Raw genomic sequence first — 55,353 nt, forward strand, 5'->3', positions numbered from 1 at the left:
AAACTGGCGACTCATCGCGTGTCTCGACATGGGCTGGGAAGAGTACAGGGTGGCCGCAGAGTACGACGGCGATCACCATCGCACGAACCGCAAGCAGTACGCGCGTGACCAGAGCCGGCTACGCAAGCTCGATGACCTGGGGTGGATGGTCGTCCGGGTGATCGCCGACGACAAGCCGGACGACGTTGTGGGCCGCGTGCGCCGTGCGCTCATCCGTCGCGGATATCGCGACACTTAACCAGTTGCGACGACACGCCGAAAAGAATCGCAGCAGTTTAAGTTTCGCGGCATGGGAGGGCGCGGGGCGGCCTGGCATGGGAGGGGTGTCAGTCCACCCGGGTGGCGTGCACTTCCCAGAACGGGGCGTGCGCCCGTTGACCCTCGAGCCACGGCTCGATCACCCGGAACCGCTCCAGCAGCTTCTCGGCCTGATCGGCGATGTCGGGGTTGCGTTGGGCCATCGCCTCGATGGACTCGACGCTGATGTTGACCCGATACGTGGTGGTGCCCAGATAGGTGATCTCCCAGCCGCCGTCCGGAAGCACGTCACGAAAGTCGTTCTCGGACAACGACCGCAACATCTTGAAGCCATTGACGTTGTGTTCGCCGAACTCGTACATGTACAGCCGGGCACCGGGCTTGGTGGCGCGGTGCAGCGCCCGCACGTACGAACTGCGCAGCTCGGGCTCGGTGCTGAAGGTGTGGTAGAAGGCGCAGTCGACCACCGTGTCGAACCGGCCGTCGAACCCGTCCAGCTTGGTGGCGTCGGCCAGCTCGAAATTGACCGTCACACCGGCCTTTTGGGCGTTCTCGCGGGCGCGCTCGATGGCGGTCGCCGAGCCGTCGATGCCGGTCGCCGAAAACCCCTTGGACGCGTAGTAGATGGCGTGGTGGCCCGGTCCGGTCCCCGGGTCGAGCACCTCGCCCTTGACCGCCCCGAGCGCGACGAGCTGCTGGACCACCGGCTGCGGGCCGCCGATGTCCCACGGTGTGGCGGCCGGCAGGCCGTGCAACGTCCGCTGGTCGCGGTACATCTCCTCGAAACGGGTGGGGTCGGTGGGGTCGAACGTCGTCATGTGGCGCCACTCCTCATCGCTTCGCTCTGCATCGTCGCCGGCGCGGTTGTCATGGCAGCGCATTCACCAGCTGCTCGACGGGCACCCGGGGGCCGGTGAAAAACGGCGTCTCCTCGCGGGTGTGCCGGCGGGCGTCGGTGGCACGCAGCTCGCGCATCAGGTCGACGATGCGGTGCAGTTCGGGAGCCTCGAAGGCCAAAATCCACTCGTAGTCCCCGAGCGCGAAGGCCGGGACGGTGTTGGCGCGCACGTCCTTGTACTCGCGCGCGGCCATGCCGTGCTCGGCGAGCATGCGGCGGCGCTCGTCGTCGGGCAGCAGGTACCACTCATAGGACCGCACAAAGGGATACACGCAGATGTAGGCGCCGGGCTCCTCGCCGGCCAGAAACGCCGGGATGTGGCTCTTGTTGAATTCGGCCGGCCGATGCAGCGCCACGCTGCTCCACACCGGGGCGCTGACCCGCCCGAGCGCCGTCGTGCGCCGGAAGTCGGCGTAGGTGGCCTGCAGCGCCTCGACGCGCTCGGCGTGGGTCCAGATCATGAAGTCGGCGTCGGCCCGCAGACCCGCGACGTCGTAGAGGCCGCGCACCACGACGCCGCGCTCCTCCTGCTGCTTGAAGAACGTCGACGCCTCATCGATGACGTCGCCGCGCTGGTCGCCCAGCTCACCCGGCTCGACGGAGAACACCGAGAACATCAGGTAGCGGATCTGGGAATTGAGCGAGTCGTAGTCGAGCTTGGCCATGAAACCTATCGTGCCACTTGCGCGTCGAAGCCTCCGAATGCCCCGATCACCCGCTCCGCCGCGCGCCCGGCCGCGCCCACGCAGGCCGGCACGCCGATGCCGTCCAGGTAGCTGCCGGCCACCGCCAGCGTCGGGGGCAGCCCCGCGCGCACCTCGGCGACCAGCTCGGCGTGGCCGGGGCCGTACTGCGGCATCGCGTCGATCCAGCGCTGGATGCGGGCGTCGACGGGGTCGACGGTCAGCCCGAACACGGTGGCCAGGTCGCCCAGCGCCCAGCTCAGCAGCTCGTCGTCGGGGGTGTCCGCCGCGACGCGATCGCCGAACCGCCCGAACGACAGCCGCAACAGCTGCGCGTCGCCGCGGACCCCCCATTTGCGCGACGACAGCGTGATGGCCTTGGCCCGCAGCCGCTCACCGGTCGCCACCAGCACGCCCGAACACTGCGGGAACGCGGTGTCGCCGGGCACGGCCAGCGCCATCACCACCGACGAGGCGCTGGTGATGCGTCCGGCCGCGGCGGCGCTGCGGGGGGCGATCCCGGCCAGCAGGCGGGCACACTCCCCCGCCGGGACGGCCAGGATCACCGCGTCGGCGGGCCAGCGAGTGCCGGCGTCGTCGACCACCGCCCAGCCGGCGGCGGCGGGCTCCAGGCGCGAGACCGCGGCGCGCACCCGGCGCGGGCGACCGCGCGCCACGAGCTCGTCGATCAGCACCTGGTAGCCGCCCTCGAGCGCCCCGAACACCGGCGCGCCGGTGGCCGGCGGCAGCGCCTGCCGGACGGCGTCGGTCAGGCTGGTCGCGCCGCGGTCCAGGGCCGCCGCGACCGTCGGGGCCGCCGCGCGCAGCCCGATGGTGGCCGACGAGCCCGCATACACCCCGCTCAGCAGGGGATCCACCGACCGTGACACCACCTGGTCGCCGAACCGCTCGCCCACCAGGTCGGCCACCGCCGGGTCGCTGCCCGCCCGCCACGCCAGCGGGCGGCTGGGTTCGGCCTCGACGCGGGCCACCGTGGCCTCGTCGACCAGTCCCGCCACCGAGGCCGCCGACGACGGGATCCCGACGACGGTGCCCGCGGGCAGCGGCCGTAACTCCTGGCGGCTGTAGATCAGTGGGCGTGCGCCGGTCGAAACCCGCTGGCGCTCAGTCAGGTTCAGCTCCGCGAGCAGCGCCGGCATTTCGGGGCGGCGCAGCACGAATGCCTCGGCGCCCAGATCCATCGGCTGTCCGGCGACCGGCTCGGTGCGCAACACGCCGCCGAGCCGGTCACCCGGATCGAACAGCGTGATCGCCGCGCCGTCGCCGGCGGCCGCGCGCAGCCGATAGGCCGCCGTCAGGCCCGAAATACCGCCCCCCACAACGCAATACGAGGGGGCACTCATAGGGAGTGGACCAGCGACACCAGGTCGGTCAGCACACCGGGATCGGTTTCGGGCAACACACCGTGGCCCAGGTTGAAGACGTGGCCCGCGGCGCCGGCATCGATGGCGCGCCGGCCGTCGTCCACCACCGCGCGCGCCGCGCGTTCCACTACCGGCCAGCCCGCCAACACCACCACCGGATCGAGGTTGCCCTGCAACGCCGTGCCGGGTTGGACGCGGGCGGCCGCATCGGGCAGCGAGGTTCGCCAATCGACGCCCACCACGTTCGCGCCGACCGACGACATCGCGCCCAGCAGTTCGGCGGTGCCGACCCCGAAGTGGGTCATCGGGACGCCGTAGCCGGCCAGGGCGGCGAATACCCGGGCGCTGTGCGGCTGCACGTAGGTGCGGTAGTTCGCCAGGGAAAGCGCCCCGGCCCACGAGTCGAACACCTGAATGGCGTCCACCCCGGCCTCCAGCTGCACCCGCAAGAAACCCACCGTGATGTCGGTCAGCTTCTCCATCAGCGCATGCCAGGTCTCCGGCTCGGCCAGCATCATCGCCTTGGTGCGCGCATGGTTACGGCTCGGGCCGCCCTCGATCAGATAGGACGCCAGGGTGAACGGCGCGCCCGCGAAGCCGATCAGCGGGACGTTGCCCAGCGCGGACACCAGCAGCGACACCGCGTCGGAAACAGGCTGAACCCGTTGCCGCTCAAGCGGTTTGACGGCGGCAACGTCGGCAGCGGTGCGCACCGGTGACTCGATCACCGGCCCCACCCCGGCGACGATGTCCAGGTCGATGCCCGCCCCGAGCAATGGCACCACGATGTCGGAGAACAAGATCGCCGCGTCGACGTCGTGGCGGCGCACCGGCTGCAGGGTGATCTCGCAGACCAACTCGGCGTCGAAGCAAGCCGACAGCATGTCGGTCTGGGCCCGCAGCGCCCGGTATTCGGGCAGCGAGCGACCGGCCTGGCGCATGAACCACACCGGCACCCGGTTGGGTTTGCGCCCGCTCACGGCCGCCAGATACGGCGACTCGGGAAGGTCGCGGCGAGTACTCATCAGCCTCAATGCTGCCATGGGGGCCGATGGCCGGTTGCGTAACATCAACCCGATGCCAGTCAACTACGACGAGTTTCCAAGCCTGCGCCGCGAGCTCGGGGACAACGGGGTGCTGACCCTGGTGCTGGACTCCCCCGGCCTGAATTCGGTCGGCCCGCAGATGCACCGCGACCTCGCCGACATCTGGCCGGTGATCGACCGCGACCCGGCGGTGCGCGCCGTCCTGGTCCGCGGCGAGGGCAAGGCGTTCTCCTCCGGCGGCAGCTTCGACCTGATCGACGAGACCATCAACGACTACGAGGGCCGGCTCCGCATCATGCGCGAGGCCCGCGACCTGGTGCACAACATGATCAACTGCGACACCCCCGTCGTGTCGGCGATCCGCGGGCCGGCGGTGGGCGCGGGCCTGGTGGTGGCCCTGCTGGCCGACATCTCGGTGGCGGGTCGCACCGCGAAGCTGATCGACGGGCACACCAAGCTCGGCGTGGCGGCCGGCGACCACGCCGCGATCTGCTGGCCGCTGCTGGTCGGCATGGCCAAGGCCAAGTACTACCTGCTGACCTGCGAGACGCTGCTGGGCGAGGAGGCCGAGCGGATCGGGCTGGTGTCCACCTGCGTCGACGACGACGACGTGCTGTCCACCGCCAGCCGCATCGCCGAGAACCTGGCGCAGGGCGCACAGAACGCGATCCGGTGGACCAAGCGCAGCCTCAACCACTGGTATCGCATGATGGGCCCTACCTTCGAGACCTCGGTGGGCCTGGAATTCCTCAGTTTCAGCGGCCCCGACGTGCAGGAAGGCCTGGCGGCCCACCGCGAGAAACGTCCCGCGCGTTTTACCCGCTGAGCGCCGTCTGAGCTGCACATATAGCTTTGGTGGAGGTCCGGTAACGGCTTGGTCGCGGCGGGTTTGAAACGCGGCGCGCCTGTCGCGGCGTGTCGGGCTGTGGGTCTACCGTCGATCCCTGTGACCCGTGCCGTGACGACGCAGAACGGTCGGGATGGACAGGAGCGGCGCCAAGTGACCTCATCCGAACCGGCCCCCTTCCGCGAGGCGGTAGCGGCGATGAACGCCGTCGTCGTGCGGCCGGAGATCGAGTTGGGTCCCATCCGGCCGCCGCAACGCTTGGCTCCCCACAGCTACGCCCTGGGCGCCGAGGTCAAACATCCCGACCGCGACATCATTCCCGAACGCTCCGACGGCGACGCCTTCGGCCGGCTGATCCTGCTCTACGACCCCGAGGGGGCCGACGCGTGGGACGGCACCATCCGCATGGTCGCCTACATCCAGGCCGACCTCGACCCCAGTGAGGCGGTTGACCCGCTGCTGCCCGAAGTAGCGTGGAGTTGGCTAGTCGAGGCACTGGAGTCACGTATGGAACAAGTCGTCGCCCTGGGCGGCACCGTCACCGCCACCACATCGGTGCGCTATGGAGACATCTCCGGGCCGCCGCGCGCCCACCAGCTCGAGCTGCGCGCGTCGTGGACCGCGACCTCACCCGCGGTCGGCGGTCATGTCGAGGCGTTCTGCGAGGTGCTGGAGCACGCCGCGGGCCTACCACCCGCTGGAGTCACCGACCTGAGCTCACGGTCACGCGCCTAGCATGGGCGAACCGGCGGCCGACGGGCCGGGCAGCAGCGTGCCCGGCGACGCGGGCACCGACCCGGCGCCCACCCCGCTGCCGCGCCCTTCCGAAGGCGTGCCGCCGATCTCGGTGAGCGTCGGCGACATCGAGGCCGCCGCGCAGCGGCTGGACCGCGGGCACGGGCCGTTCGCGGTGGACGCCGAGCGGGCGTCGGGTTTCCGCTACTCCAACCGGGCCTACCTGATCCAGATCCGGCGGGCCGGCTCCGGCACGGTGCTCATCGATCCGGTGAGCCACGGCGCCGACCCGCGCCAGGCCCTGCGGCCGGTGGCCGAGGTGCTGGGCAGCGACGAATGGATCCTGCACTCCGCCGATCAGGACCTGCCGTGTCTGGCGGAGGTGGGCATGCGGCCGCCGGCGCTGTACGACACCGAACTCGCCGGACGGCTGGCCGGGTTCGACCGGGTAAACCTGGCCACCATGGTCGAGCGGCTGCTGGGCTTCGGGCTGGCCAAGGGCCACGGCGCGGCCGACTGGTCCAAACGGCCGCTGCCCGCCGAATGGCTCAACTACGCCGCGCTGGACGTCGAGCTGCTCATCGAGCTGCGCGCGGCGATCGCCGATGTGCTGGCCGAGCAGGGCAAAAGTGATTGGGCCGCACAGGAATTCGACTATCTGCGCGAGGTGGGTTCGAAAGATCCGAGCGCCGCCACGCGCCGGGACCGGTGGCGGCGGACGTCGGGCATCCATCGGGTGCGCGATCAGCGTGGCCTGGCCGCGGTGCGCGAACTGTGGTTGACCCGCGACCGGATCGCGCAGCGCCGCGACATCGCGCCGCGGCGCATCCTGCCCGACTCGGCCATCATCGACGCCGCCCTGGCCAACCCGACGACCGTCGAGGAACTGGTCGCGTTGCCCGTGTTCGGGGGGCGCAATCAGCGGCGCAGCGCCGCGACGTGGCTGGCGGCGCTGGATGAGGCCCGGCGCAACAAAAACCCGCCCACCGACAGCGAAGCGCCGAACGGCCCGCCGCCGCCGTCGCGGTGGAGCAGGCGCAAACCGGAGGCCGCCGCCCGGCTGGAGGCCGCGCGCTCGGCGCTGTCGGAGGTGTCCGGGCGGGTCCACGTCCCCACCGAGAACCTGGTGTCACCGGACCTGGTGCGACGGCTGTGCTGGGACTGGGCGCCCGCCCCCGATCCGCTCGACGCCGTCGAGAACTTTCTGCGCGCCGGCCAGGCCCGGCCGTGGCAGCGGGAATTGGTGGACCCGGTGCTGGCCAAGGCGCTGCAGGCGCCGGAAGGCACCGAGCCCGCTGAATAGTGGCGATCGCGAGCGCGCCGCAGCCGGGCGAAGCGGGTCGCCACCATCGGCACTAGTCGAGGTGCTCGCGGATCTCCGCTTCGGCGACGCCGCTGCCCAGCGCGGCGACCCAGCCGGTGATGCGGCGGGCCACGTCCTGGTCGGTCAGCGCCAGATCGGACAGCAGCTCACCGCGGGAGGCCTGCTCGTAGAACTGCTGCGGCAGTCCGACGTCGCGACACGGGACGTCGATCTCCGCGCGGCGCAGGGCGGCCGACACCGCCGAGCCGACGCCGCCGTTGACTCCGTTGTCCTCGCACGTGACGACCAGCTTGTGCTGCTCCGCGAGCTCGAGAATGCTCGGCGACACCGGCAGCACCCAGCGCGGGTCGATGACCGTGACGCCGATCCCCTGGTCCTGTAGCCGCCTGGCCACCGCCAGCGCCATCGGCGCGAACGCGCCGACGCCGATCAGCAGCACGTCGTGGTTGCAGCCGCCGGCCGGGACCGCGAGCACGTCAACGCCCGAGGTGCCGGCGCCGCGACGCTCGATCGCCGGGATGTCCTCGCCCACATCGCCTTTCGGGAAGCGCAGCGCCGTGGGGCCGTCGTCGACGTCGAGCGCCTCACCGAGTTCCTCGCGCAACCGGGTGGCGTCCCGGGGTGCGGCCACCCGCATGCCGGGCACGATGCCCAGCATCGACAGGTCCCACATGCCGTTGTGGCTGGCGCCGTCCGCACCGGTGATGCCGGCCCGGTCGAGCACCATGGTGACGGGCAGCTTGTGCAGCGCTACGTCCATCATGATCTGGTCGAAGGCCCGGTTGAGGAACGTCGAATAGATGGCCACCACCGGGTGCATGCCGCCCATCGCCAGCCCGGCCGCCGACGTCATCGCGTGCTGCTCGGCGATGCCGACGTCGAACAGGCGGTCCGGGAACTGCTGCCCGAACGGGGTCAGCCCGGTCGGGCCGGGCATGGCCGCGGTGATGGCCACGATGTCGCGGCGCTTGTGGGCGTAGCCGATGAGCGCGTCGGAGAACGTCGCCGTCCAGCCGGGCCCGGCGATCTTGGTCGCCTGGCCGGTGACCGGGTCGATGACGCCGCAGGAATGCATCTGCTCGGCCTCGTCGTCCTCGGCCGGGGCGAAGCCCATCCCCTTGCGGGTCACCACGTGCACGATCACCGGGCGGCCGAAACCGCGGGCGTGCCGCAGCGCGGCCTCCACCGCGCGCTCGTCGTGGCCGTCGACCGGACCCACGTACTTCAGTCCCAGGTCGGTGAACAGCAGCTGCGGCGACAGCGAGTCCTTGATGCCGGCCTTGACGCTGTGCATCACGCGGTAGGCGAGCCTGCCGACCAGCGGCAGCGCGCGCAGCGCGTCGCGGCCCTTCTCCAGGGCCTGCTCGTAGGCCGGCTGCAGCCGCAGCGAAGCCAGATGATCGGCGACACCGCCGATCGTCGGGGCGTAGCTGCGGCCATTGTCGTTGACGACGATGATGACGGGCCGGCCGGAGGCGGCGATGTTGTTCAGCGCCTCCCAGCACATGCCACCGGTGAGCGCGCCGTCGCCGATCACAGCGACCACGTGCCGGTTGCGGTGTCCGCTCAGCTCGAAGGCCTTGGCCAGGCCGTCGGCGTAGGACAACGACGCGCTGGCGTGGCTGGACTCCACCCAGTCGTGCTCGCTCTCGGCGCGCGACGGATACCCGGACAGGCCGCCCTTCTTGCGCAGGCTTTCGAAGTCGTGGGCGCGCCCGGTCAGCATCTTGTGCACGTAGGCCTGATGGCCGGTGTCGAAGATGATCGGATCGTGGGGTGAGTCGAACACCCGGTGCAGGGCGAGCGTCAGCTCGACCACGCCCAGATTGGGCCCCAGGTGTCCCCCGGTGGCAGCAACCTTGTGAATCAGGAACTCGCGAATCTCGGCGGCCAGATCGCGAAGCTGATGCGCAGAAAGGTGCTGCAGATCAGCGGGCCCGCGGATCTGTTCCAGCATCCAGTCAGTCTACGCAGCGCTGTGGAGAACACTACTGACGAACGTGGCGACGTTCATCGCTGCTGCGCGGGGCCGAACAGTCCGGCGAGCGTGTCATGAAGGTCGGGGTCGGCCAGGATGACGACCTCGTCCCCGGCCTCCAGTTCGGTGTCGCCCCGCACCGGCACCAGGCCGGTCGCGCGGACCACGATGCTCACCCAGATGTCACCGACGCGGTCGCCGAGACCTTCGACCGTGGAACGCTCGGCGACGGAACCGGTCGCGACGCTGAAGCGATGAACCCCCTGCGGCTCGTCGGCGAGTCGCACACCTATCTGCCATGGCCGGGTCTCCACCGTGCGCATGGGCAGGTGCAACAACCTGGCGACACCAGGCACCGAGCTGCCCTGCACCAGCACCGAGACAACGACGACGACGACCACGATGCCGTAGAGGCGTTCGGCGTCGGCGACGTGAGCAGCGCGCAAGAACTCGCCCAGCAGGATGGGCACTGCGCCCTTGAGCCCGGCGAAAAGAACGAAGGCCCGTTCGTTTCGCCGCAATCGCACGGGAACCAAGCAGGAGCCCACCGCCAACGGCCGAATCAGCACGGTTAGGGCCACGGCGAGGACGAGCCCGCAACCCCACACATCAGGATGGGCAAGGACATTGAGATCGACGGTCAAACCCAGAATGGCGAACGCGACGATTTCCGCAAGACCCGCCAGGGCGGCGTGGAATCGCTTGATCTCCGGCTTGTAGGGCGCGCGGGCGTCGCCGATCACAATGCCGGCGACGAACACGGCCAGAAATCCCGAGCCATGCGCGAGCGTGGCAATGCCGTACAACATCAGGCAGGATGCCAGCGTTCGTAGCGAATAGAGACCTTCGCTCGGCAAGGCGACGCGACGCATGAAGACGAGCAGGACGCGACCGCCGAGCACCCCGACGGCCAGGCCGACCGCCATCTGTAGAGCGAATTGTGTTCCCACGCTGGCGAATCCGGCTGCACTGAGGCCACCGGCGGCGATCAGGCTGGACATCAAGGAGATGCCGACCGGATCATTGGCACCCGACTCGCCCTCCAGGATGGTGCCACTGCGGCCGCTGATCTCGCGTTTGCCCAAAACGGAGAAAACCACGGCCGGATCGGTCGGCGCCACGGCCGTGGCCACGAGCACCGCGGGAAACCAGCTGATTCCGCATACGTAGTGCAGCACCAGTGTCGCCCCTGCTGCGGTGAGGGCGGTGCCCACGACGCCCACCGACAGGATCGGGGCCGCCGCCGCGCGGAAGCGCGCCGGCCCGATATGCATGCCGCCGTCGAACAGCACCAGCACGAGCGCGATGGTGATGACCCGTTCCACGACCCGCTCGGAGGGAGGCTGCACCGCGGGCACCGCGTGCACCGCGACGGCCGCTCCGACCAACACGAGTAATGGCACCGGGACCTTGACCCGCTCGGTTAGCCGATTCGCCAGCACCGCAACCAAACCGACCGCGCTGGAGAGCAACACCAACAGCGCGTAACGAACAGTCTCGTTCACGACGGCAGCAACCCGGTGAGCACGTCCCGCGCACACGTTCGACAAGACTCGACAGCCACGGCCCGTTCTTTGATGGTATGCACGCGGGCCTTTCGATCGATCGACAGTGTTCCTTCAAGACATCGCCGACCAGACTTCCCGGCACACCGCGACGCAGTCTAGCCGGTCGTGACACTCACCCGGGCGGCATTGCGGTGATGCGCCAGGAGGACCGTCGTCGCGACAGACTCCCTAGCGGGTCAGCAGCGCCACGCATTCGGTGTGATGGGTCAGCGGGAACGCGTCGAACACCCTGATCTTCTCCACGGTGTAACCGTGTTTGAGGTAGAGCCCGACGTCACGGGCGAACGATGCTGCCTCACAACCGATGTGCACAACGCGAGGGACGCCGGCGGCGGCCAGCAGGTCGATGACCTCGCGCCCGGCTCCCGCCCGCGGCGGATCCAGCACCGCCACATCGGCTTTCGCGGCGCGGTCTCGTTGCGCGGCCAGCGCGCGCCGCACCGAGTCGGTGACGATCTGCACCTGGGTCAGATCGGCCAGGGCGACCCGCGCGGCGCGGGTCGAGCCGCGCGAGGTGTCGACGCTGAGCACCCGCCCGGAGCGGCCCACGGCGTCGCCGAGCACGGCGGCGAAAACGCCTGCGCCGCCGTACAAATCCCACGCGCGCATCCCAGCGCCGAGCTGTGCCCAGTCGGCGATCAGGTCGCTGTAGACGCCCGCCGCGTCGCGGTGCGCCTGCCAGAAGGCGGTCACCGGCACCTGCCAGGTGCGCCCGGCCACCCGCTGCACCGCCTCGTAGCGCCCCTGGATCACCTTGGTCGCCGTGTGCCTGCCCTGCCGCAGCGTGCGCACGACGTGGCGGGTGCCGTCGTCGTCGACGGCCACGTGCAGCTGCGCCGCCGGCGGCCACTCGATGTCGTCGATCCCGTCGAGCATGCCGGGCGCCAGCTGCGCACAGCGCAGGTCGGTCACCAAGTCGTCGCTGTGATACCGGTGAAAGCCGGGTCGACGGTCGGGTCCGACGTCGAGCCGGACCCGGGTGCGCCACCCCCTCGGCGCCGAATCCGCCAAGGGCTCGGCCTCACCGCTCCAGCGATGCCCGCCCAGGCGCTCGAGCTGGTTGGCCACCACTTCGGCCTTGAGTGCGCGGGCGACCTCGGGCGCCGCGAACGCCAGGTCGCAACAGCCGGCACCGCCCACCCCGGCGATCGGGCACTGCGACGCGGTGCGCCCCGGCGCCGGCTCGAGGACCTCGAGAACCTCTGCGTGCCAATAGGATCCACGATCCGCGGTGACCCGGACCCGCACCCGCTCGCCGGGCAGCGCGTACCGGACGAACACCACGCGGCCTTCGTGGTGGGCGACGCAGCTGCCGCCGTTGGCGGGGGCATCGGTGGTCAACGTCAGCTCCCCCACCGGGGGCGCCGACGCGCGCGACGCGCGGGTCGATTCGCGGGTCAATCGAAGATTCCCCGGCGAGCGTCACCCGGCGCCACGTGCGGCTGCAAGGTCTTGCGTCGTTCCGACGAACTCAATTGCCACGGAACCGAAGTCACCATGACGCCCGGCATGAACAACAGCCGCCCCTTGAGCCGAAGGGCGCTCTGGTTGTGCAACACCTGCTCCCACCAGTGGCCCACCACGTACTCCGGAATGAACACCGTCACCACGGTGCGCGGGGACTCCTCCCTGGCCCGTTTGACGTATTCCAGGACGGGACGGGTGACTTCGCGATACGGCGAGGCGATGACCTTGAGCGGGACGCTGATATCGCTTTCTTCCCACTTGTGCACCAGGTCGCGGGTCTCGGCATCGTCGACGCTGACCGTCACCGCCTCGAGAACGTCGGGCCGGGTGGCCCTGGCGTAAGCCAGCGCACGCAGGGTCGGCAGGTGCAATTTCGACACCAGCACCACGGCGTGGTTGCGGCTGGGCAACACCACGTCGTCCTGCGCGGCGGCCTGCTCGGCCAATTCGCGGTTCACGGTGTTGTAGTGCCGGTGAATCATTTTCATCACGCCGAACAGCAGGCTCATCGCGAACAGGGCGATCCACGCGCCGGAGACGAACTTCGTCACCAACACCACCAACAGCACCGCGCCGGTGGACAGCAACCCGACCGTGTTGACCACCCGCGAGCGCATCATCTTGCGCCGCGCCCGCGGATCGGTCTCGGTGCGCAGCAACCGGCTCCAGTGCCGGACCATGCCGATCTGACTCAGCGTGAACGAAATGAACACCCCGACGATGTACAGCTGGATCAACGCGGTGACCTCACCGCGGAACGCGATGATCGCCAGCAGCGCCGCCCCGGACAAGAACAGGATGCCGTTGGAGAACGCCAATCGGTCTCCGCGGGTGTGCAATTGGCGCGGCAGGTAGCTGTGCTGCGCGAGGATCGAGCCGAGCACCGGGAACCCGTTGAACGCGGTGTTGGCCGCCAGCACCAGGATCAGCGCGGTCACCGTGGCGATCAGCAGAAACCCGATGTGAAAGCTCCCGAACACCGTCTGGGCGAGCTGGGTGACCAAGGTCTTCTGGTAGTAGCCCTTCGGCGCGCCGCCCAGCTGCGTCGCGGGGTCCTCGACCAGCTGAACCCCGATCTTCTGGGCCAGCACGATGATGCCCATCAAGAGCGTCACCGCGATGCCACCGAGCATCAGCAGGGTGGTCGCAGCGTTGCGCGACTTGGGTTTCTGGAACGCCGGCACCCCGTTGCTGATCGCCTCGACACCCGTCAGCGCCGCACACCCCGAGGAAAACGACCGCGCCACCAAGAACGCCAGGGCGAAACCGACGACCTGGCCGTGCTCGGCGTGCATCTGGAAACCGGCCGACTCGGCCCGCAGCGGATTACCCAACACGAAGATCCGGAACAGCCCCCAGCCGATCATCACCAGGACCCCGATGATGAACGCGTACGTCGGCACCGCGAACGCCACCCCCGACTCGCGCACCCCCCGCAGGTTCAGCGCCATCACCAGCAGGATGGAGGCCACACAGAAGAACACCTTGTGCTCGGCCACGATCGGGATCGCCGAACCGATGTTCGCCATCGCCGAGGCCGTCGAGACCGCAACGGTGAGAACGTAATCCACCATCAGCGCGCTGGCGACCACGAGGCCGGCGGTGTCGCCGAGGTTCGTGGTGACCACCTCGTAGTCGCCGCCACCGGACGGGTAGGCGTGCACGTTCTGGCGGTAGCTGGCCACCACCACCAGCATCACCGCGGCCACCGCAAGCCCGATCCAGGGTGTCAGCGCGTACGCCGTCACCCCGGCCACCGAGAGCATCAGGAAGACCTCCTCGGGCGCATACGCCACTGAGGACAGCGCGTCGGAGGCGAACACCGGCAAGGCGATCCGCTTGGGCAGCAGGGTGTGACTCAGCCGGTCGCTGCGAAACGGCCGGCCGATAAGCAACCGACGAGTGGCGGTTGAAAGTTTGGACACGAGAGCCAAGAGTAAGCCCAGACGGGTTTGGCGGTAGCGTTCGTAGGAGAATGTTCGCCGACCGAAACGGCTGGCCGACGTGGGTTGCCGGTTGACGCGGCCGAGAGGACCTCAAGTTGCGAGTAGTGGTGATGGGCTGCGGCCGGGTCGGTTCATCGGTCGCCGACGGGCTCTCCCGCATCGGTCACGACGTCGCGGTCATCGACCGGGACAGCACCGCCTTCAACCGGCTCAGCCCTGAATACGCCGGCGAGCGGGTGCTGGGGCAGGGATTCGACCGAGACGTGCTGCTGAGGGCCCGCATCGAGGAGGCCGACGCGTTCGCCGCGGTGTCGTCCGGCGACAACTCCAACATCATCTCGGCCCGACTGGCGCGCGAGACCTTCGGCGTGAAGCGGGTCGTGGCCCGCATCTACGACGCCAAGCGCGCCGAGGTCTACGAGCGGCTCGGCATTCCCACCATCGCCACTGTGCCCTGGACCACCGACCGCCTGCTCAACGCGTTGCTGCGCGAGTCGGAGACGGCCAAGTGGCGCGATCCGACCGGCACCGTCGCCGTGTCCGAGGTCGTGCTGCACGAGGACTGGATCGGGCATCGGGTCACCGACCTGGAGCAGGCCACCGGCGCCCGGGTCGCGTTTCTGATCCGGTTCGGCGCCGGCGTGCTGCCGGAGCCCAAATCGGTGATCCAGGCCGGCGACCAGGTTTATGTGGCCGCGATCTCCGGCCGCGCCGCCGAGGCGGTGGCCATCGCCGCGCTACCACCGAGCGAAGAGCTGTGATGAATTCGACCGAACACCTTGTTGAGGAGCTGCGCCGATGAAGGTAGCTGTCGCCGGCGCCGGCGCGGTCGGGCGCTCGGTCACCCGGGAACTCATCGGCAACGGCCACGACGTGACGCTGATCGAACGCAACCCCGATCACGTCGACGTCGACGCGATCCCGGCCGCGCACTGGCGGCTGGGCGACGCGTGCGAACTGAGCCTGCTGGAGTCGGTGCACCTGCAGGAGTTCGACGTGGTGGTGGCCGCGACCGGCGATGACAAGGCCAACGTCGTGCTGAGCCTGCTGGCCAAGACCGAGTTCGCGGTCCCGCGGGTGGTGGCCCGGGTCAACGACCCTCGCAACGAGTGGTTGTTCACCGACGCGTGGGGGGTCGACGTGGCGGTGTCGACGCCGCGCATGCTGGCCTCGCTCATCGAAGAGGCCGTCGCCGTCGGAGATCTGGTGCGGCTGATGGAATTCCGCAAGGGCCAGGCCAACCTCGTCGAGATCACCCTGCCCGACGACACGCCGTGGGGCGGCAAGCCGGTGCGCAAGTTGCAGCTGCCGCGCGACACCTCGCTGGTGACGATCCTGCGTGGCCCGCGCGTGATCGTGCCCGAGGAGGACGAGCCGCTGGAGGGCGGCGACGAGCTGCTGTTCGTCGCCGTCGCCGAGGCGGAAGAGGACCTGCAGAAGCTGCTGCTGGGCAGCCACAGCCCGGGCGGCTAGTGGCGATCGCCAGCGCGGCGGAGCCGGGCGTAGCGGGTCGCCACCATCAGGACTGATCAGTCGGTGACGGCGCCGGGCTCCATTTCGACCGCGGGGGCATCGGCTGCGGCGATGGCGCGCTGCGCCGACTTGATCGCCGCATAGGTGGCCAGCGCGGCCAGCGCGGTCAGCGGCCAGCCCATCCCGATCCGCGCCGCCGCCAGCCAACCAGTCCGGTCGGCGTCATACAGCAGTCCCTGCACTACGAACCGCGCGGCGAACACCAGCACCCAACCCACCGACGCCACGTCGAAGGCGTAGACCGCCCGCGGCACCTCGCGCCAGCGGTCGCCGCGCCCGGTGGCCCAGCTCCACGCGTAACCCACCAGGGGCCGGCGGATGAGCACCGACGCCGCGACGACGACCGCCCACACCAGCGACATCCAGATGCCCAGCAGGAAATAGCCCTTGGACTCGCCCAGCAGGTAGGCGATCAGCGCGCACAGCGCGACCCCGAAGAAACCCGAGAACGCCGGCTGCGGGGAGTCGCGGCGGATCAGCCGCCACACCAGGATCAGCGCGGCCACCGCCAGCGCGGCCACGATCGCGGGAACCAGCCCCGAGACGCTCGAGGCGATGACGAAGACCACCACCGGCAGCGAGGAATAGATGACACCACTGACCCCGCCCGCCTGTGCGAGCAGGCGTTCCGGGCTGATGCGGTTGGTACTCATGAGTTCGGACGTGCCCGACTCCGGCGGGATTGCCCCCGGATCTTCGGGGTCAGTCACCGCTGAATTTCGTAGTGCGGGTTGTAGATCGCCTTGTTACCGTTCTCCAGCTTGCCGAGGCGCCCACGCACCCGCAGCGTGCGGCCCGAGTCGATGCCCGGAATGCGACGCTGCCCCAGCCACACCAGCGTGACGGTGTCGCTACCGTCGAACAACTCGGCACGGACCCCGCCGGAACAGGCCCTGCCGTTGCACTCGACGCTTCGCAGCGTGCCCACCATCGTGACCTCCTGGCCCCGCTGGCAATCAATCGCGCGTTGCGCGCCGGTGCTTGCGACCTCGTCGGACAGTTCCTCCGAATCGAGTTGCTCCGGATCCTCCGTCAACCGACGGGTCAGCCGGCGCAGATACCCTTGGGCCCCCATGGCCACTCCTGACAATGCTGATAAGCCTCGACGCTTCCATTTATGCCAACGGACACCGTAGACCTCTTGGTTCCCCAGCGCCAACCGACTCAAACCTCGTGTTGGAGGGCGCATGAACGGCGGGGCACTATCTAGTGGTGGTGGTCGATCTGCGCGGTGTCACGACGGTGTTGTTGCCCGGAACCGGCTCCGACGACGACTACGTTCACCGGGCGTTTTCCCGTCCCCTATCCGAGGTTGGGGCGTTGCTGGTGACCCCGCCGCCGCGGCCCGACCGGTTGATCGAGGGCTATCTCGCGGCGTTGGACGGCGCGGCGCACGGGGGGCCGATCGCGGTGGGCGGGGTCTCGATCGGCGCGGCGGTGGCGGCCGCCTGGGCGCTGGCCCATCCGGACCGGACCATCGCGGTGCTGGCCGCGCTGCCGGCCTGGGCCGGCGCCCCCGGGGCGGCGCCCGCGGCGCTGGCGGCGCGGTATTCGGCGTCACAGTTGCGCGCCGACGGACTGGCGGCCACCACCACGCAGATGCGGGCGTCCAGCCCGCCGTGGCTGGCCGACGAGCTGACCCGGTCGTGGGGCGCCCAGTGGCCACACCTGCCCGACGCCATGGAAGAAGCGGCCGGCTACGTCGCGCCGAGCTGCGACGAGCTGGCCGGGCTGGCCGCGCCGCTGGGGGTGGCGTCTGCGGTCGACGACCCGATCCACCCGTTACAGGCCGGAATCGACTGGGTCGCGGCGGCGCCGCGCGCGGCGCTGCGCACGGTGACGCTCGATCAGATCGGGGCCGATCCCGCCGCCCTGGGTGCGGCCTGCCTGAGCGCGCTGGCCGAACTCTAGCCCGCTGGTGGCGACCCGCAGCGCCCGGCTGGGATGTTGCTGCCGCATCCGCGGCAGCGCCACGAAGCCGGGTCAGCCGCCGGTGGTGGTGCGCAGCTGCTGCATGGCCGACCCGTCGGCGCTGCGGCGCGCCGCCGGCTCGTTGGACGGCGCCTGCTGCCCCTCGGCCTGCTGCTGGGCGGCCTGCTGCTGCGCGGCGGCGGCTTCGCGCAGCTGCTGGGCCATGGGCTCGGGCAGCTGCACGGTCAGCGGCGTGCGCACCGGCAGCGGCGTGTCGCCACGCCGAACCACGGTGTCCGCCAAGGCCGCTCGCGCCTCCTGCTCCAGGGCTTCCATCGTCTCGTGGGGGCCGTTGATGACGCAGCGGATCATCCAGCGATAGCCGTCGACGCCGATGAAACGCACGACGCCGGTGGCGGTGCCCACCACCTCGCGACCCCACGGGCCGTCTTTGATGCTCACCTGGGCCGAGTCGTTGCGCAGCGATTCGGCGAGCTCGCTGGCCACTTCACGCCACAGGCCGCCCGTCTTCGGCGCGGCATAGGCGGCGATGGTGAACCGGCCGTTGGGCGTGACGACCCAGACCGCGCTCGGCACACCGGTTTCGGTCAGCTCGACCTGCAGCTGCCCGGCCTCCGGCATGGGAATCAGCACCGAGCCCAGGTCGAGGCGGGCCAGCTCCGCGACCGCCGGGTCGTCGAAGTCCTCGATGTCGAACGGTCCCTCGAGCTCCTCGGGGGCCGGCTCGTCGGCGTCGTTGGCCGCGACCTCGCCGGCCGCCGAGGTGTCGGCGCTGGTGCCGTCGTCGTCTTTGGGTGTGCGCTTACCGAATGCCATCACAAACTCGCATGTCCGCCGGAGGAACCGTGACCACCATCGCCACGGGATGTTTCGGCCAGCCCGGCCTCGTCGAACGACGACACCTCGACCAACTCCACTAATTCGACTCGCTGCACCAGCAACTGGGCGATGCGATCGCCGCGGTGCACCACGATCGGATCGGTCGGATCCAGGTTGATCAGCGCAACCTTGATCTCGCCGCGATAGCCCGCGTCGATGGTACCCGGGCTGTTGACGATCGAAAGTCCCACTCGCGCAGCCAAACCCGACCGCGGATGCACCAAGCCGACCATGCCGAACGGGATGGCGACTGCGACCCCCGTTCGCACCAGGGCGCGCCGCCCCGGCTCGAGTTTGACGTCTTCGGCGCTGTACAGATCGATCCCGGCGTCGCCCTCGTGGGCGCGGCTGGGCAGCGGAAGCTCGGGGTCAAGGCGCACGATGGCCAGACTGGTCGACACGGGGGCACAGACTACCCTTGACTGCGTGTCCGATACGCGCGTCGCGCCGCACAACGTGCGGTATCGCGAACGATTGTGGGTCCCGTGGTGGTGGTGGCCACCGGCCTTTGCGCTCGCGGGCATCATCGCTTTCGAATTCAACATGGGCGTCACCCGCCAATCGACCTGGTGGCCGTACGCAGCGCTGTTCGCGGTGGCGGCCGCGGCGCTGTTGTGGCTGGGCCGCATCGAGATCCGGGTGACCGGCGACCCGACCGTGCCCGGCGAAGTGCAGCTGTGGGCCGGCCCGGCGCACCTGCCGGTCACCGCGATCGCCCGGTCCGCGCAGATAGCCCCGTCGGCCAAGTCCGCGGCGCTGGGCCGCCAGCTCGACCCGGCCGCGTACGTCCTACACAGGGCATGGGTGGGGCCGATGATCCTGGTCGTGCTCGACGACCTGGACGATCCGACGCCGTACTGGCTGGTGAGCTGCCGTCACCCCGAGCGGGTGCTGTCGGCCCTGACACGGTAGGTGCAGCTATCAGGCCGCGCAGTCGGTACAGATCATCACGCCGTTCTTCTCGCTGGCCAGCCGACTGCGGTGTTGCACCAGAAAGCAGCTCGAGCAGGTGAACTCGTCGGCCTGCTTCGGAATCACGCGCACCGACAGTTCTTCCCCGGACAGGTCGGCACCCGGCAGTTCGAAGTTCTCAGCGGATTCAGATTCGTCGACGTCGACGACGGCCGAAGCCGCCTCGTTCCGTCGCGCTTTGAGCTCCTCCAGCGAGTCCTCCGAAACGTCGTCCGTCTCGGTGCGCCGTGGAGCGTCATAGTCGGTAGGCATATCTCTTCCCCTGCCCTATTGCCTCTGCATGCCCGCGATATCCAAGCATCGCTTTGTACCAGCGTCGAACGCATCCACCAAATGATTCGTGCCCGTATCGCGGCCCATTAAGGTGTGATTTACGTCACACCTCTATTTTCACCCTTGCGCTCGTCTCTGAACAGTGGGTTTAGCGTGCGGCTAGAGTGCACCTGTGGTCACGCAAATCACCGAGGGTACAGCGTTTGACAAGCACGGTCGGCCTTTTCGGCGCCGCAACCCCCGGCCCGCCATCATCGTGGTGGTTCTTCTCGCAGTGGCCACCGGCGTCGTCTGGACGATCGCGCTGACGCGCCCCGCCAAGGTGCACGAGGCCGCGGTGTGCAATCCCCCGCCGCAGTCGGCCGGTTCGGCGCCGGCCCAGCTCGGCGAGCAGGTGTCGCGCAGCGCCATGATGGACGTCACGCCCGCCAAGCTGGCCGACACCAAGGTTCGCGTCCTCAACGCCAGCGGCCGGGGCGGCCAGGCCGGCGACGTCGCCGGCGCCATGAAGGACCTCGGCTTCGCCCAGCCGACCGCCGCCAACGACCCGCTGTATGCGGGCACCAGGCTTACCTGTCAGGGCCAAATCCGTTTCGGCACCGCCGGACAGGCCACCGCGGCCGCCGTGTGGCTGGTCGCGCCGTGCACCGAACTGTTCAACGACAACCGCGCCGACGACTCCGTCGACCTGGCGCTGGGCACCGACTTCAGCGCGCTGGCGCACAACGACGACATCGACGCCGTGCTCGCCACCCTGCGTCCCGGCGCCACCGAACCCTCAGATCCCACGCTGCTGGCCAAGATTCACGCCAGCAGCTGCTGACGCGGGCGGTCAATCCAGGATCGGATCCAGGCCGTTGAAGCGCTCCAGCACGGCCAGCAGTTCGTCGGCGATTCCGGGCGCGGCGGCCAGCGCCAGGCCCGCCCCGGCCGCTCCGGGCGCGGGCAGGACCACCCGAGCTCCCGCCTCGGAGGCGATCAGCGCCCCCGCGGCGCGATCCCACACCTGCAGACCGTGCTCGTAGAAGGCGTCGAGCCGGCCCGAGGCGACCATGCAAAGATCCAGTGCCGCCGAACCGATCCGGCGGACATCGCGGACCACCGGCAGCATGCGCGCCAACAGCGCCGCCTGTGCCGCGCGGCGCTGGCGCGAATAGCCGAAACCGGTGCCCAGCAACGCCATCGACAGATCGTCGACGGCGGCGCTCTGCAGCGGCTGCGTCCCCTCGTCGTCGGCGACATGCGCGCCCAGGCCCAGCGCCGCCGAGTACACCCGGTTCCCGACGACGTCGGCGACCGCCCCCGCCATCGATTCGCCGTCGACCTGGGCGCCGATTGACACGGCGTAGGCGGGGATGCCGTAGACGAAATTCACTGTGCCGTCGATGGGATCGAGCACCCAGGTGACCGTCCCGGCCGGCGTGCCCGCCGGATCGTCGGGACCGCCGCCTTCCTCGCCGAGAATCGGGTCCCCAGGCCGCAATTCGGCCAGCCGGTCGCGCAGCAGCCGTTCCGTTTCGGTGTCGACCACGGTCACCGGGTCGGTCGGGGTGCTCTTCGATCGCACCGCGCCACTGTCTGAGGTCTGCAAGCCCGCGTCGGCGCCGAAAACCTCTGCCCGCCGACGCCTCACGAACGCGGCGGCCTCCGCGGCCAAGGTTTCGGCGACCGATCGCAGCCCCACAAGCTCGTCATCGGAAGGGGTCACCGGTCTATCCGATCACAGTCGCCGGGGTCGCGCAGACGCCGCGGGCCGCACCGCCGCGGCGCTAAGGTGAGCGGACAGCCCAGTCACGCCGAGGAGATTCGATGACCAGCACCGACTCGACTACGGAGACGCCCGGCATCGCCGCCGGCGACGGCAGGCCACAGCGCCGCGGATTCGGCATCGACGTCGGCGGCAGTGGCATCAAGGGCGGCATCGTCGACATGGACACCGGGCAGCTGATCGGCGAGCGGGTGAAGCTGCTGACCCCGCAGCCCGCGACGCCCGCGGCGGTCGCCAAGACCATCGCCGAGGTGGTCGACGCCTTCGGCTGGACCGGCCCGCTGGGAGTGACCTATCCCGGGGTCGTCACGCACGGCGTCGTGCAGACGGCGGCCAACGTGGACAAGGCGTGGATCGGCACCAACGCGCGCGACATCATCAGGGCCGAACTGGACGGTCAGGACGTCGTCGTCCTCAACGACGCCGACGCGGCCGGGCTGGCCGAGGAGCACTACGGGGCGGGCAAAGGCCAGTCGGGACTGGTGGTGTTGCTGACCTTCGGCACCGGGATCGGTTCGGCGGTGATTCACAACGGGACGCTGATTCCCAACACCGAGTTCGGCCATCTCGAGGTCGGCGGCAAGGAGGCCGAGCAGCGGGCCGCGTCCTCGGTGAAGGAGCGCAACGGCTGGTCCTACGAAAAGTGGGCCAAGCAGGTGACCAAGGTTCTGGTGAGCATCGAGAACGCGGTATGGCCTGACCTGTTCATCGCGGGCGGCGGCATCAGCCGCAAGGCCGACAAATGGGTACCGCTGCTGACCAACCGCACCCCGGTGGTGGCCGCGGCCCTGCTCAACACGGCCGGGATCGTCGGCGCGGCGATGGCCGCCACCTCGGACGTGACGCACTGATTTCGCCCGGCAGAGCCGTAGGACCCCGCACTGTCGTTACAATGGTGCTCGGCGAATGCCCAACCGACAGCGTGCGACTACTCACGCTGATACCAACGCCGACATCGACATAGCAGACACTTTCGGTTAACCATGCCCACTACCCACCGAGAGTGAGCCCAAACGAAGGGGTGTAAGTGGCAGCGACGAAAGCAAGCCCGGCAACGGATGGGCCGGTGAAACGCACCGCCACGAAGTCTCCGTCGTCCCCCGCCAAGCGACCGGCGGCCAAGTCTGCCAACGGCTCGGCGCCCGCGAAGCGGGCCGCCAAGGCGGCATCGCCGTCCACCGAGGCCGACGATCCCAAGAAGACGCGCGCTGCGGCCAAGGGCGCCGGCGCCAAGACGCCGACCGCACGCGGAACCAAGGCGGCCAAGGGCGGCCCGGCGGATCCCGACGCCCTCGATTCCGACGGTGCCGTCGAGGATCTGGACAACGAGCCCGACCTCGAGGGTGAGCCCGGCGAGGACCTCGACATCGACACCGACCTCTCCCTCGACGACCTCGAGGAGGACGTAGCGTCCGACGGCGAGGACGCCGAGGAGGTCGAGGCCGACGAGGCCGAAGGCGAGGACGAGCCCGAGGAAGAGGCCGCAGCCAAGCCCGCCAAGGCCGCCGACGCCGCGGCCGAGGAGGACGAGGAGATCGCCGAGCCGTCCGAAAAGGACAAGGCCTCCGGCGATTTCGTGTGGGACGAAGACGAGTCCGAGGCGCTGCGGCAGGCCCGCAAGGACGCCGAGCTGACGGCCTCGGCCGACTCGGTTCGCGCCTACCTCAAGCAGATCGGCAAGGTCGCGCTGCTCAACGCCGAGGAAGAGGTTGAGCTGGCCAAGCGGATCGAGGCCGGGCTGTACGCCACCCAGCTGATGACCGAACTTGCCGAGCGCGGCGACAAACTGCCCGCCGCCCAGCGTCGCGACATGATGTGGATCTGCCGCGACGGTGATCGCGCGAAGAACCATCTGCTGGAAGCCAACCTGCGACTGGTCGTCTCGCTGGCCAAGCGCTACACGGGTCGCGGCATGGCGTTCCTGGATCTGATCCAGGAGGGCAACCTGGGTCTGATCCGCGCGGTCGAGAAGTTCGACTACACCAAGGGTTACAAGTTCTCCACGTACGCGACGTGGTGGATCCGGCAGGCCATCACCCGCGCCATGGCCGACCAGGCCCGCACCATCCGTATCCCGGTGCACATGGTCGAGGTCATCAACAAGCTGGGCCGTATCCAGCGCGAGCTGCTGCAGGACCTGGGCCGCGAGCCCACGCCCGAGGAGCTGGCCAAGGAAATGGACATCACGCCCGAAAAGGTGCTGGAAATCCAGCAATACGCCCGCGAGCCGATCTCGCTGGACCAGACCATCGGCGACGAGGGCGACAGCCAGCTGGGTGATTTCATCGAGGACAGCGAGGCCGTGGTGGCCGTGGACGCGGTGTCGTTCACGCTGCTGCAGGACCAGCTGCAGTCGGTGCTGGAGACGCTCTCGGAGCGCGAAGCGGGCGTAGTACGCCTGCGGTTCGGCCTCACCGACGGCCAGCCGCGCACGCTGGACGAGATCGGGCAGGTTTACGGCGTGACCCGTGAGCGCATCCGCCAGATCGAGTCCAAGACGATGTCGAAGCTGCGCCACCCCAGCCGCTCCCAGGTGCTGCGCGACTACCTCGACTAGCCGTTCGCACCGAAACGATTGGCGCGCAAGCCATCTCGACGTCGGTGTGACCCGGTAAGTCAAACGCGCGCCGCCGCCGAGAAATCCGGCTGCGGTGGCGGCTCTGCCGTCGTACCGTGAGGCGCATGCCTACCAACCGCACAATGGTCTCGTCCGGCGCCGACTTCGAGTCGGCGGTCGGCTACTCGCGCGCGGTGCGCGTCGGGCCGCACGTGGCGGTGGCCGGAACGACCGGCGCCGGGCCCGCCGGCGACATCGCCGCCCAGACTCGAGATGCGTTGCGCCGCATCGAGATTGCGCTGGGTCAAGCGGGGGCGGCGCTCACCGACGTGGTGCGTACCCGCATCTACGTCACCGACATCTCGCGCTGGCGCGAGGTGGCAGCGGTGCACGAGCAGGTCTTCGGCGCGATCCGGCCCGCGGCCACCATGGTCGAGGTCGCGGCGCTCATCGCCCCCGAGTTACTGGTGGAGATCGAAGCCGACGCCTACGTCGACACCGGCGCGAAGGTGCCGTCGTCGGCCGGCGGGTAGGCGGTGACGCGGACCACGGCGGCCACCGGCAGCGGGCCGTACAGATGCGGGAACAACATCGACTCGGGATCGGTTGGAACGCCCGGCTCCCACCGCACCGGCGCGGCGAGCAGCGCCGGGTCGATGTGCAACAGGACGAGATCCTCGCGGCCGCGGTAGAGCCGGTTGGCCGGCAGGTGCACCTGCTCGGGCGTCGACAGATGGATGAACGCACCACCGCCGGCGTCCTCCGGCCGGATGCCGCCCAGCCGGCGGGCCCGCGCCCACTGCTCGGTTCCGCACAGATGCACCAGGACGTCCGAGGCGAAGGTCACACTTCGAACCCTAGAGATCGCCCAAACCAAACCTGACCAGGCCGTGAGAAACGACACACCCGATAACGATCGGGGAACAAGGCGAAAACGCCATACGTCTGAGAAAGTGAATGTACGAGAACGGAGAAGCCATGAATGCAACTCTGACGAGTCCAGAACTGACCCGGGCCGACCGCTGCGACCGCTGCGGTGCTGCGGCCCGAGTGCGCGCCAAGCTGCCTTCCGGACTGGAGCTTCTCTTCTGCCAGCACCACGCCAACGAGCACGAGGCGAAGCTGACCGAGCTGGACGCCGTGCTGGAGTTCAGCGAAAGCTAAGCCGCGGCGAACTCGCCCATCGCCAATGTGGGCGGTGCGAGCGATCTTCGGTAATGCTGGACGGGTATGAGCGAGCAGGTCGCAAAACCGTCGCGCCACCACATTTGGCGAATCACCCTGAGGACTCTTTCCAAGAGTTGGGACGACTCGATTTTCTCGGAGTCGGCTCAGGCTGGTTTCTGGTCGGCGCTGTCACTTCCGCCGCTGCTGCTCGGGCTGCTGGGCACGCTGGCGTATGTGGCTCCGCTGTTCGGCCCCGACATGCTGCCCAGCATCCTGCGTCAGCTGATCTCGACGGCGCACAGCGTGTTCTCCCGCAGCGTGGTCAACGAGATCATCGAGCCGACCGTGCGCGACATCGCCAACAACGCCCGGGGCGAAGTGGTGTCGCTGGGTTTCATCATCTCGCTGTGGGCGGGGTCGTCGGCAATCTCGTCGTTCGTTGACTCCGTGGTCGAGGCGCACGACCAGACGCCGTTGCGCCATCCGGTGCGCCAACGCCTGTTCGCGTTGTTCCTGTACGTGGTGGGGTTGGTGTTCGTGGTGGCGACGGCGCCGTTGGTGGTCCAAGGGCCACGCAAGGTGGGTGAGCACATTCCGGTCAGCCTGGCCAACGCGCTGCGCTACGGCTACTACCCGGCCTTGATCCTCGTCTTGATGATCGGGGTCGTGATCTTGTACCGCGTGTCGTTGCCGGAGCCGCTGCCGACGCATCGGCTGATCTTCGGCGCGGCGCTGGCCACCGCGGTGTTTGTGATCGCCACTCTGGGCCTGCGGATCTACCTGCAGTGGATCACCAGTACGGGCTACACCTACGGCGCGCTCTCGACGCCGATCGCATTCCTGCTGTTCTCGTTCTTCGGGGGCTTCGCGATCATGATCGGCGCCGAACTCAATGCCGCCATCCAGGAGGAATTCCCCGCGCCCAGGACGCATGCGCACCGGCTGCGCAGATGGCTGCTGTCGCGCTCGCCCGCGCTGGCGAAGGCGGCGGACACGCTGTCCAATCCGGTGACCAAGAATCCCATCACCGCGCAACGCGAGGTCGCGCCGGCGGAGCCGCCCGGCTAGGTCAGTCCTTCTTCATCCGGTCGTAGATCTGCTTGCAGTCCGGGCAGACCGGTGAGCCCGGCTTGGCCGCCTTGGTGACGGGAAATACCTCGCCGCACAACGCCACGACGTGATTGCCCATGACCGCGCTCTCCGCGATCTTGTCCTTCTTGACGTAATGGAAGTACTTCGGGGTGTCGCTGCCGGTCCCGTCGTCGACGCGTTCGTCGGTCTCGGTGCGTTCGATCGTTTGGGTCTGCATATCTGACATTGTGCACTGCTCGCCGGGCGCTGCGCGCGGCCCAGAAACCGTCCGAGCCGGAATCGGCGAGTTGTGGGACAGTGGAGAAATGAAGCACGGCTCCGATCCGGGGTTCGACGACCGGTTCGATGACTTCGACGGCCACAAGAGCCGCCCGGTGCTCATCACCGCCGCCGCGACCTCGTACGAGGAGCAGCATCGCGCGCGGGTCCGTAAGTACTTGACCTTGATGGCATTCCGCATCCCGGCGCTCATCCTGGCTGCGGTCGCCTACGGCGCGTGGCACAACGGGCTGATCTCCCTGGCGATCGTGGCGGCCTCCATCCCGTTGCCCTGGATGGCCGTGTTGATCGCGAACGATCGGCCGCCGCGCAGCGCCGAGGAGCCGCGCCGGTTCGACGACGCCCGCCAGCACATTCCCCTGTTCCCGCGGGCCGAACGTCGCGCGCTCGAGGCGCCGCGACCGCCGCAACCGGACTGGCCTCCCGGCGCCCGCGGCGGAATTGATCCCGACTAGCCGTCGTTTCGCCGAAGGTGCCGCCGTCGCGGACTTCTCAGGACTTTCTCAGGTCGACGGCACATTTCTGCACGTCAAGACGTGTGAGATAGGGAATCGCTGGGAACTCTCAGAGCTGATCTGTCGTTGAACTCGATGACAGAACAAAGCCGAACGGGAGGTCGCTATGGCGAACGCCAGCACGAGCAGATTTGACGGCGATCTGGATGCTCAAAGCCCCGCAGCGGATCTAGTGCGCGTATATCTGAACGGAATCGGTAAGACGGCACTGCTCAATGCGGCGGGTGAGGTCGAACTCGCGAAGCGCATCGAGGCCGGGCTCTACGCCGAACACCTGCTCGCAACGCGTAAGCGCCTCGGGGAGAACCGTAAACGCGATCTAGAGGCCGTGGTGCGGGATGGTCAGGCGGCGCGTCGTCACCTGCTGGAAGCCAACCTGCGTCTGGTGGTGTCGCTGGCCAAGCGGTACACCGGTCGCGGCATGCCATTGCTGGACCTGATTCAAGAGGGCAACCTCGGGCTGATCCGCGCGATGGAAAAGTTCGATTACACAAAGGGATTCAAGTTCTCGACCTACGCGACGTGGTGGATCCGTCAGGCGATCACCCGCGGCATGGCCGACCAGAGCCGCACCATCCGGCTGCCGGTCCATCTGGTGGAGCAGGTCAACAAGCTGGCGCGGATCAAGCGCGAGATGCACCAGAACCTGGGACGCGAGGCCACCGACGAGGAACTGGCCGCCGAGTCCGGCATCCCGGTGGAAAAGATCAACGACCTGCTCGAGCACAGCCGCGACCCGGTGAGCCTCGACATGCCGGTCGGTTCCGAGGAGGAAGCACCGCTGGGCGACTTCATCGAGGACGCCGAGGCGATGTCGGCCGAGAACGCGGTGATCGCCGAGCTGCTGCACACCGACATCCGCAGCGTGCTGGCCACCCTGGACGAGCGTGAGCACCAGGTCATCCGGCTGCGCTTCGGCCTGGACGACGGTCAGCCGCGCACCCTGGACCAGATCGGCAAGCTGTTCGGCCTGTCCCGCGAGCGGGTCCGCCAGATCGAGCGGGACGTAATGTCCAAACTCCGCAACGGGGAGCGCGCCGACAGGCTACGGTCGTACGCGAGCTAACACCTCACTCGAGCTAGGTAGCAGACGGTATGCCCGCCGCGTCCGCGGCGGGCATACTGCTTGCCTGGGAGGCGTTACAACCATTCGCGCAGCTGGCCAAGTAGACTCAGCGTCGACGGAGGGTGCTGAATGAACGACCTGGTTGACACCACCGAGATGTACCTGCGGACCATCTACGACCTCGAAGAAGAGGGCGTAACGCCGCTGCGTGCCCGAATCGCCGAACGCCTGGATCAAAGCGGGCCGACTGTCAGCCAAACCGTGTCGCGCATGGAGCGGGACGGTTTACTTCACGTGGCCGGCGACCGCCACCTCGAGCTCACCGACAAGGGCCGGGCGCTGGCCATTGCCGTGATGCGCAAGCACCGCCTCGCCGAGCGATTGCTGGTCGACGTCATCGGGCTGCCCTGGGAAGAGGTGCACGCCGAGGCGTGCCGCTGGGAGCACGTGATGAGCGAGGACGTCGAGCGGCGGCTGGTGAAGGTGCTCAACAACCCGACCACCTCGCCCTTCGGCAACCCGATCCCCGGGCTCCTGGACCTGGGCGTGGGCCCGGAGTCCTGGTCCGAGGACGGCCCCCTGGTCCGGCTGACCGAGCTGCCCGCCGGCGCGCCGGTGGCGGTCGTGGTGCGGCAGTTGACCGAGCACGTCCAGGGCGACATCGACCTGATCTCCCGCCTGAAGGACGCCGGTGTGGTCCCGAACGCGCGCGTCACCGTCGAGACCAGTGCCGCCGGGGTCACCATCGTCATCCCGGGCCACGAGAACGTCACCCTGCCGCACGAGATGGCGCACGCGGTCAAGGTCGAGAAGGTCTGACCCGGGCGCTTGGCGCCCGTCGCCGCGCTTGCCACTACCCCACCCTGCGGCCAAACGGCCGGCGCGGTGGCAGCCGCACGCCGAACTGCTTGGCCAGCCGGTAACCGGTCAGCGCCAGTTCCCTGATGTCGTCGGGCCGCAGACCGGATTGCAACGCGGTGTCCAGCATGCCCGCCATCCGATGGTCGGGGTCACAGCGCAACGCCTCCGCCAGCGACACCCCGGCGAGCGGGCCGTCGCCGCGGGCATAGGCGCTGAACGCGATCAGGACCAGTGCCTCGACCCGCCAGGGCGAGGGCAACGTGCGCGCCAGCAGCGCCCACAGCGACTCGGCCTCGCCGGCGCTCTCCCCCACCGCCAGGGCATACAGGATGTCGCGCACCTGTGCGTCGCACAGGGCACAGCCCAGCGTCGCCACCTCCGCGTCCGATAGCGATTCCCCGCCCGCGACCCGGGAGGCGGCGGCCATCGCCGCCTCCACGTCGCGGCGGGTGCAGCGCACCGGATGCGCACGATGCGCCGCCCGGCGCCGGGCGGCCTGTTTGCCGACCACGGCGGCCAGCGCCGCGCTGCGCGCCGGGTCGTCGGGCGCGATGACCGCCTGCAGGTCGGCACGACGCGCATAGAGCCGCCTGCCCTCCAGCACCGCCGCGGCCGCCAGCGGCGAGGCCGCGGGATCTTCGACCACGCCGCTCGACCCGCAGCCCTCGGCGCAATGCCACCGCCCGCCGAGCGCCACCTGGTCCACCACGTGGGTGGCGTAGAGCTCAATGTCGTGCTCCGACAAGGCTTCTGCCAGCGCCACCGAGAGCTGACGGTATTCCTCGTTGCAGCTTGGGCAGTAGGCACCGTCCGCGTCGACGATCACCGCGATCACGGCCTCGGGGGCCGCCGCCGCGGCGACCTCCGCCAGGTGTCCCACCCGGTCGATGACCTCCTCGGAGAGGTCGACGCGCATCACCGACCCGAGTTCACCGTCGCCCAAAGACACTAATATCAATGAATTTTCGGGAACGAAGCCGAGAACGGCCGGCAGCGCCGCGATGAGTGCGCCGGGGCGGGACAGTTCGAAGTCTGCTCGATGCGTCGTCATGGGCACCACGCTGACGGCGGCCACCGTCAGGCGGTGCTCAGGTGCGCGGGTGCGGCGGCGGACCTGTGGATGAACCCAGCACTGTGCGTTGTGCTGCCTTACTGTTTAAGCCATGAGTTCGGCGCAAGAGTACGACATGGTGGTCATCGGGTCCGGGCCCGGCGGCCAGAAGGCCGCCATCGCCTCGGCCAAGCTCGGAAAGTCGGTCGCCGTCGTCGAACGCGGCCAGATGCTCGGCGGCGTGTGTGTGCAGACCGGCACCATCCCGTCAAAGACGTTGCGCGAGGCGGTCCTCTACCTCACCGGGATGAGCCAGCGCGAACTCTACGGCGCCAGCTACCGCGTGAAGGAGAAGATCACCCCGGCCGATCTGCTGGCCCGCACCCAGCACGTGATCGGCAAGGAAGTCGACGTGGTGCGCAACCAGCTGATGCGCAACCGGATCGACCTGCTGATCGGTCACGGGCGTTTCATCGACCCGCACACCATCGAGGTCGAGGACCCGTCGCGGCGCGAAAAGATAACCATCACTGGTAAATACGTCGTCATCGCCACCGGCACCCGGCCGGCGCGGCCCTCCGGCGTCGAGTTCGACGAACACCGGGTGCTCGACTCCGACGGGATCCTCGATCTCAAGTCGCTGCCCACCTCGATGGTGGTGGTCGGCGCCGGCGTCATCGGCATCGAGTACGCCTCGATGTTCGCCGCGCTGGGCACCAAGGTCACCGTCGTGGAGAAGCGCGAGGACATGCTCGACTTCTGCGACCCCGAAGTCGTCGAGGCGCTGAAGTTCCACCTGCGCGACCTGGCGGTGACGTTCCGGTTCGGCGAGGAGGTGACCGCGGTCGACGTCGGGTCGGCGGGTACCGTCACCACCCTGGCCAGCGGCAAGCAGATTCCCGCCGAGACGGTGATGTATTCCGCCGGGCGGCAGGGCCAGACGGATCATCTCGATCTGCACAACGCCGAACTGGAGGCCGACAACCGCGGACGCATCTTCGTCGACGACAACTTCCAGACCAAGGTGCCCCACATCTATGCCGTCGGCGACGTGATCGGCTTCCCCGCCCTGGCCGCCACGTCGATGGAGCAGGGCCGCCTGGCCGCCTACCACGCGTTCGGGGAGGCGAGTGACGGCATCACCGAGCTGCAACCGATCGGCATCTACTCCATCCCCGAGGTCTCCTACGTCGGCGCCACCGAGGTGGAGCTGACGAAGAACGCAGTCCCCTACGAGGTCGGCGTGGCCAGGTACCGCGAGCTGGCCCGCGGCCAGATCGCCGGCGACTCCTACGGGATGCTCAAGCTGCTGGTGTCCACCCAGGACCTCAAGGTGCTCGGGGTGCACATCTTCGGCACCAGCGCCACCGAGATGGTGCACATCGGGCAGGCGGTGATGGGCTGCGGCGGCACGGTGGAGTATCTGGTGGACGCGGTGTTCAACTACCCCACGTTCTCCGAGGCGTACAAGGTGGCGGCGCTCGACGTGATGAATAAGGTCCGGGCGCTCAACCAGTTCCGCCACTAGCCCGATCGTGGCGACCCGCAACGCCCGGCTGCGAACTGGAGTGGCGACCCGCAACGCCCGGCTGCGAACTGGAGTGGCGACCCGCTGCGCCCGGCTGCGCCGCGCTGGCGATCGCCACGGCCGCGCTGGCGATCGCCGCTAACAGGCGTCTTGCAGGTCGCCCGCGACCGGATCGCCGGGGCCGCCGGCCTCGGCGCGGGCCAGCAGCTCCGCGGTGTGCGCATCGAACGGCGCCGAATACGACATGTTCGCCGCGCAGCCACCCCGCTCCAGACCGCCGATCACCCCGATCAGCGTCGTCCCGCTGACCCAGGGCGCGCCGCTGGTGCCGTCCACCAGCCCCTCGCACGCCAGCGCGGGAAACCCGGTGTCGGTGACCGACGTGCTGGCCTGACACCCGATGGGCGAGCCCCCCACGCCGGCCGGATACCCCAGCACGGTGACGCGGCTGCCCGGCGGAGGCGTCACACCCAGCGTCAGCGCCAGGCCGACCCGCGACTCGACCGGGGCACCTGCGTCGTTGCTGACCCGCGCGATCGCATAATCGGCGTGCGGGTCTTTGCTGGCCGTCCAGCGCGGGTCCAGGTAGACCGCGTCGGCCTTCCACACATCGGCGGGACCGGGCGGGGCATCGCCGGCGAAACCGGGAACGAACGTGATCAGCGACGCTCCGGCCAGGCAGTGCGCGGCGGTCATGATCAGGTTGCCACCCGTCGAATGCACCACGGAACCGGTGCACACGTGCAGCGGGCCGCCATCGATGAAGATCGCCCCGATGCGCCGATCCGGCTCGACCGGACCGGCGACGGCCTTCTGTTCGGGCTGGCTGAGCCGCTGCACAGGACCGCCGACGCGCGGGGCGGATACCGGCGCACCCGAAACATGCTCGACGGGCCGGTGACACGACGTCAGCGACGTCGCCACCCCCAGCACCGAGCAGAGCATCAGGATCCGAATGCGCATCGCCTTCATCATGCCTGACCGGGGGGCGGCAAGCCGACTCACACATGTCGCGGTGCGCCGCGCGGTTTGCTGGCGCGCCCCTGGGTGAGCCTTCGCGCGTTGCTTTCGGATTACGCCTGAGACTTATCACGTTTCAGCTATAAGCGTGACGCAAAGTTCGCTGAGCGATGTGGGTGCCGCCTGATTCGGGGGACACTTGGTAGGGCACCCTGGAAGGACCCCGAGAGGAGGCGATCGCAGATGGCTCACCACCAAGACCCAGCTGACCGGTACCAGCCGGGGCAGGCCGGGATGTACGAGCTCGAGCTGCCGGCGCCGCAGCTGTCGACGTCCGACGGCCGCGGTCCGGTGCTGGTGCACGCCCTGGAGGGCTTTTCCGACGCCGGTCATGCCATCAAGCTGGCGTCCGCGCATCTGAAGGCGGTGCTGGACACCGAGTTGGTCGCGTCCTTCGCGATCGACGAATTGCTGGACTACCGGTCCCGGCGGCCGCTGATGACATTCAAGACCGATCACTTCACCCACTACGAGGAGCCCGAGCTGAACCTCTACGCGCTGCGCGACACGGTCGGCACCCCGTTCCTGTTGCTCGCCGGCATGGAGCCGGATCTGAAGTGGGAGCGCTTCATCACCGCGGTGCGGCTGCTGGCCGAGCGCCTCGGCGTGCGCCAGACCATCGGCCTGGGCACCGTCCCGATGGCGGTTCCGCACACCCGGCCGACCACCATGACGGCTCACTCGAACAATCCGGAGCTGATCGCCAACTTCCAGCCGTGGATCTCGGAGATCCAGGTTCCCGGCAGCGCGTCCAACCTGCTCGAATACCGGATGGGCCAGCACGGTCATGAGGTAGTCGGCTATACCGTGCACGTCCCGCACTACCTCACCCAGACCGACTATCCGGCCGCCGCGCAGGCGCTGCTCGAGCAGGTCGCCAAGACCGCGTCGCTGGAGCTGCCGCTGACCGCGTTGACCGAGGCAGCCGAGGTGATCCGGGCCAAGATCGACGAGCAGGTCGAGGCGAGCGCGGAGGTCGCTCAAGTGGTGACCGCGCTGGAGCGCCAGTACGATGCCTTCATCGACGCTCAGGAGAACAGATCGTTACTGGCTCGCGACGAGGATCTGCCTAGCGGCGATGAGCTAGGCGCAGAATTCGAGCGATTTCTGGCCCAGCAAGCGGAGAAGAAGTTCGACGACGACGACCATGCCTGACCCCCGCAGCACCAGCCCCTAGCCAGACCGCCTTAGCCCGGCCCGACACCAAGGTTGGCGATATGACCGAGCGGAAGCGCAATCCCACGCTCCGCCCGGTGCGTGAAGTGACCGCACCCAAACTCGAGTTCCGCACCATCCACGGTTACAAGCGGGCCTACCGCATCGCCGGTTCCGGGCCGGCTATCCTGCTGATCCACGGCATCGGCGACAACTCGACCACGTGGAATACCGTGCAGGCCAAGCTCGCCCAGCGATTCACGGTGATCGCCCCGGACCTGCTGGGGCACGGGCGATCGGACAAGCCGCGCGCCGACTACTCGATCGCGGCCTACGCGAACGGGATGCGTGACCTGCTCAGCGTGCTCGACATCGAGCGGGTGACGATCATCGGGCACTCGCTGGGCGGCGGCGTGGCCATGCAATTCGCCTATCAATTCCCGCATTTGGTGGAGCGGCTGATCCTGGTGGGTGCCGGTGGCGTGACCAAGGACGTCAACTTCGTCTTGCGGTGGGCGTCGCTGCCGATGGGCAGCGAGGCGATCGCCCTGTTGCGGCTACCGCTGGTGCTGCCGGCGGTTCAGCTGATGGGACGCGTTTTGGGCGTGGCGCTGGGCAGCAGCGGCCTGGCCCGCGATCTGCCCAACGTGCTGCGCATCCTCGACGACCTGCCCGAACCGACGGCGTCCGCGGCGTTCAGCCGGACGCTGCGGGCGGTCGTGGACTGGCGCGGGCAGATCGTCACCATGCTCGATCGATGTTATTTGACCGAGGCCATCCCGGTGCAAATCGTTTGGGGCACAAAGGATGTGGTGGTCCCGGTCCGGCACGCGTGGATGGCGCACGCCGCGATGCCCGGCTCGCGGCTGGAGATCTTCGAAGGCTCCGGCCACTTCCCCTTCCACGATGACCCGGCCCGTTTCATCGACGTCGTCGAGCGCTTCATCGATTCCACCGACCCCGCCGAATATGATCAGGCCAATCTGCGCAGCTTGCTGCGCACCGGCGGCGGCGAGCGGGCCGTCTCGGGCCCCGCGCCCACTCGCGTCGCCGTACTGAACGCCATGGGGTCCGACGAACGCAGCGCCACCTAATCCCATGATCGATGGGGACGCCTTCGGCGCCGTACAGTCGGGCCATGGGGATCGACGTGACGGTGTTGCGGGTGTTCACCGATTCGGACGGCAACTTCGGTAATCCGCTGGGCGTGGTGGATGCGCGCCGGGTCGACCCCGCCCACCGGCAGCGGCTGGCAACCCAATTGGGCTACAGCGAGACGGTTTTCGTGGACCTCCCGGCCACCGGTTCCTCAACCGCACACGCCGCCATCTACACGCCGCGCACCGAACTGCCGTTCGCCGGCCACCCGACCGTCGGCGCGACGTGGTGGCTGCGCGAGAACGGTTCGCCGATCAACACCCTGCGGGTACCCGCGGGCCTCGTGCAGGTGGGCTACGACGAAGACCGCGCCCGCATCAGCGCCCGCGCGGATTGGGCGCCCGACTTCGCCCTGCACGAGTTCGCCTCGGCCGACGAGGTTCTCGCCGCCGACCCGGCGGAGTTCCCCGACGACACCGCGCACTACCTGTGGGCCTGGACCGACCGGGCGACCGGATCGCTGCGGGTGCGGATGTTCGCCGCCAACCTCGGCGTGGTCGAGGACGAGGCCACCGGTTCGGCGGCGATGCGCATCACCGACTACCTGAGCCAGAGCCTGCGGATCACCCAGGGCAGGGGCTCCGTCATCGAAACGACGTGGAGCGCCGAAGGCTGGGTCGGGGTGGCCGGGCGGGTCGTCAACGACGGTGTGCGACACCTGGATTGACGGCTCGGGCCACGCGGGCGGTCTAGCCTTGCCGGTGCAGCACCGCGGCGAGGTGGTCCTGCAGTGGTTGCCCGACCGCGCCCATCCGCACGGTGTAGGACAGTTCGTCGCCGTCGATGCGGAACGAACGGCCAAGCGCCGTCACCTCTTTGGCGCTGGGGGTCAGCCCGACGGCCGTGGTGGCCATCTGCATTTCGATGACGTCACCGCTGACCGAGTAGGTGCCCACCTCGATTTCGGTGATGCCGCTGGGATGCGCCAGGACCAGCTCGACGTGGCCCGGTTGGGGCACCCGGAGATATCCGGTTTCGGCGTGCAGCGGCTTGCCGTCGGCCACCGCCTTGGTTTTCTGCCCGTAGGCCAAAAACGGTTTACCGACGTGGGCGAACACGACTTCCTCGAGGTAGTCGAACGGCGGGATCGTCGGGTACTTTCCCGCGCCCTGGCCGGACCAGGTCCCAAGGAGCGGGGCCAGCGCCGCGAGGTCGGGATGCAAGTCAGGGGGCATGAATTTGAGCCTAGCCGGGCGACGATGCGGGCCGGGACGGCCCGGGGAGGAGCCGGGCGATTCAGACCTAGCCGGGCGACGATGCGGGCCGGGACGGCCCGGGGAGGAGCCGGGCGATTCAGACCCAGCCGGGCGACGATGCGGGCCAGGACGGCCCGGGGAGCGCTGTCAGCCCGGGGTGGCCACTCCGCGGTGATCCCGGAGCGCCTGGATCTCGCGTTCGAAATCGTCTGCGGACTCGAATGAGCGATATACCGAGGCGAACCGCAGGTAGGCCACCTCGTCGAGGTCGCGCAGCGGCCCGAGGATGGCCAAACCCACTTCGTGACTGGGGATCTCCGGGGAACCCGCGGCGCGCACGGTGTCTTCCACCTGCTGGGCCAGCAGGTTCAGCGCGTCGTCGTCGACCTGGCGGCCCTGGCAGGCGCGGCGGACGCCGCTGATCACCTTTTCCCTGCTGAACGGCTCGGTGACGCCACTGCGCTTGACCACCGCCAGGACCGCGGTCTCCACCGTGGTGAAACGTCGTCCGCACTCGGGACAGGAGCGGCGCCGGCGGATGGCCTGGCCTTCGTCGGTTTCGCGCGAGTCGATCACCCGGGAGTCGGGATGACGGCAGAACGGACAGTGCATGACCGCTCCTTCACCGTGCCGACAAACAACCGCAGGACTTCGAGCGTACCCGCGCGCCGATCTGCACGGCTACGAAGCCGTTTTCGCACAACGGTTGTCAGCCGACCGGAGCGATCAGGGTCTGGCCGGCCATCAGGTTGGGCGAGTGCAGGTCGTTGAGTTCGCGGATACGGTCGGCGACCTGGGTGGTCGGCGCGTCGGGAGCGACCCGGTGCGCGAAGTCCTGCAGCGACTCCCCCGCGTCGACGCGGACGACCGCGAGCCGGTCGGGAACGTGGGCCGCGGAGTTGGCGGAGTCGCCATTGAGCACCTGGCCGACGTTCGCGACGAGACCCAGCCACAGCGTGATCGCTCCGGCGGCCACTGCCAGCCCGATCGTCGACGCCCAGGTGGTGGCGCGCCTGCGGTGCGGAGCGACCGACATCGCCACCCCGGTGCCGTAGTAGCGCGTCGCCGCACCCGCCGGGCGGGCCGGCGCGGGCCTGCGAGACCGGGCCAGTCCGTCACGTCCGTACCGAACGCCTTGGACGGGTCCGTTGATCGGGCGCCGAAGACTGCTGATACGCGGCGCAGGCGTGTGGATGACTGTCATCTTCGTTCCTCCGGTCAACTAGCTCTCGCTCGTGTGTTCGACACTAATCGCTTGTGTGTTCGAAACCCGAACATTTGAGCGAAGCGTGTCGCACGAGCAAACGCTAGATCACACCACCGACAAGTTCGTCGGCCTCTACCACTGTCACGAGGCCCAGATACCCGATATCCCGAAGAGTTACACATTTGTGATTCACCCGACTTTGGGCCTTCTCCGCCGGCGTTCCATCCGGGGCGACACGCCACTCGAACACATGTTTGATTCTTGTTCGTCGGGCGGCTACATTCAGTGCCATGGGCGACAGCAACGACATTTCTCCGCCCGGCCCCGAAGGCCGGTTGCACTCCGTGGATCCTTCGCTGACCGAGCGGCAGCGCACCATTCTGAATGTCATCCGCGCGTCGGTCACCAGCCGCGGCTACCCGCCGAGCATCCGCGAGATCGGCGACGCCGTCGGCCTGACGTCGACCTCATCAGTGGCACACCAGCTGCGCACCCTGGAGCGCAAGGGATACTTGCGGCGCGATCCCAATCGTCCGCGAGCGGTCGATGTCCGCGGGGCCGACGACGAGGTGGCGGCGCCCGCCACCGAGGTGGCCGGCTCGGATGCCCTGCCCGAACCCACGTTCGTCCCGGTGCTCGGGCGTATCGCGGCGGGCGGACCGATCCTGGCCGAGGAGGCCGTCGAGGACGTCTTTCCCCTGCCGCGCGAATTGGTCGGCGAGGGAACGCTTTTCCTGCTCAAGGTGGTCGGCGATTCGATGGTCGACGCCGCGATCTGTGACGGCGACTGGGTGGTGGTGCGTCAGCAGAACGTCGCCGACAACGGCGACATCGTCGCGGCGATGCTCGATGGCGAAGCAACCGTCAAGACGTTCAAACGCGCCGGCGGTCAGGTCTGGCTGATGCCGCACAACCCGGCGTTCGACCCCATCCCCGGCAACGACGCGAGCGTGCTCGGCAAGGTCGTCACGGTCATCCGCAAGGTCTGACGCGCGAGGAGTCAGTCGGCCCGGGTGAAGCCGTTGGCCAGCGCGACTTCCTCGCTCGACAACCAGATTTCGGCGAGCGTGTCCTGATACAGGTCGCTGCCCGGCGTGTAGTACAGCCCGTAACGCGCACTGGCCTTGATCGGGTATCCGTCGGGCGCCTGGTACGGGTCGTCGAGCGGCAGATGGATCGTCGGCCGGCCGTCCGGGCCCGCCAGACCGTTTTCCGAGCCGTCCTCGGCGTCGTCGGCGGCGGCGTGCCGACCGCTACGCGCCGGCGTCCCCGCGGCGACCGCACCGGCGCCCACGGCGTCCGCCGCGTCGGCTCCCGTGGCGCTGGCGGCCCCCGACTCGACGTCGGGCTCGGGCGTGGCGACGTCGAGGTAGTCGTCCTCGGGCTCGGCGGTCTCCAGGGCGCCGGTCACGGCGTCGGTGTCCGGTGGGGTGCGGGGAACGACGACGTCGGGATACTCGTCGTCCGGGTAGGCCTGGCGCGCATAGTCGGCGTCGGGGTCCTCGGCGTCGACGTAGGCCGCGTCGTCCGCGGTCTCGGGCTCGGCGAGCTCGGGGACTTCGTCGGCGTAGTCGGTGTAGTCGGACTCGGCCGCGGGATAGTCGGCCTCTGACAGCATCTCCTCGGAGACGACGGGGATGGAGTCGGTGTCGACGGCGTCGGGGTCGTCCTGCTCGAATCCGTAATCGCTCTCGGCCGGAGCCTGACGTTGCCAGCTGACCCGCCCGACGTCCGGCGCCGGTTCGGCCGGCGCGCTCAGCGGCGCGAACGACTCGGCGTCGTGCTCGGAATCGTCGTGCCCCCACGGGCCGTCGGCGTCGTAGCCGAAGTCGCGGCCGCGGTCGGGCGCATAGCCCGCAACGTCGGGTTGCCCGGGCCGGCGCCGGCGCCAGCCGAACAGCACCCACGCCAGGAGTACGAGCAGCACCAACACCGGAATGGCGGCCATCAGCCACCACCAGTGCCAGGTGAACTTCTTGGCGTGCGCCGGCATGGCCGAATTGCTGGGCTGGTTCTGACCCGACACCTGCAGGCCGGACAGCAGGGGCGCCAGGTTGGCCGGTTCCGTGCTGAACGTGTTCTTGGCCCGGTTCCATGAGATCTTGCCGCCGGTGAACTGCTGCGAAATCACGTCGCCGTTCACGGTTTGGTCGCCGACCGGCGCGCCGAGCTTGCCGGCGGGGGCGCGGAGCTTGTCCCACGCCGCCTTCATCGCGCCGCGGATGACGAACGCGCCGTGCTCCGACGTCCAGAAGATGACCGGCTTGTCGGCGGCGGAGAAGGTGCAGACCTTGCTGGAAGAGCCTATGCCGCCGTCGGTTTCGTTGGTGGTGGGGAATCCGAGGTCGCTGCCCACCGGGCCGCCCAGCGACTCGTATTTGGCCAGGATGTCGCTCTCGACGGCGTTCGCGCCGGTGGCCGGCGTGAAGAACACCTTTCCGCCGGCGAAGTTCTGAGCGATCCCGTCACCGCCGACGGAATATTGGCCGCCCTGCTTGGCGCCCAACGGCCCGCTGGGTCCGCCCGCCGCGCGCCACGCCGTGTTGATCGCCGCGGTGGGATCGATCGCCACCTGCAGACCCTTCAACTGATCGGCCAGCGCCGGCGGTTCGGTGGTGAACTGCTTGGTCTGCCGGTTCCACGAGACCTGGCCGCCGCTGAATTTCTGCGAGGACACCTCGCCGCTGTAGGTCTCGTCGCCGACCGGCACGCCCAGCACCCCGCCCGAGCTGCCCAGCTTGTCCCAGGCGGTGTTCAGCGCGCCGCGCACCACGAACGGGCCGTGCTCGGGTGTCCAGAAGATCACCGGCTTGTCGCTGGCCGAGAAGGTGATCACCCGGCTGTCGGGGCCGGATAGACCGGGCACTTCGTTGATGGTCGGGAAGCCCAGGTCGCTGCCGGCCGGCCCGCCGAGCTGCTCGTATTTGTCGAGGACGGGCCCGTAGGCGAACTTGGCTCCGGTGGCCGGGGTGAAGAACATCTTGCCGCCGTCGAAGTCCAGGGCGAAACCGTCCCCGACGGGGTACACGTCGCCCTTGCGAGCGCCCAATGGTGAGGTGTCGCCGCCGGCCTTGTCCCAGGCGGCCATGATCGCGGCTTCGGCGTCGCCGATAGGACTCGCTACCGCGGTGGGGGCCAGCAGCACGGCGGCCAGTGCGGTGGTCGTCAAGCTGACCAGCGCGCTTCCGATCAGCTTGCGCATGTGACCTCTCTGCACCTTCACCAAGCCTCCCAGCCGGCGGATAGGGATCTATCTGCGGCTATGCCCTTACCTGCATAACCGGCGAGCGGGCCGTGCTTGCGCGGAAAATGGACCCGCGCACGATCAGCCTTACCGCCGGGCTCGCATAACTTTGCTCCAACCAACAAGAAATGCGAAGTCAAATCACGAATTTTACAAAAACGGATACCACACCGATGTCGAAATGATGCGTGCCCATGGCCCAATCGCGACCCGCCGGGCCACCGTTCGCGCTGTGTTGCGGATATCGCACAGAAAAGCGGCCGGAGCGCGCGCTCGAGGAACGCCGCCGGACTGCCGACTCGCACAGCCGAATTGCGCCGGACGCGGCCGCCACGGCGCAGGAGGCGTCGCCCGCGGGGCGATCGCGGGCCTGACTATGCGCGACGACGCGCCCGGCGTACCCGAGACACATCCGCCGACGGTATGGGAACCACCACCGAATTCACGCCCGCACCGACCGCTGGTCGACAAATTCGACCGCGGCTGCCGAAGCTACCCAGCAAACGAAACGCTATACACCGAGGCTGCGGCCGATGATTTCCTTCATGATCTCGGTCGTGCCGCCGTAGATGGTTTGCACCCGCGCGTCCAGATAGGCACGGGCAACGGGATATTCACGCATGTAGCCGTAACCGCCGTGCAGCTGCAGGCAGCGGTCGATCAGGTGCACCTGCTTTTCGGTGCAGTACCACTTGGCCATCGCGGCCTGTTCGGCGGTCAGCTTGTGGTCCAGGTGCAGGCGCACGAACTCGTCGACCATCATGCGGACCACGGTCGCCTCCGTCGCCAGCTCGGCGAGCACGAACCGGCTGTTCTGGAAGCTGCCGATCGGCTTGCCAAATGCCTTGCGCTCCTTGGTGTATTGCAGAGTCTGCTCCAGCACCTGTTCCATGGCCGCGGCCGCCATGATGGCGATCGAGATCCGTTCCTGCGGCAGGTTCTGCATCAGGTAGATGAACCCCATACCCTCCTGGCCCAGCAGGTTTTCGGCCGGCACGTGCACGTCGGTGAACGACAGCTCGGCCGTGTCCTGTGCGTCCAGCCCGATCTTGTCCAGGTGCCGGCCGCGCTCGAAGCCCTCCATGCCGCGCTCGACGGCGAGCAGCGAGAAGCCCTGTGCGCCCTTTTCCGGGTCGGTCTGCGCGACCACGATCACCAGGTCGGAGTTGATTCCGTTGGTGATGAACGTCTTTGACCCGTTGAGCACGTAATGGTCGCCCTGCTTGACTGCGCGGGTCTTGATGCCCTGCAGATCGCTGCCGGTGCCCGGCTCGGTCATCGCGATCGCCGTAATCAACTCTCCGGTACAGAATTTCGGCAGCCAGCGCTGCTTCTGCTCCTCGGTGGCCAGCGCCAACAGGTACGGCGCCACGATGTCGTTGTGCAGGCCGAAACCGATGCCGCTGTAGCGGCCCGCGGTGGTCTCCTCGGTGATGATCGTGTTGTACCGGAAGTCGGGGTTGCCGCCGCCGCCGTACTCCTCGGGCACCGCCATGCCGAGGAAGCCCTGCTTGCCGGCCTCCAGCCAGACGCCGCGGTCGACGATCTTCGCCTTCTCCCACTCGTCGTGATAGGGCGCGACGTGGCGCTCGAGGAAGCCCCGGTAGGACTCACGGAACAGGTCGTGCTCTGACTCGAAAAGAGTGCGCTGGTATTTGATGGCGCTGCTCATGGAAGACCTCCGGCGACTGGGATTCTGCAGCCCAACATATACCAACCGGACGGTTGGTCGGCGGCTGGCGGGGTCAGCTACCACCCTCGTCGGGGGTCTCGGGCGCCGCCGCGCAGCACATCGCCCGGTCGTGGGGCAAACGCCCGCTAGTCGGCCGAGAACTCGCGCAGCCGGCCGGCCAGGGCCGTCGGGACCCGGGCCCTGATCCGGGTGCCCTCGGCGTTGTGCTCCTCGGTCTGGACGCGTCCGTCGGCGTGCAGGCGCGCCACCAGGTCGCCGCGGTGGTACGGGATCACCACGTCCACGGCGGTGTCGGCGGGCACAGCGAGCTCGGCGATCCGGCGGCGCAGCGCGTCGATCCCGTCGCCGGTGCGCGCGGAGACGAACATGGCGTCGGGCAGGGCGTGGCGCAGCTTGGCCAGCGCCAAATCGCTTGCGGCGTCGACCTTGTTCACCACCACCAGCTCCTGAGGGGCGCCGCCGTCGTGGTCGGTCCCATAGTCGGCGACGACGTCGGAGACCACCTGGCGGACCGCGTTGATCTGCGCCAGGGGGTTGACGTCGGAGCCGTCGACGACGTGCACCAGCAGGTCGGCGTCGACGACCTCTTCCAGCGTGGAGCGGAACGCCTCGACCAGTTGGGTGGGCAGGTGCCGGACGAATCCGACGGTGTCGGTGAGCACGAACGGCCGGCCGTCCTCGAATTCGGAGCGCCGGGTGGTGGGCTCCAGGGTGGCGAACAACGCGTCCTGTACCAGCACCCCGGCCCCGGTCAGCGCGTTGAGCAGGCTCGACTTGCCGGCGTTGGTGTAGCCGACGATGGCGATCGCGGGCAGGTCGCTGTGCACCCGCCGGCTGCGCTGGGTATCGCGAACCTGCTTCATGTCCTTGATCTCGCGGCGCAGCTTGGCCATCCGCTCGCGGATGCGCCGCCGGTCGGTCTCGATCTTGGTTTCACCGGGACCGCGCAGGCCCACGCCTCCCCCGCTGCCGCCGGCGCGTCCACCGGCCTGCCGCGACATTGATTCACCCCAGCCGCGCAGCCGCGGCAGCATGTATTCCATCTGGGCCAGCGTGACCTGCGCCTTGCCCTCCCGGCTGGTGGCGTGCTGGGCGAAGATGTCGAGGATCAGCGCGGTGCGGTCGATGACCTTGACCTTCACGGCCTTCTCCAGGGCGGTCAGCTGCGCCGGGGACAGCTCACCGTCGCAGATGACGGTGTCGGCGCCGGTCGCCAGCACCACCTCGCGGAGCTCCTGGGCCTTGCCCGAGCCGATGTAGGTCGACGGGTCGGGCTTGTCGCGGCGCTGGATCAGCCCCTCGAGCACCTGGGAGCCGGCGGTTTCGGCCAGGGCGGCGAGCTCGGCCATACTGGCCTCGCTGTCGGCGGCGGTGCCGTCGGTCCACACGCCCACCAGGACGACCCGCTCGAGCCGGAGCTGGCGGTATTCGACCTCGGAGATGTCGGTGAGTTCGGTGGACAGGCCGGCGACGCGGCGCAGCGCCGACCGATCTTCGAGGGCGAGTTCGCCCGTGCTGGGCTCCGGTGCGGCCGGAGAGTGATCGCGGAATTCGGGATGTGTCATAGGCAATACAAGATGATGCACGCGAAAAAGGTTTTGTGCACTCGATTTAACGCTGCTGTTCGCGCCACCATTCCTCGCTGAGTTCTCCTTGGGCCACCAGCACGGACGGTCCGCGCAGGAAGCTGGTGGCCTCGGTGATGGTGACGACGACCTCGCCGCCGGGCACCCGGACGGTCAGGGCGCCGGTGGCCGCACCGGCACCGGCCAGCGCGGCGACGGCGGCCGCCACCGTTCCGGTGCCGCAGGAGCGCGTCTCGCCGACTCCCCGCTCGTGCACGCGCATGTGCACCGCCCCGTCGGCGGGTGCGGTGACGATCTCGACGTTCACCCCGTCCGGGAACTGGGTCGCGTCGAAGCTGACCGGCGCGGCCACGTCCAGCGCCGCCAGCGCGTCGGGCGTCAGATCCGGGTCCACACAGGCCAGGTGCGGGTTGCCGACGTCGACCGCCAGGCCGGAGAACCGCCGCCCCCCAACCACCGCGTTCCCTGGGCCCAGGGTGTTGGCCTTGCCCATGTCGACGCTGATGTCGGCGGTGGTCGCGTCGGCGCGGTGCACGACGACCGGCCGCGGGCCCGCCAGCGACCCGACCACGAACTCGTCGCGGGACTCCATGCCGCTGGCGCGCAGGTAGTGCGCGAAGACCCGCACGCCGTTGCCGCACATCTGGGCGACCGATCCGTCGGCGTTGCGGTAGTCCATGTACCAGTCGCCAGGGTCCACACCGTCGGGCACCCGGTCGAGCACGCCGGCCGAGCGCGCCGCACCGGCGGTGGTGACCCGCAGCACCCCGTCGGCGCCCAGCCCGCGGCGGCGGTCGCAGAGCGCTTCGACCCGCTGCGCGGTCAGGCTCAGCTGGGCCTGCGGGTCCGCCAGCACGACGAAGTCGTTCTGGGTGCCGTGGCCCTTGGCGAATTTCACCTGCTCAGGATACGTGGCGCCAGGCCCGCACGGCGGCGTCGACGAGCGGGGCGCGATCGGCGGCATCGAGCCACTGCACCCGGTGGTCCCGGCGAAACCAGGACCGCTGGCGCCGCACGTAGCGGCGGGTGCCGACGAAGGTCTGCTCGCGCGCCTCGCGCAGCCGATCCGCATCCGGGCCCGCGGGACCGCCCGCATCCAGGGCGGCGAGCACCTGCGCGTAGCCCAGCGCACGCGACGCGGTGACCCCGTCGCGCAAACCCCGCTCTAGCAGTCCGATTACCTCGCCGACCAGACCCTGATCGAACATCGCGTCGGTGCGCCGCGCCAGCCGGTCGTCGAGAATCGTTGTGTCGCAATCCAACCCGACGATGGCCGTGTCCCACCGCGGCGCGCCGATCCGCGGCGCGGAGGCGGCGAACGGCTGACCGGTCAGCTCGACCACCTCCAGGGCGCGCACGGTGCGCCGGGCATCGGTGGGCAGGATCGCCGCGGCCGCGGCGGGATCGCGCCGGGCCAGCTCGGCGTGCAGCTCGCCCACCCCCACCTCGGCCAGCCGCTGCTCCCAGCGGGCGCGCACCGCGGGATCGGTGGCGGGAAACGACCAGTCGTCGAGCAGCGACTGGATGTAGAGCATCGAGCCGCCCACGATGACGGGCAGCGCGCCCCGGGCCGCGATCGCTTCGACGTCGGCCGCCGCGGCGCCCTGATAGCGGGCGACGGTCGCGGTCTCGGTGACGTCGAGGACGTCGAGCTGGTGATGTGGGATGCCGCGGCGGGCCTCGACGGGCAGCTTCGCCGTGCCGATGTCCATGCCGCGATAGAGCTGCATGGCGTCGGCATTGACGATCTCGGCGCTTACACCGAGCCGCTCGACCCGGTCGGCGAAGTCGAGGGCCAGCTGCGACTTGCCGGTGCCCGTGGGCCCGATGATCGCCAGGGGGCGCACGGCCGTCACAACTGCCAGGCGCCGGCGAAATAACCCACCCCGTAGGGCGCTCCGCGGTACAGCTGCTTGGCCGATCGGGGCCCGGGACCGGCCAGGCCGGCCAGCACCTGGAACGCGACCCGTCCCAGGATCTGGTCCGGCAGCTGGCGCAGGGCGGTGACGTCGCCGCTGGCCAGCGCGTCGTCCAGGGCCTCTTGCGCGGCGGCGTTGTCGGGGTCGTACCCGCCGGGGGCGGCCGGTGTCAGTGTGTTCGCGCCGTCGGCCACCACCAGCACCCCGACCGGCTCGGGTGACCGGTCGATCTGCGCGCGCAGGCGGTTGCCGAGCTTGCACGCGGCGGCGGCGTCGCGGTCGCCGCGGTAAACCCGGACCCGTGCGCTGGCCTGCGGCTGCGCCTGGCCACGCACCCACCCGGCCAGCAACGCGCACACGGGAAGCGGCACCGGCGTCGCGGTGTCGTGGGGCCGCGGAGACAACTGGACGGGCACGTCGACGCCGAAACCGGCGAACGTGCCCACGGTGTCGGGACCGAACTCGTCGTCGTCAGGACCCGTTCCGATCGCCACCCAGCGGTCGGGCAACAGCGCCGCCGCGGCAAGCGTCGCGGCGAGAAGCTCGGCCACCTCGGAGGCGGCCGCTCCGGCCAGTTCGGGCACCAGGACCGGCGCCGACGGGACGATCGCGATCGCGCTGAGCACGCCACCAAACTAACGTGGCCGCAAAGGTCACCACCCGGAGGTGTCGGCCACCACCAGACGGTCACTGAAGGGGCCGAAGTCGCCTTCGGTCGGTGCCGCCCGGGGCGGCACTTTTCGCGAGGCACCGTCTCCGCGGGAATCGGACTGATCGATGCTGGCGGCCTCGCCGCGGGCCAGGGCGATCGTGGCGCCGATGACGACGGCGACCGCGCCCACCAGCACGAACGCCTTGGGGCCATGGGCATTCAGCGTCTCACCCAGCACCAGCACCCCGAGCAGGCCGGCGACCACCGGCTTGGCCACCGTCATCGTCGGCAACGACGCGGTCAGCGCGCCGGCGCGGAACGCCGATTGTTGGAAGATCATCCCGCACAGGGCCACCAGCAGCCAGGGCACGAACTCCGGCGAGGTCAGCACGGCCACCGGGCCGCGCTCGGACATCTCGACGACGCCCTTGGTCAGCACCGCAAACAGCGCCAGCGAGGAGCCCGCCACCACCGCGAGCAGGACGGCCGCGAACGGGCTGCCGGCCCGCAGCCGCGCCGTCACCACGCAGGCCACCAGCAGCGGCACCATCACCAGGGCGACGATGATCCAGGTCTGCAGCGGCGCCCGCTGCACGCCGGCCGCCGGATCCCCGACGATGATGACGACCGCCAGCGCGGCCGCCAGGATGAGCGCCCACATCCACTCCCGGGGTTGCACCCGGTGATGGGCGAGGCGCGCGTAGATGGGCAGCGCGAACAGCAGCGCGGTCACCTGCAGGGCGGTCACCAGCACCACCGAACCCCAGGCCAGGGCGGCGGCCTGCAGGCTGTAGTTGGCGATCGCGGCCAGGCCGCCCAGCCACCATCGGGCGTCCCGCAATGACATGCGGAACAGTTCCAGATGGCCGACCGGCTTGTCGGTGATCTCGTGCGCGGAGCGCTGCCGGATCACGTCGCCGACCGCGGATGCCAGCGCCGCGCACACTGCAAGCAACGCCGCGACATCAACCTTCGACATTCTCGACCCCTCCGCCCCTAGACTGTCCGACCCAGCTTTCCCCGGGGCGCAGGCAAATACACGCACAATTTGCGTTCAGTTCAACTACAAATCTATGACGTTCCACACGTTGCTAACTGCGCCGCAGGTAACCGTTCAACTACTACTTCAGCAATCTATGCAACGCGTGGGATAACTCTAAGAGAACTACACAGGTAGCTGTGCGCGATGGCAAAGGCCTTTCGCTGCCAGCGTCTTTCGCCCGCCGCGCGCCGCCCCGGATGGGACAAGTGTCACAACATCTCCCCGCTGGCCCGGCCCGCCGCCGGCCGCGGTCCTCAAGGCTGCTACGCGCGCGGTCGCGGGCCGGCGGGGAGGCGATGGCCACCGCCGCCGGAGCATCCACAGGGTGCCGGCGCCGTGCTGGTGCCGGTCCGGTCAGGAATGCCAAGGTGGCGGCGTGGGGCAGGGCAAGCTGCTTGAATATCGTTAGACGGCTGTTGGGCGAACCCTGGGGGTTCCGGCAGCTGCAGGACTATGGTGCCGCTACGCGCGGCAGGTGCGCGGGACTCGGACCGCGCGGAAGGTTGCGAAAGGTAGTGACGAGCGCATGACGTCTGACGAGCCTCGCGACGATTCGGCTCGGCCAGTGCCGCGCCCGGGGCCGCGTCCCGGCCCCCGGCCGACACCGCGACCCACCACCGCGCACCCGCTGGTGATGCCGCCGCCCAGCAATCCGCACCAGTTCGGCCGCGTGGACGACGACGGCACGGTGTGGCTGATCAGCAGCGCCGGCGAGCGCATCATCGGCTCCTGGCAGGCCGGCGACCGGGAGGCGGCGTTCGCCCACTTCGGCCGGCGCTTCGATGACCTGGCCACCGAGGTCACCCTGATGGAGGAGCGCCTGGCGTCGGGAAGTGGTGACGCGCGCAAGATCAAGGCGCACGCGGCCGAGCTGGCCGAGACGCTGCCGACGGCGGCCGTGCTGGGTGACATCGATGCGCTGGCGGGCCGGTTGACCACCATCGCCGAGCACGCCGAGGCGACGGTCGCCGCGGAGCGCTCCCGCCGTGAGGAGCACCGGGCCACCCAGACCGCCCGCAAGGAGGCGCTGGCCGCGGAGGCCGAGGAGTTGGCCGCCAACTCGACGCAGTGGAAGGCCACCGGCGACCGGTTCCGCGCGATCCTCGACGAGTGGAAGACGATCACCGGCGTGGACCGCAAGGTCGACGACGCGTTGTGGAAGCGCTATTCGGCGGCTCGGGAGGCGTTCAACCGGCGGCGGGGATCGCACTTCGCCGAGCTGGACCGGGAGCGCTCGGGGATCCGCCAGGCCAAGGAACGCCTGTGCGAGCGGGCCGAGGAGCTGTCCGACTCGACCGACTGGACCGCGACCAGCGCGGAATTCCGCAAACTGCTGACCGAGTGGAAGGCGGCCGGGCGGGCGACGCGGGAGGTCGACGACGCCTTGTGGCGGCGTTTCAAGGCCGCCCAGGACGTGTTCTTCACCGCCCGCAACGCCGTGACGGCGGAAAAGGACGCGGAGTTCCGGGCCAACGCGGCCGCCAAAGAGGCGCTGCTGGCCGAGGCGGAGAAGCTCGACACCAGCAACCCCGACGCCGCCCGCGCGGCGCTGCGCGCGATCACCGAGAAGTGGGATGCGATCGGCAAGGTGCCGCGCGAGCGGTCCGCCGAGTTGGAGCGGCGGCTGCGCGCGGTCGAGAAGAAGGTGCGCGACGCCGGCGACGTCGGCTGGTCCGACCCGCAGGCGCAGGCCCGCGCCGAGCAGTTCCAGGCCCGCGCCGAGCAGTACGAACAGCAGGCTCAGAAGGCCGCCGCGGCGGGCCGGACCAAGGAGGCCGACGAGGCTCGAGCCAACGCCGAGCAGTGGCGGCAGTGGGCGCAGGCGGCCGTTGAGGCCCTGACCCGCAAGCCTTAGCGCCCTCAGGCGCCCTTGGTCGTTCCGGGGTCGTCGGTGGTCCCGGCGGCGGGCTCGTCCAGACCGTCCAGCAGCGAGGTCGACTGCTGCGCGGCCGCGACGCGGCGCCGCTGCTCCTCGGCGGCCAGTTGCACGATGGTGCGCGACCAGACCACCCGCGCCCAGTGGTAGGTCAGCACGAGCACGGTCAGCCAGGCGACGATCAGACCCCAGCCCGGCCCCGGGTGGCCCGCGGAGACGGTCTGGCGCGACCAGATCGCCAGCATGCCCGCGGCGCCCGCGATGGCCGTGCCGGCCAGCGCGACCCAGGCCAGCGCCCAGCGCCGCGTCACCAGCGCCAGCATCGAGAAGCCCACGCCGAACACCAGCGCCAGCCAGGCGAACACCCGCGACGGCAAAGCCACGGCGGCCGCACCGGCGTGGTGGCTACCGAACAGCACGTCCCAGCCGCGCACGTCGCCGGTGTGCGGCAAGACAAACGACGCCAGCAGCACGAACACCAGGATCGACACGAAGAAGGCCCGCGGGCCCGGGTCGATTCCGCGAGCCACCCGGCGTTCGGCGGCCTCGATCTCGGTGCGCAGGGCGCCGAGCTGCAAATCTTCGTTGTTCGTCTCTTTTTTCATCGTGCACATCCAAGGGGTTCGGCCGGGCCGACGGGCGGCCCGAGGGCGGGCATGCCAAGGCCGATGCCGCGTGGGCGCTGCCCGGCGGCGTGGGCATCACCCGCCCGGGTGCGGCGATGGGTGAGGACGCCCGCGTCGGCGATGAGGTGGTGGGGCGCGGCCCCGGTGATCGCCGTGGTGACGATGTCGCCGGGCCTGATGTCGCCCGGTGTGTCGACGGCGAAGTGCACCAGCCGGCCGTCGCGGGCCCGCCCGCTCATCCGGGCGGTGCGGCTGTCCTTGCGCCCTTCGCCGGTGGCGACCAACAATTCGACGGTCTGACCGATCAACGCCTGGTTGCCCTCCAGCGAGATCGCCTCCTGCAGCTCGATCAGCCGGTCATAGCGTTCCTGCACAACGGCTTTCGGGATCTGCCCGTCGAGTTCAGCGGCCGGGGTGCCGGGCCGCTTGGAGTACTGGAAGGTGAACGCGGCCGAAAAGCGGGCCGCCCGCACCACGTCCAGTGTGGCCGCGAAGTCCTCTTCGGTCTCACCGGGGAACCCGACGATCAGGTCGGTGGTGATGGCGGCGTGCGGCATGGCGACCCGGACCCGGTCGATGATGCCGAGGTAGCGCTCGGCGCGGTACGAGCGCCGCATCGCGCGCAGCACCCGGTCCGACCCGGACTGCAGCGGCATGTGCAGGGCGGGGCAGACATTGGGCGTCTGCGCCATGGCCTCGATGACGTCGTCGGTGAATTCGGCCGGGTGCGGCGAGGTGAACCGCACCCGCTCCAGCCCGTCGATGTCGCCGCAGGCCCGCAGCAGGCGGGCGAAGGCGCCGCGGTCCCGCGGCAGCGCCGGGTCGGCGAAGGACACCCCGTAGGCGTTGACGTTCTGGCCCAGCAGCGTGACCTCGAGCACGCCGTCGGCCACCAGTGACCTGACCTCGGCCAGGATGTCGTCCGGGCTGCGGTCGACCTCCTTTCCCCGCAGCGACGGGACGATGCAGAACGTGCAGCTGTTGTTGCACCCGACCGAGATGGAAACCCAAGCGGCATAGGCGGATTCGCGAGCGCTGGGCAGTGACGACGGAAACTCCTGCAGCGCCTCGGCGATTTCCACCTGGGCGACCTGGTTGTGCCGGGCCCGCTCCAGCAGGGTGGGCAGCGACCCGATGTTGTGCGTGCCGAAGATGACGTCGACCCAGGGCGCCTTGCGCAGCAGCGCGTCGCGGTCCTTTTGGGCCAGGCAGCCGCCGACGGCGATCTGCATCTCGGGATTGCCGCGCTTGCGGGGCGCCAGGTGGCTGAGGTTGCCGTACAGCTTGTTGTCGGCGTTCTCCCGGACCGCGCAGGTGTTGAACACGACGACGTCGGCGTCGGCACCCTCGGCCGCGCGTCGGTATCCGGCCGCTTCCAGCAGGCCCGCCAACCGCTCCGAGTCGTGGACGTTCATCTGGCAGCCGTAGGTGCGGACTTGGTAGGTGCGCGCCGGTGCGGCGTCCGCCGCCACGGTCTCTCGCACCATCGAAGTCACCCGGCCATGGTACGGCGGCCGGTCGGCACGCGAGAAACCGCACGTCAGGGCTAGACCCGGCGCCGCTCCCGCTCGGCGGCCAGTTCGGCGAAGACGACCTCGCACGCCATGTTCTGGCTGTAGCCACGGCGCGCCAGCATCCCCACCAGCCTGCGGGTCACCCGGGCATCGTCGTCGTTCAGCGTTTCCCGGCGCAGCTTGGACCGGACCAACTGCTCCGCCCGGTCCCGCTCGGCGCCGGCGTCGATCCCGGCGAGCACCGAGGTGATCACGTCGTTGTCGATGCCCTTGGTGTGCAGTTCGGCGGCCAAGGCGCGCTTGCTTTTCCCGGCGTGGGTCCGGCGGGACTGCACCCACTGCTGGGCGAAGTCGGCGTCGTCGATCAGGCCGACGGAGGCCAACCGGTCGAGCACCCGCGCACTGACGTCGTCGGGATAGCCGCGCTTGGCCAGCTGGCCGCGCAGTTCGGCGCGGGTGCGCGCTCTCGCGGTGAGCAGGCGCAGGCACAGCGCTCGCGCCTGCTCCTCGCGGGAGGGCTCAGAAGTCGACGGGGGCGGGCAGGACGCTGTCATCGGACAAGCCATCGGTCACGACCGCGCCAATGCCGAGCTTTTCCTTGATCTTCTTCTCGATCTCGTTGGCGACTTCGTCGTTTTCCTTCAGGAACGTGCGGGCGTTCTCCTTGCCCTGGCCGAGTTGCTCGCCCTCATAGGTGAACCAGGAGCCGGACTTGCGGATGAAGCCCTGCTCCACGCCCATGTCGATCAGCGAGCCTTCCCGGCTGACCCCCTGGCCGTAGAGGATGTCGAACTCGGCCTGCTTGAAGGGCGGCGCCACCTTGTTCTTGACGATCTTGACCCGGGTGCGGTTACCGACCGCGTTGGTGCCGTCCTTGAGCGTCTCGATCCGGCGCACGTCCATGCGCACCGACGCGTAGAACTTCAACGCCTTTCCACCCGTGGTGGTTTCGGGGCTGCCGAACATCACCCCGATCTTCTCGCGCAACTGGTTGATGAAGATCGCGGTGGTGCCCGAATTGTTCAGCGCGCCAGTCATTTTGCGCAGCGCCTGGCTCATCAGCCGGGCCTGCAGCCCGACGTGGCTGTCGCCCATCTCGCCTTCGAGCTCGGCGCGCGGCACCAGCGCGGCCACCGAGTCGATGACCAGGATGTCCAGCGCGCCGGAGCGGATCAGCATGTCGGCGATCTCGAGGGCCTGCTCCCCCGTGTCGGGCTGGCTGACCAGCAGGGAATCGGTGTCCACGCCGAGCTTCTTGGCGTACTCCGGGTCCAGGGCGTGCTCGGCGTCGATGAAGGCGGCGACGCCGCCGGCGGCTTGGGCGTTGGCCACCGCGTGCAGGGCGACCGTGGTCTTACCCGACGATTCCGGGCCGTAGATCTCCACGACCCGGCCACGGGGCAGCCCGCCGATGCCCAGGGCCACGTCCAGCGCGATGGATCCGGTGGGGATGATCGAAATCGGCTGACGCGTCTCGTCGCCGAGACGCATCACCGAGCCTTTGCCGTAGCTCTTTTCGATCTGGGCCATCGCCAGTTCGAGAGCCTTCTCGCGGTCGGGGGCTTGCGCCATGGTGTCTCTCCTATAGTCGGTGTTCGTCTGACCGGTATCGGTCGGTTGGCGGTGACACTAGAGAAGGCCACCGACAAGTTGACTGGCCGAACGCTCACCACACTAGCCGAACAGGTGTTCGATTCAAGTTCGACACGCCGTTGCGCCCCGGCGCGTGTGGCAACATCGGCGATCGAAAGGCGCCGACGGGCCTCTTCGGGGGCGGATCCCCCCGAGAGGCGGTCGCGAACCCATGGACATCTCCCCCCAGCTGGCCGAAACGGCTTCCTACGGAGGCTTTTTCGCGCTGACCGTGGGTGGGGACCCGGCGGGATGGCATCCGGTCGCGCGGTCCTACGCCGACGGCTGCGCCGACCTGATCGACGCCACCGCCCGCCGCTACCACACGACGGACCTGCGGATCGGCGCGTCGCTGGTCCACCTCGCCCACGCCACCCGGCTGTGGTCACCGGTGCTCGCCTGCGCGATCGGCCACGGCGTCGTCCCCGACCTCGATGAACTGCAACGCGCCGACGACGACGCCCGGTTACGACTGCCCAGGCCCGTCGGGCAGCCCGTCGATTCGCACGACGCGCTGTACCGGGTGGTCGTCGAAGAACACCTGCAACCGCTCGCCGCCGGCCTGCGGGTCAACCTGGCGCCCGCCCTGCTCGCGGGCAACATCGCCTCCGCGCTGGTGGGCGCCGCACGGGCCCTGGTGGCGGCGCGGCCCGACCTGCACCGCAAGACCACCGAGCTGACCGGGTCGCTGCTGGACACCGGCGTGCTGGCCGGATCCGGTGTCATCACCGGCCCGCAGCTGGGATTCCGGCGCCGCAGCTGCTGCCTCTTCTATCGGCTGCCCGCGGGTTCGCTGTGCGGTGATTGCGTGCTGCACCGGGTGCCGGGATAGGCCGCTCGGGCGCGGGCCTCGTTTGTCGTTGCCCGGTCGGGGTACGTGAGCACCATGTCCTCAGCCGCAACCCCGTCCCTGCGCGCCATCGCGTTGGTCTGCTCGTTGAAGAAGAGCCCGGCGCCGTCCAGCAGCGAACTGCTCGCCGACCAGTTGCTCGATCAGCTGCGCAGCGCGGGCGTCGAGGGTGAGAAGGTGCGCTGCGTGGACCTGGCGCTGCTGCCCGGGGTCGAGGCGGACATGGGTCCCGGCGACGAGTGGCCGGCGCTGCTGGACAAGATCAAATCGGCGGACATCGTCATCGTGTCGACGCCCACCTGGGTCGGCCACATGTCCAGCGTCGCCCAGCGCGTCCTGGAGCGCCTCGATGCCGAGCTGTCCGACACCGACGACGCGGGCCGACCGGCGATGGTGGGCAAGGTGGCGCTGGCCGCGGTCGTGGGCAACGAGGACGGGGCGCACAAGATCGTGGCCGACCTGTTTCAGGCGCTCAACGACATCGGGTTCTCGATCGCCGCGCAGGGCTGCACCTACTGGAACGGCGAGGCGATGCAGGGCACCGACTACACCGACCTCGACGGCGTCCCCGAGCCGGTCGCGTCGGCCACCGGAAATGCGGCGCGCAACGCCGTGCACCTGGCCACCGTGCTGCGGCAGAACGGCTACCCGGCCTACGAATAACTACGAATAGCTACGAATAGCGCGCGGCGATCACCACTGTTCGCGCGGCACGTCGAAGTCGACGCACAACGCCCGCCACACGTCGCGCGGCTCGATGCCGGCCTCGATGGCCTGGGCGGCGGTGCGCCCGCCAAAGCCGCTCAGCACGTGATCCACCAGGACCGAAGACCCGTACGTGGTGCCGAAGCGCAGCACCACCCGCTCGTGAAACTCCGTTAGCCGCACGCCAGTCAACATACCCAGCGCACATGGATCGGACACCTGAGCGGGCGGCCCGCCTACCTCCAGCTGGCCGGCAGATCGACGATGTGATTCGGGCAGTCCTCCTGGACCGCAATCGACATGATGTCGCGCGCGCGTTGGGCCGACATGGTGGCCCGCAATTGCATGAAGGTGTATTCGGCCGGAGCGAGTCCCTGTTGCGCGGCGGCCGGATCGTCCAGCAACTGGCAGGCCTGCTGTTCCTCGGGACTGTCGGCGTGCGCGACGGCGGCGCTGAACAGCGAGCCGGCCAGCAGGGTGCCGGCGGCGATTGTCGTGATGATCCTCATCGAGTGCCTCCCGCCGAAGCATAGGGCCACCGGCCCGGGGCGCCGCGGTTCATCCGGCCACCGCAAGCGCGTCGCGGCACACCCGGACCGGATCGGCGACGTCGGCGATGCCGGCGGCCGCGGCCTGCGCCGCGGCCCGGTAGCGGGGCGACGACAGCACC

The 55,353-nt window shown here is 69.3% G+C and carries 60 protein-coding genes (1 of these 60 only partly in view); 25 read left to right on the top strand and 35 right to left on the bottom strand.

Translation table 11 applies throughout. The annotated features are described in order from the left end of the window. Window positions 1-238, top strand: a 238-nt coding sequence (locus tag A5659_RS14640) for a DUF559 domain-containing protein (RefSeq protein WP_082976063.1), incomplete at its 5' end; no start/stop codon positions are given. Window positions 239-326: 88 nt separating this feature from the next. Here A5659_RS14640 and A5659_RS14645 read toward each other — a convergent pair. From A5659_RS14645 to hemE, 4 genes are read right to left on the bottom strand one after another with little or no spacing between them, the layout of a single operon-like run. Continuing rightward, entirely contained in the window at window positions 327-1,076 is a 750-nt protein-coding gene (locus tag A5659_RS14645) for a class I SAM-dependent methyltransferase (RefSeq protein WP_067182157.1), read from the bottom strand. A 49-nt stretch (window positions 1,077-1,125) separates the two neighbouring features. Next, complete coding sequence (hemQ, locus tag A5659_RS14650; RefSeq protein ID WP_066860656.1) at window positions 1,126-1,821, bottom strand: hydrogen peroxide-dependent heme synthase; 696 nt, start codon at window positions 1,819-1,821, stop codon at window positions 1,126-1,128. 5 nt (window positions 1,822-1,826) lie between these two features. Further along, window positions 1,827-3,203, bottom strand: a complete 1,377-nt coding sequence (locus A5659_RS14655; protein WP_067182053.1) for a protoporphyrinogen oxidase — start codon at window positions 3,201-3,203, stop codon at window positions 1,827-1,829. Then, window positions 3,200-4,249, bottom strand: a complete 1,050-nt coding sequence (gene hemE, locus A5659_RS14660; protein WP_067182057.1) for a uroporphyrinogen decarboxylase — start codon at window positions 4,247-4,249, stop codon at window positions 3,200-3,202. Before hemE ends, A5659_RS14655 begins: the two co-directional genes overlap by 4 nt. A 52-nt stretch (window positions 4,250-4,301) precedes the next feature. Here hemE and A5659_RS14665 point away from each other — a divergent pair, with 52 nt between their 5' ends. The 3 genes from A5659_RS14665 to A5659_RS14675 all read left to right on the top strand — a co-directional run bounded on the left by A5659_RS14665 (window position 4,302) and on the right by A5659_RS14675 (window position 7,155). After that, window positions 4,302-5,096 carry an enoyl-CoA hydratase/isomerase family protein gene (locus A5659_RS14665; protein WP_067020590.1) on the top strand — a complete coding sequence of 265 codons (795 nt, stop codon included), beginning with the start codon at window positions 4,302-4,304 and terminating at the stop codon, window positions 5,094-5,096. Between the two features lie 132 nt (window positions 5,097-5,228). Further along, a complete protein-coding gene (locus A5659_RS14670; protein ID WP_082972678.1) occupies window positions 5,229-5,852 on the top strand; it encodes a DUF3000 domain-containing protein in 624 nt (207 codons plus the stop codon). 1 nt (window position 5,853) lies between these two features. Beyond that, the gene (locus A5659_RS14675; RefSeq protein WP_067020585.1) at window positions 5,854-7,155 is read left to right on the top strand and encodes a ribonuclease D; all 1,302 of its coding nucleotides are present in this window, start codon (window positions 5,854-5,856) and stop codon (window positions 7,153-7,155) included. Between the two features lie 52 nt (window positions 7,156-7,207). On the opposite strand, the gene dxs is transcribed toward A5659_RS14675, so the two are convergent. The 4 genes from dxs to A5659_RS14695 form a co-directional block, all read right to left on the bottom strand. Then, entirely contained in the window at window positions 7,208-9,133 is a 1,926-nt protein-coding gene (gene dxs / locus A5659_RS14680) for a 1-deoxy-D-xylulose-5-phosphate synthase (protein ID WP_066879793.1), read from the bottom strand. Window positions 9,134-9,186: 53 nt separating this feature from the next. Continuing rightward, entirely contained in the window at window positions 9,187-10,659 is a 1,473-nt protein-coding gene (locus A5659_RS14685) for a cation:proton antiporter (protein WP_066879790.1), read from the bottom strand. A gap of 231 nt (window positions 10,660-10,890) precedes the next feature. Beyond that, window positions 10,891-12,078, bottom strand: coding sequence for a class I SAM-dependent RNA methyltransferase (locus tag A5659_RS14690; RefSeq protein WP_067024723.1), 1,188 nt, complete (start codon window positions 12,076-12,078; stop codon window positions 10,891-10,893). Window positions 12,079-12,119: 41 nt separating this feature from the next. Continuing rightward, entirely contained in the window at window positions 12,120-14,114 is a 1,995-nt protein-coding gene (locus A5659_RS14695; RefSeq protein ID WP_066860676.1) for an APC family permease, read from the bottom strand. Between the two features lie 116 nt (window positions 14,115-14,230). Here A5659_RS14695 and A5659_RS14700 point away from each other — a divergent pair, with 116 nt between their 5' ends. Continuing rightward, window positions 14,231-14,896 carry a TrkA family potassium uptake protein gene (locus tag A5659_RS14700; RefSeq protein ID WP_156748749.1) on the top strand — a complete coding sequence of 222 codons (666 nt, stop codon included), beginning with the start codon at window positions 14,231-14,233 and terminating at the stop codon, window positions 14,894-14,896. Between the two features lie 37 nt (window positions 14,897-14,933). Next, on the top strand, window positions 14,934-15,608 hold the full coding sequence (locus tag A5659_RS14705; protein WP_066860680.1) for a TrkA family potassium uptake protein: 675 nt from the start codon (window positions 14,934-14,936) through the stop codon (window positions 15,606-15,608). A 56-nt stretch (window positions 15,609-15,664) separates the two neighbouring features. Here A5659_RS14705 and A5659_RS14710 read toward each other — a convergent pair whose 3' ends face one another. Both A5659_RS14710 and A5659_RS14715 read right to left on the bottom strand, forming a co-directional pair. Then, window positions 15,665-16,321, bottom strand: a complete 657-nt coding sequence (locus tag A5659_RS14710; protein WP_066879784.1) for a DUF3159 domain-containing protein — start codon at window positions 16,319-16,321, stop codon at window positions 15,665-15,667. A gap of 53 nt (window positions 16,322-16,374) precedes the next feature. Continuing rightward, complete coding sequence (locus A5659_RS14715; RefSeq protein ID WP_066860686.1) at window positions 16,375-16,743, bottom strand: OB-fold nucleic acid binding domain-containing protein; 369 nt, start codon at window positions 16,741-16,743, stop codon at window positions 16,375-16,377. A gap of 137 nt (window positions 16,744-16,880) precedes the next feature. Between A5659_RS14715 and A5659_RS14720 the strand changes: the two genes are divergently transcribed. Next, window positions 16,881-17,579, top strand: coding sequence for a hypothetical protein (locus tag A5659_RS14720; RefSeq protein WP_067182162.1), 699 nt, complete (start codon window positions 16,881-16,883; stop codon window positions 17,577-17,579). A 72-nt stretch (window positions 17,580-17,651) separates the two neighbouring features. On the opposite strand, the gene A5659_RS14725 is transcribed toward A5659_RS14720, so the two are convergent. Both A5659_RS14725 and dut read right to left on the bottom strand, forming a co-directional pair. Next, the gene (locus A5659_RS14725; RefSeq protein WP_067182059.1) at window positions 17,652-18,419 is read right to left on the bottom strand and encodes a DUF3710 domain-containing protein; all 768 of its coding nucleotides are present in this window, start codon (window positions 18,417-18,419) and stop codon (window positions 17,652-17,654) included. Beyond that, on the bottom strand, window positions 18,416-18,880 hold the full coding sequence (dut, locus tag A5659_RS14730) for a dUTP diphosphatase (protein WP_066860692.1): 465 nt from the start codon (window positions 18,878-18,880) through the stop codon (window positions 18,416-18,418). Before dut ends, A5659_RS14725 begins: the two co-directional genes overlap by 4 nt. A gap of 25 nt (window positions 18,881-18,905) precedes the next feature. Between dut and A5659_RS14735 the strand changes: the two genes are divergently transcribed. Further along, window positions 18,906-19,391 carry a DUF3093 domain-containing protein gene (locus A5659_RS14735; RefSeq protein WP_067182062.1) on the top strand — a complete coding sequence of 162 codons (486 nt, stop codon included), beginning with the start codon at window positions 18,906-18,908 and terminating at the stop codon, window positions 19,389-19,391. Between the two features lie 9 nt (window positions 19,392-19,400). Here the strand turns inward: A5659_RS14735 and A5659_RS14740 are convergent, their stop codons facing one another. Then, window positions 19,401-19,703 carry a DUF4193 domain-containing protein gene (locus A5659_RS14740; protein WP_036468275.1) on the bottom strand — a complete coding sequence of 101 codons (303 nt, stop codon included), beginning with the start codon at window positions 19,701-19,703 and terminating at the stop codon, window positions 19,401-19,403. Between the two features lie 193 nt (window positions 19,704-19,896). On the opposite strand from A5659_RS14740, the gene cei reads away from it, so the two are divergent. After that, window positions 19,897-20,547: an envelope integrity protein Cei gene (gene cei / locus A5659_RS14745; protein WP_066860698.1), complete on the top strand. Its 651-nt coding sequence runs from the start codon at window positions 19,897-19,899 to the stop codon at window positions 20,545-20,547. Between the two features lie 9 nt (window positions 20,548-20,556). Here the strand turns inward: cei and A5659_RS14750 are convergent, their stop codons facing one another. After that, a complete protein-coding gene (locus A5659_RS14750; RefSeq protein WP_067182066.1) occupies window positions 20,557-21,432 on the bottom strand; it encodes an inositol monophosphatase family protein in 876 nt (291 codons plus the stop codon). A gap of 101 nt (window positions 21,433-21,533) precedes the next feature. Here A5659_RS14750 and ppgK point away from each other — a divergent pair, with 101 nt between their 5' ends. From ppgK to A5659_RS14765, 3 genes are all read left to right on the top strand, one after another. Beyond that, window positions 21,534-22,343, top strand: a complete 810-nt coding sequence (gene ppgK, locus A5659_RS14755; RefSeq protein ID WP_066860703.1) for a polyphosphate--glucose phosphotransferase — start codon at window positions 21,534-21,536, stop codon at window positions 22,341-22,343. Window positions 22,344-22,519: 176 nt separating this feature from the next. Next, window positions 22,520-24,049, top strand: coding sequence for an RNA polymerase sigma factor (locus A5659_RS14760; protein ID WP_156749224.1), 1,530 nt, complete (start codon window positions 22,520-22,522; stop codon window positions 24,047-24,049). A gap of 125 nt (window positions 24,050-24,174) precedes the next feature. Then, window positions 24,175-24,582, top strand: a complete 408-nt coding sequence (locus A5659_RS14765) for a RidA family protein (RefSeq protein ID WP_067182069.1) — start codon at window positions 24,175-24,177, stop codon at window positions 24,580-24,582. On the opposite strand, the gene A5659_RS14770 is transcribed toward A5659_RS14765, so the two are convergent. Further along, on the bottom strand, window positions 24,537-24,896 hold the full coding sequence (locus A5659_RS14770) for a DUF952 domain-containing protein (RefSeq protein WP_067182073.1): 360 nt from the start codon (window positions 24,894-24,896) through the stop codon (window positions 24,537-24,539). The two genes, A5659_RS14765 and A5659_RS14770, sit on opposite strands and share 46 nt — an antisense overlap. 131 nt (window positions 24,897-25,027) lie before the next feature. Here A5659_RS14770 and A5659_RS14775 point away from each other — a divergent pair, with 131 nt between their 5' ends. Then, complete coding sequence (locus A5659_RS14775; protein ID WP_007774888.1) at window positions 25,028-25,213, top strand: hypothetical protein; 186 nt, start codon at window positions 25,028-25,030, stop codon at window positions 25,211-25,213. Between the two features lie 66 nt (window positions 25,214-25,279). Beyond that, window positions 25,280-26,284: a YihY/virulence factor BrkB family protein gene (locus tag A5659_RS14780; protein WP_066860718.1), complete on the top strand. Its 1,005-nt coding sequence runs from the start codon at window positions 25,280-25,282 to the stop codon at window positions 26,282-26,284. A gap of 1 nt (window position 26,285) precedes the next feature. Here the strand turns inward: A5659_RS14780 and A5659_RS14785 are convergent, their stop codons facing one another. Beyond that, the gene (locus A5659_RS14785) at window positions 26,286-26,525 is read right to left on the bottom strand and encodes a DUF3039 domain-containing protein (protein WP_044485021.1); all 240 of its coding nucleotides are present in this window, start codon (window positions 26,523-26,525) and stop codon (window positions 26,286-26,288) included. 70 nt (window positions 26,526-26,595) lie between these two features. On the opposite strand from A5659_RS14785, the gene A5659_RS14790 reads away from it, so the two are divergent. The 3 genes from A5659_RS14790 to A5659_RS14800 all read left to right on the top strand — a co-directional run bounded on the left by A5659_RS14790 (window position 26,596) and on the right by A5659_RS14800 (window position 28,987). Then, window positions 26,596-27,042 carry a DUF3099 domain-containing protein gene (locus A5659_RS14790; RefSeq protein ID WP_156749226.1) on the top strand — a complete coding sequence of 149 codons (447 nt, stop codon included), beginning with the start codon at window positions 26,596-26,598 and terminating at the stop codon, window positions 27,040-27,042. 166 nt (window positions 27,043-27,208) lie between these two features. Then, window positions 27,209-28,168, top strand: coding sequence for a sigma-70 family RNA polymerase sigma factor SigB (sigB, locus tag A5659_RS14795; protein ID WP_007774892.1), 960 nt, complete (start codon window positions 27,209-27,211; stop codon window positions 28,166-28,168). A gap of 129 nt (window positions 28,169-28,297) precedes the next feature. Further along, entirely contained in the window at window positions 28,298-28,987 is a 690-nt protein-coding gene (locus tag A5659_RS14800) for a metal-dependent transcriptional regulator (RefSeq protein ID WP_066860726.1), read from the top strand. Between the two features lie 34 nt (window positions 28,988-29,021). Here the strand turns inward: A5659_RS14800 and A5659_RS14805 are convergent, their stop codons facing one another. Further along, a complete protein-coding gene (locus tag A5659_RS14805; protein WP_066879812.1) occupies window positions 29,022-30,080 on the bottom strand; it encodes a DUF4192 domain-containing protein in 1,059 nt (352 codons plus the stop codon). 112 nt (window positions 30,081-30,192) lie between these two features. Here A5659_RS14805 and sthA point away from each other — a divergent pair, with 112 nt between their 5' ends. Beyond that, window positions 30,193-31,608, top strand: a complete 1,416-nt coding sequence (sthA, locus tag A5659_RS14810) for a Si-specific NAD(P)(+) transhydrogenase (RefSeq protein ID WP_066860729.1) — start codon at window positions 30,193-30,195, stop codon at window positions 31,606-31,608. A gap of 138 nt (window positions 31,609-31,746) precedes the next feature. On the opposite strand, the gene A5659_RS14815 is transcribed toward sthA, so the two are convergent. After that, a complete protein-coding gene (locus tag A5659_RS14815; protein WP_066860732.1) occupies window positions 31,747-32,583 on the bottom strand; it encodes a serine protease in 837 nt (278 codons plus the stop codon). A 228-nt stretch (window positions 32,584-32,811) separates the two neighbouring features. On the opposite strand from A5659_RS14815, the gene A5659_RS14820 reads away from it, so the two are divergent. The 3 genes from A5659_RS14820 (at window position 32,812) to A5659_RS14830 (ending at window position 35,608) form a co-directional block, all read left to right on the top strand. Continuing rightward, window positions 32,812-33,783, top strand: coding sequence for a proteasome assembly chaperone family protein (locus tag A5659_RS14820; protein ID WP_066860735.1), 972 nt, complete (start codon window positions 32,812-32,814; stop codon window positions 33,781-33,783). A 62-nt stretch (window positions 33,784-33,845) separates the two neighbouring features. Continuing rightward, complete coding sequence (locus A5659_RS14825; RefSeq protein ID WP_067144382.1) at window positions 33,846-34,877, top strand: alpha/beta fold hydrolase; 1,032 nt, start codon at window positions 33,846-33,848, stop codon at window positions 34,875-34,877. Window positions 34,878-34,921: 44 nt separating this feature from the next. Then, window positions 34,922-35,608, top strand: coding sequence for a PhzF family phenazine biosynthesis protein (locus A5659_RS14830; protein WP_067144383.1), 687 nt, complete (start codon window positions 34,922-34,924; stop codon window positions 35,606-35,608). Between the two features lie 22 nt (window positions 35,609-35,630). Here the strand turns inward: A5659_RS14830 and A5659_RS14835 are convergent, their stop codons facing one another. From A5659_RS14835 to A5659_RS14845, 3 genes are all read right to left on the bottom strand, one after another. Further along, on the bottom strand, window positions 35,631-36,116 hold the full coding sequence (locus A5659_RS14835) for a peroxynitrite isomerase (RefSeq protein ID WP_067182079.1): 486 nt from the start codon (window positions 36,114-36,116) through the stop codon (window positions 35,631-35,633). Between the two features lie 168 nt (window positions 36,117-36,284). Further along, window positions 36,285-36,749 carry a transcriptional regulator NrdR gene (gene nrdR / locus A5659_RS14840; protein ID WP_007774910.1) on the bottom strand — a complete coding sequence of 155 codons (465 nt, stop codon included), beginning with the start codon at window positions 36,747-36,749 and terminating at the stop codon, window positions 36,285-36,287. A 97-nt stretch (window positions 36,750-36,846) separates the two neighbouring features. Continuing rightward, complete coding sequence (locus tag A5659_RS14845; RefSeq protein ID WP_066860747.1) at window positions 36,847-37,341, bottom strand: LysM peptidoglycan-binding domain-containing protein; 495 nt, start codon at window positions 37,339-37,341, stop codon at window positions 36,847-36,849. Window positions 37,342-37,634: 293 nt separating this feature from the next. On the opposite strand from A5659_RS14845, the gene lexA reads away from it, so the two are divergent. Then, window positions 37,635-38,333 (top strand): transcriptional repressor LexA, encoded by a 699-nt coding sequence (lexA, locus tag A5659_RS14850; protein ID WP_066860750.1) that lies wholly within the window; start codon window positions 37,635-37,637, stop codon window positions 38,331-38,333. Between the two features lie 11 nt (window positions 38,334-38,344). Here lexA and A5659_RS14855 read toward each other — a convergent pair whose 3' ends face one another. From A5659_RS14855 to A5659_RS14885, 7 genes are all read right to left on the bottom strand, one after another. Beyond that, window positions 38,345-40,546 carry an LGFP repeat-containing protein gene (locus A5659_RS14855; RefSeq protein WP_067182084.1) on the bottom strand — a complete coding sequence of 734 codons (2,202 nt, stop codon included), beginning with the start codon at window positions 40,544-40,546 and terminating at the stop codon, window positions 38,345-38,347. A 553-nt stretch (window positions 40,547-41,099) separates the two neighbouring features. Beyond that, the gene (locus tag A5659_RS14860) at window positions 41,100-42,260 is read right to left on the bottom strand and encodes an acyl-CoA dehydrogenase family protein (protein WP_007774924.1); all 1,161 of its coding nucleotides are present in this window, start codon (window positions 42,258-42,260) and stop codon (window positions 41,100-41,102) included. A gap of 146 nt (window positions 42,261-42,406) precedes the next feature. After that, a complete protein-coding gene (hflX, locus tag A5659_RS14865) occupies window positions 42,407-43,846 on the bottom strand; it encodes a GTPase HflX (protein ID WP_066879749.1) in 1,440 nt (479 codons plus the stop codon). Between the two features lie 46 nt (window positions 43,847-43,892). Continuing rightward, window positions 43,893-44,765 carry a diaminopimelate epimerase gene (gene dapF / locus A5659_RS14870; protein ID WP_067139658.1) on the bottom strand — a complete coding sequence of 291 codons (873 nt, stop codon included), beginning with the start codon at window positions 44,763-44,765 and terminating at the stop codon, window positions 43,893-43,895. Window positions 44,766-44,769: 4 nt separating this feature from the next. Further along, window positions 44,770-45,714, bottom strand: coding sequence for a tRNA (adenosine(37)-N6)-dimethylallyltransferase MiaA (gene miaA / locus A5659_RS14875; protein WP_066879807.1), 945 nt, complete (start codon window positions 45,712-45,714; stop codon window positions 44,770-44,772). 5 nt (window positions 45,715-45,719) lie between these two features. Continuing rightward, complete coding sequence (locus A5659_RS14880; protein WP_066879745.1) at window positions 45,720-46,412, bottom strand: hypothetical protein; 693 nt, start codon at window positions 46,410-46,412, stop codon at window positions 45,720-45,722. Window positions 46,413-46,439: 27 nt separating this feature from the next. Continuing rightward, complete coding sequence (locus A5659_RS14885; protein WP_066860762.1) at window positions 46,440-47,417, bottom strand: DMT family transporter; 978 nt, start codon at window positions 47,415-47,417, stop codon at window positions 46,440-46,442. Window positions 47,418-48,006: 589 nt separating this feature from the next. Between A5659_RS14885 and A5659_RS14890 the strand changes: the two genes are divergently transcribed. Further along, window positions 48,007-49,335, top strand: a complete 1,329-nt coding sequence (locus A5659_RS14890; protein ID WP_067182088.1) for a DUF349 domain-containing protein — start codon at window positions 48,007-48,009, stop codon at window positions 49,333-49,335. A 5-nt stretch (window positions 49,336-49,340) separates the two neighbouring features. Here A5659_RS14890 and A5659_RS14895 read toward each other — a convergent pair whose 3' ends face one another. Genes A5659_RS14895 through recA form a run of 4 tightly spaced genes read right to left on the bottom strand, consistent with a single transcriptional unit; the run spans window position 49,341 to window position 53,068 of the window. Beyond that, complete coding sequence (locus tag A5659_RS14895; RefSeq protein ID WP_067022077.1) at window positions 49,341-49,961, bottom strand: hypothetical protein; 621 nt, start codon at window positions 49,959-49,961, stop codon at window positions 49,341-49,343. Beyond that, on the bottom strand, window positions 49,958-51,469 hold the full coding sequence (miaB, locus tag A5659_RS14900) for a tRNA (N6-isopentenyl adenosine(37)-C2)-methylthiotransferase MiaB (RefSeq protein ID WP_197498022.1): 1,512 nt from the start codon (window positions 51,467-51,469) through the stop codon (window positions 49,958-49,960). The genes A5659_RS14895 and miaB overlap by 4 nt, the downstream gene beginning before the upstream one ends. 59 nt (window positions 51,470-51,528) lie before the next feature. Then, window positions 51,529-52,050: a recombination regulator RecX gene (recX, locus tag A5659_RS14905; RefSeq protein ID WP_067182092.1), complete on the bottom strand. Its 522-nt coding sequence runs from the start codon at window positions 52,048-52,050 to the stop codon at window positions 51,529-51,531. Beyond that, window positions 52,016-53,068 carry a recombinase RecA gene (gene recA, locus A5659_RS14910; RefSeq protein WP_066860775.1) on the bottom strand — a complete coding sequence of 351 codons (1,053 nt, stop codon included), beginning with the start codon at window positions 53,066-53,068 and terminating at the stop codon, window positions 52,016-52,018. Before recA ends, recX begins: the two co-directional genes overlap by 35 nt. Before the next feature lie 232 nt (window positions 53,069-53,300). On the opposite strand from recA, the gene A5659_RS14915 reads away from it, so the two are divergent. Together A5659_RS14915 and A5659_RS14920 are read left to right on the top strand one after the other, a co-directional pair. Further along, window positions 53,301-53,960 carry a (2Fe-2S)-binding protein gene (locus tag A5659_RS14915; RefSeq protein ID WP_067023060.1) on the top strand — a complete coding sequence of 220 codons (660 nt, stop codon included), beginning with the start codon at window positions 53,301-53,303 and terminating at the stop codon, window positions 53,958-53,960. A gap of 54 nt (window positions 53,961-54,014) precedes the next feature. Beyond that, entirely contained in the window at window positions 54,015-54,641 is a 627-nt protein-coding gene (locus tag A5659_RS14920; protein ID WP_066860941.1) for a flavodoxin family protein, read from the top strand. A 30-nt stretch (window positions 54,642-54,671) separates the two neighbouring features. On the opposite strand, the gene A5659_RS14925 is transcribed toward A5659_RS14920, so the two are convergent. The 3 genes in view from A5659_RS14925 to A5659_RS14935 are tightly spaced (at most 49 nt apart) and all read right to left on the bottom strand, a layout consistent with a single transcriptional unit that may run on beyond the window. Further along, window positions 54,672-54,878, bottom strand: a complete 207-nt coding sequence (locus A5659_RS14925) for a DUF3046 domain-containing protein (RefSeq protein WP_067023057.1) — start codon at window positions 54,876-54,878, stop codon at window positions 54,672-54,674. A gap of 41 nt (window positions 54,879-54,919) precedes the next feature. Further along, window positions 54,920-55,192, bottom strand: coding sequence for a hypothetical protein (locus A5659_RS14930; RefSeq protein ID WP_067182097.1), 273 nt, complete (start codon window positions 55,190-55,192; stop codon window positions 54,920-54,922). A gap of 49 nt (window positions 55,193-55,241) precedes the next feature. Beyond that, window positions 55,242-55,353: the end of a glycosyltransferase gene (locus A5659_RS14935; protein WP_067182171.1), read on the bottom strand. 1,055 nt of this gene lie beyond the right edge of the window; the window shows 112 of its 1,167 coding nt (coding positions 1,056-1,167); its start codon lies beyond the right edge, outside the window — the gene reads right to left on this strand; the stop codon is at window positions 55,242-55,244.

The organism is Mycobacterium sp. 1165196.3, from assembly GCF_001673415.1.
GTDB lineage: Bacteria > Actinomycetota > Actinomycetes > Mycobacteriales > Mycobacteriaceae > Mycobacterium > Mycobacterium europaeum_A.

Bases quoted from the DNA above. Each gene is read 5' to 3' on its own strand.
- A5659_RS14705 (WP_066860680.1), top strand. From the start codon at position 14,934: ATGAAGGTAGCTGTCGCCGGCGCCGGCGCGGTCGGGCGCTCGGTCACC.
- A5659_RS14920 (WP_066860941.1), top strand. From the start codon at position 54,015: ATGTCCTCAGCCGCAACCCCGTCCCTGCGCGCCATCGCGTTGGTCTGC.
- A5659_RS14825 (WP_067144382.1), top strand. From the start codon at position 33,846: ATGACCGAGCGGAAGCGCAATCCCACGCTCCGCCCGGTGCGTGAAGTG.
- A5659_RS14805 (WP_066879812.1), bottom strand. From the start codon at position 30,080: ATGACGACGCATCGAGCAGACTTCGAACTGTCCCGCCCCGGCGCACTC.
- A5659_RS14785 (WP_044485021.1), bottom strand. From the start codon at position 26,525: ATGCAGACCCAAACGATCGAACGCACCGAGACCGACGAACGCGTCGAC.
- lexA (WP_066860750.1), top strand. From the start codon at position 37,635: ATGGGCGACAGCAACGACATTTCTCCGCCCGGCCCCGAAGGCCGGTTG.
- A5659_RS14835 (WP_067182079.1), bottom strand. From the start codon at position 36,116: ATGCCCCCTGACTTGCATCCCGACCTCGCGGCGCTGGCCCCGCTCCTT.
- dxs (WP_066879793.1), bottom strand. From the start codon at position 9,133: ATGCTGGAACAGATCCGCGGGCCCGCTGATCTGCAGCACCTTTCTGCG.
- A5659_RS14930 (WP_067182097.1), bottom strand. From the start codon at position 55,192: ATGAGGATCATCACGACAATCGCCGCCGGCACCCTGCTGGCCGGCTCG.
- A5659_RS14675 (WP_067020585.1), top strand. From the start codon at position 5,854: ATGGGCGAACCGGCGGCCGACGGGCCGGGCAGCAGCGTGCCCGGCGAC.
- A5659_RS14740 (WP_036468275.1), bottom strand. From the start codon at position 19,703: ATGCCTACCGACTATGACGCTCCACGGCGCACCGAGACGGACGACGTT.
- ppgK (WP_066860703.1), top strand. From the start codon at position 21,534: ATGACCAGCACCGACTCGACTACGGAGACGCCCGGCATCGCCGCCGGC.
- A5659_RS14780 (WP_066860718.1), top strand. From the start codon at position 25,280: ATGAGCGAGCAGGTCGCAAAACCGTCGCGCCACCACATTTGGCGAATC.
- A5659_RS14765 (WP_067182069.1), top strand. From the start codon at position 24,175: ATGCCTACCAACCGCACAATGGTCTCGTCCGGCGCCGACTTCGAGTCG.
- sigB (WP_007774892.1), top strand. From the start codon at position 27,209: ATGGCGAACGCCAGCACGAGCAGATTTGACGGCGATCTGGATGCTCAA.
- A5659_RS14860 (WP_007774924.1), bottom strand. From the start codon at position 42,260: ATGAGCAGCGCCATCAAATACCAGCGCACTCTTTTCGAGTCAGAGCAC.
- nrdR (WP_007774910.1), bottom strand. From the start codon at position 36,749: ATGCACTGTCCGTTCTGCCGTCATCCCGACTCCCGGGTGATCGACTCG.
- A5659_RS14915 (WP_067023060.1), top strand. From the start codon at position 53,301: ATGGACATCTCCCCCCAGCTGGCCGAAACGGCTTCCTACGGAGGCTTT.
- recX (WP_067182092.1), bottom strand. From the start codon at position 52,050: ATGACAGCGTCCTGCCCGCCCCCGTCGACTTCTGAGCCCTCCCGCGAG.
- miaB (WP_197498022.1), bottom strand. From the start codon at position 51,469: ATGGTGCGAGAGACCGTGGCGGCGGACGCCGCACCGGCGCGCACCTAC.
- A5659_RS14855 (WP_067182084.1), bottom strand. From the start codon at position 40,546: ATGCGCAAGCTGATCGGAAGCGCGCTGGTCAGCTTGACGACCACCGCA.
- A5659_RS14710 (WP_066879784.1), bottom strand. From the start codon at position 16,321: ATGAGTACCAACCGCATCAGCCCGGAACGCCTGCTCGCACAGGCGGGC.
- A5659_RS14655 (WP_067182053.1), bottom strand. From the start codon at position 3,203: ATGAGTGCCCCCTCGTATTGCGTTGTGGGGGGCGGTATTTCGGGCCTG.
- hemE (WP_067182057.1), bottom strand. From the start codon at position 4,249: ATGAGTACTCGCCGCGACCTTCCCGAGTCGCCGTATCTGGCGGCCGTG.
- A5659_RS14665 (WP_067020590.1), top strand. From the start codon at position 4,302: ATGCCAGTCAACTACGACGAGTTTCCAAGCCTGCGCCGCGAGCTCGGG.
- A5659_RS14775 (WP_007774888.1), top strand. From the start codon at position 25,028: ATGAATGCAACTCTGACGAGTCCAGAACTGACCCGGGCCGACCGCTGC.
- A5659_RS14830 (WP_067144383.1), top strand. From the start codon at position 34,922: ATGGGGATCGACGTGACGGTGTTGCGGGTGTTCACCGATTCGGACGGC.
- A5659_RS14815 (WP_066860732.1), bottom strand. From the start codon at position 32,583: ATGATGAAGGCGATGCGCATTCGGATCCTGATGCTCTGCTCGGTGCTG.
- hflX (WP_066879749.1), bottom strand. From the start codon at position 43,846: ATGACACATCCCGAATTCCGCGATCACTCTCCGGCCGCACCGGAGCCC.
- hemQ (WP_066860656.1), bottom strand. From the start codon at position 1,821: ATGGCCAAGCTCGACTACGACTCGCTCAATTCCCAGATCCGCTACCTG.
- A5659_RS14820 (WP_066860735.1), top strand. From the start codon at position 32,812: ATGGCTCACCACCAAGACCCAGCTGACCGGTACCAGCCGGGGCAGGCC.
- sthA (WP_066860729.1), top strand. From the start codon at position 30,193: ATGAGTTCGGCGCAAGAGTACGACATGGTGGTCATCGGGTCCGGGCCC.
- A5659_RS14645 (WP_067182157.1), bottom strand. From the start codon at position 1,076: ATGACGACGTTCGACCCCACCGACCCCACCCGTTTCGAGGAGATGTAC.
- A5659_RS14845 (WP_066860747.1), bottom strand. From the start codon at position 37,341: ATGACAGTCATCCACACGCCTGCGCCGCGTATCAGCAGTCTTCGGCGC.
- A5659_RS14890 (WP_067182088.1), top strand. From the start codon at position 48,007: ATGACGTCTGACGAGCCTCGCGACGATTCGGCTCGGCCAGTGCCGCGC.
- A5659_RS14885 (WP_066860762.1), bottom strand. From the start codon at position 47,417: ATGTCGAAGGTTGATGTCGCGGCGTTGCTTGCAGTGTGCGCGGCGCTG.
- recA (WP_066860775.1), bottom strand. From the start codon at position 53,068: ATGGCGCAAGCCCCCGACCGCGAGAAGGCTCTCGAACTGGCGATGGCC.
- A5659_RS14800 (WP_066860726.1), top strand. From the start codon at position 28,298: ATGAACGACCTGGTTGACACCACCGAGATGTACCTGCGGACCATCTAC.
- A5659_RS14895 (WP_067022077.1), bottom strand. From the start codon at position 49,961: ATGAAAAAAGAGACGAACAACGAAGATTTGCAGCTCGGCGCCCTGCGC.
- A5659_RS14925 (WP_067023057.1), bottom strand. From the start codon at position 54,878: ATGTTGACTGGCGTGCGGCTAACGGAGTTTCACGAGCGGGTGGTGCTG.
- A5659_RS14715 (WP_066860686.1), bottom strand. From the start codon at position 16,743: ATGGGGGCCCAAGGGTATCTGCGCCGGCTGACCCGTCGGTTGACGGAG.